The organism is Cobetia sp. cqz5-12 (assembly GCF_016495405.1).
Taxonomy (GTDB): Bacteria; Pseudomonadota; Gammaproteobacteria; order Pseudomonadales; family Halomonadaceae; genus Cobetia.
This window is the reverse complement of the sequence record NZ_CP044522.1, coordinates 859,948-917,618: the sequence shown is the minus strand read 5'-3', so window position 1 is coordinate 917,618 and position 57,671 is coordinate 859,948. Positions and strand designations below refer to the sequence as shown.

Below are 57,671 nucleotides of genomic sequence, written 5' to 3'. Positions count from 1 at the left end.
GTCAGCAGCTCCGGATCGCCCGGTCCCGCACTGACCAACGCCACCTGGCCATGCGTGCCCGTGAAGCGGTCCTCCTCCTTTACCGGCAATACCGCCTCGCCTGCCACCAGGCGTGGCGGCAGACGCACGCTGGAGTCCCGGGGGTGGCTCGGCGCGAACACCATCACGTGCTGCTCGCGCGCATGACGCAGGATGCCGCGATCACGTCCTTCGCTGCCGGTCGCGACCAGCCATAGCTGGCCCGGTGCCGGTACGGGCAACAGGGTATCGGCAACCTCCCAACCTTCACGACCACACAGGGTCTCCAGCATCGGCATGCGGGCATCGCCGTAGACACACAGGTCAGCGCCGAGTCCGGCAAAACGCTCCGCCAGAGCGACAGCCTCCTGGCCGCCACCGATCAGGCACAGCTGGAGTCGTGAGGGATCACAGGAGAGATTGAGAAATTCCATGGGGCACATCCACAAACGCGGCAAGGCTGGGGAGCAGCCTTCGATGGGTCGCATTTTAGAGCATAAGAACCACTCTCTAAAATAACCAATAAGAATAACAACCCTGATGCTACGTTGTAGTCACGCAGAGGAAATACCGAGTGAGGGAATAACGAGTGGTGCGATCGGGCAAGGCCTCTGTCTTCGCGATAAACGAAGGCCCCCGCTTCCAAACGAAAGCGGGGGCCTTGGCTGCAAGAATCCACTACGGCGAATCACGCACCTCAGACGTTGATGGTTTCCACTCCACCCATGTAGCCACGCAGCGCCTGCGGCACGCTGATGGAGCCATCGGCGTTCTGATGGTTTTCCAGCACGGCGACCAGGCAGCGACCCACGGCCAGACCGGACCCATTCAGGGTATGCACCAGCTGCGGCTTCTTCTGACCTTCGACACGCACACGCGCCTGCATGCGGCGCGCCTGGAAGTCACGGCAATTGGAGATGGAGGAAATCTCGCGGTAGGTCGCCTGGCTCGGCAGCCAGACTTCCAGGTCGTAGGTCTTGGCGGCGGCAAAGCCCATGTCGCCGGTGCACAGGGTCACGGCACGATACGGCAGTTCCAGCGCCTGCAGGATGGCTTCGGCGTGGCCGCGCATCTCTTCGAGGGCTTCGTCGCTCTTCTCCGCCGCGACGACCTGCACCATCTCGACCTTGTCGAACTGGTGCTGGCGAATCATGCCGCGGGTATCACGACCATAGGCACCGGCTTCACTGCGGAAGCACGGGGTATGGGCGGTGAACTTGAGCGGCAGACTGCCGGCGTCGATGATCTCGTCGCGCACCATGTTGGTCAGCGGCACTTCGGCGGTCGGGATCAGGAAGAAATCACGATCGTCGTTGAGCTTGAACAGGTCTTCCTCGAACTTGGGCAGCTGGCTGGTGCCCATCAGGGAATCGCGGTTGACGATATACGGCACGTAATATTCTTCGTAGCCGTGCTCAAGCGTCTGCTTGTCGAGCATGAACTGCACCAGCGCACGGTGCAGGCGCGCGATGGAGCCATGCATCACGGCGAAGCGTGAACCGGTGATCTTGACCGCCAGCTCGAAGTCCAGCTGGCCCTTGAGCTCACCCAGGTCGACGTGGTCACGCACGTCGAAATCGAATTCACGCGGCGTGCCCCAGCGGTGCAGCTCGACGTTGTCGCTCTCGTCAGCGCCTTCCGGCACTTCGGCGTCCGGCAGGTTCGGCAGGCTGGCCGCCATGGCATCGGCCTTGGCCTGCAGCTCGTTGAGCTCGGACTTGGCGGCGTCGAGACGCTCGCCCAGATCACTGACTTCTGCCAGCAGCGGCGCGATGTCTTCGCCGCGAGCCTTGGCATTACCGATGGACTTGGAGCGGGTGTTGCGCTCGTTCTGCAGGGATTCCGTCTCGACCTGCAGGTCACGGCGGCGCGCTTCCAGCGCGGCAAAGGCTTCAGTATCCAGCTGATAGCCACGACGTGCGAGGCGCTCAGCAGTCGCTTCAAGATCAGCGCGCAGAAGTTTCGGGTCCAGCATGTGGGAAGGCTCTCTCGTCGGATCACTCAGGCCGCATCGCGGCGCGGAAAGGTTATGCGCACTAGTCTACCTCAGCCATGCCCTGCTTCGCAGCCGCCCAGGCGACAGGAGGGCGCGCCCGAGCACGGGAATCACAGCAGAACGCGTGCGATCTTCATGCCCAGCGCGACCATGCCCAGACACGCCACCACACTGACGGCGACATAGATCAGCCCCGCCAGCATGCGCCCGCTCATCATCAGATTGAGCGCCTCGAGGGCAAAGGTGGAGAAGGTGGTGAAGGCGCCGGTGAAGCCTGCCACCATGATCGCCTGCCAGACGGGAGCCAGCTTGAGCTCCTGGGTCACCCAGATGAACAGGAATCCCATCAGGCAGCTGCCGATCAGATTGACGCCAAGGGTCCCCCACGGGAAACCGCGCCCGGCAGCGCCGACGATCCAGCCACTGACGAGATATCGTCCCAGCGCCCCGATGGCGCCGCCCGCTGCTACTGCCAACCAGGTTCCCATGTGCCTTGTATGCCCCGTGCTCGATTCAATGCGAATGAGTGCTGGGCAACGCCATGGATCGGCCGCCCGCCACTCTGGCACCCGAGGGTGCCGCCTAGCGCTCCATTGTAGGAAAATCGCCAGTCACGGGGAATCCGCGACTCACGAAAGGCGGGTTGAACAAAGTACGACACCCGCGATGCGCCTCCTGATCAATGGGCATCGCGGGTATCTGAGGGTGGCTGAGAGTGGAAGGCATCAGGCGGCAGGGCGCCTCATTCACTGCCGGGGGACGCACTGCCCTGCTCGATCTCCGCGCGCAGTTGCTCCAGCACCTGCTGCCATTGGCGGTGTGCGCCCTCCTTGCCCCCCAGCTGCTCCAGACCGCGTGCCGTCCAGGTGCCGGGGGTGCCGATACGCGAGGCAAGCTCGCCGGGCGGGGTATCGGGGTGGGCTTCCATCAAGGCCAGCGCATCGCGCAACTGCGCCATCAGCAACAGGCGCGCCTGGGGGCCGCTCATGCCGGGCACCGTCTGGAACCAGTCGAGCAACGCCTGCTGTTGCGCCATCTGCCAGGCATTCACGCAGACCGCCAGCATGCTGGCCTCGAAGGCCGCTTCATCATCGAAGGCGATGATCTGCCGGACCGCCGGCCCGAGCAGGTCGCGCGTCAGCGGGTCTTCCGGATAGAGCGTGAGGGCACTCTGCCCCTCACAGACCGCCAGCCCCGTCATCACCCGCACCACTCGCGCCGGCGCGAACCAGCGCTGCAGCTGCTGTAGTGGCACCCCGGCCGCCAGCACCATCAGGTGATGGTCCTTGCTCAGTGCGCGGCTTTCACGCAGTTCACTTGCCAGTGCCTCGAGCTGCTCTGGCCGCACTCCGACCAGCATGCACAGGCTCGATTCACACACCGCGACATTGCTGACGTGGCGGATGGCACCGAAACGCCAGCCTAGACGATGACTGCGCACGTCGTTGCGCGGCGAGAGATGAAATTCCAGATCATGCCGCGAACGGCCTTCGCGCTGACAACCGCGCGCCAACGCGACCAGCAATGACTCCGCCAACTCCCCCACCCCCAGCACTCCCAATCGCGTGGGCGGCTGACGAGACTCGCGATGACAGGTGGAGGTCGAGGAATAGGTGGACGATGCCATGAGCTAACTCCTGATGACTCAGCTGAGGGGGAAGACAGCTTCAAGGAAAGAAGCAGAGGGGATGTGGCATGACAGTCTGCCTTGCGATGCCAACGGTACCACTGAAGCGGCGACTGATGCCTGATGATCACCCGCAGCATGTGCACATCACCCCCTTGTGGCTTGCATTCTGACGCACACACCTCGATTTGATGACTCTTCACAGCGTAGTCATTCCTCACTCCTTTCACCTGAATTCCCGTCTCGCGAGTGACGCAATGCCGCGCTGGGCTGGGGCCACACGCCCAGCTCAGGTAAGCTTAGGCCCATTGGCCCTGGATGCCTGCCTGACGCGACTCACTGCCCGAGCGAGATCATGACCGAACGCCTGCTGGATATGCCCGCCCCCGTCGATTCCCTCTATCTGGACTTCCTGGCCGCCCTGCGAGATGCAGGCTTTGCCGGTGACATCAGTCCGGACTACGCCAACCGCACCGTGTTGTCTACCGACAACTCGCTCTATCAGGTGCTGCCTCAGGCCGTGGTCTACCCGCGCCATGCCGAGGATGTCCAGCGCATTGCGCGCCTCTCCCACGAGCCACGCTTTTCGGGCGTCACCCTGGCGCCACGCGGCGGCGGTACCGGCACCAATGGCCAGTCGCTCAATGACGGCGTGCTGGTGGATGTCTCGCGGCACATGAACCGCATTCTCGAGATCGATGTCGAGAACCGCCGCGTGCGCGTCGAGGCCGGCGTGGTGAAGGACCAGCTGAATGCCGCGCTCAAGCCGCATGGCCTGTTCTTCGCCCCGGAGCTCTCGACCTCCAACCGCGCCACCATTGGCGGCATGATCAATACCGATGCCTCCGGTCAGGGCAGCTGCGAATACGGCAAGACGCGTGACCACGTGCTGGCGCTCGACAGCGTTCTGCTCGACGGGACCCGGCTGTCGAGCCATGCCATCGATGATGCCGAGCTCGAGGCACTGTGTGCGCGTGATGATCGCGTCGGTGAGGTCTACCGCACCGCACGTGCCATCGCCGATGAGCGCGCCGAGGAAATCGCCGACATCTTTCCGCCACTCAACCGCTGCCTGACCGGCTACGACCTCGCCCACCTGCGCGAGGCCGACGGACGTTTCAACCTCAACAGCCTGCTGTGCGGCGCCGAGGGCACGCTGGGCTTCGTGGTCGAAGCCGAACTGAATGCATTGCCCATCGCGCCCTGCTCGACGCTGATCAACCTGCGCTACGCAAGCTTCATGGACGCACTGCGTGACGCCAAGGCGTTGATGGCCGTCGAGGGCAATCGCCCGACCTCCATCGAGACGGTGGATGACACCGTGCTCAATCTGGCCATGCAGGACTTCGTGTGGGACAGCGTCGAGGAATTCTTCCCGGCCAGTGAAGAAGGCACCCCGGCCATCGGCGGCATCAACCTGATCGAATTCAATGCCGACAGCGAAGAGGTGCTGGATGCCAAGGTGCAGGCTTTCAGCGAGCACCTGGCCAGCGATACCAGTGTCGAGCGCCTCGGCTTCACCGAAGCCCGTGGCCGCGCACAGATCAGCCGCGTCTATGGCATGCGCAAGCGCTCGGTGGGCCTGCTGGGCAATGTCGATGGCGAGGCCCGTCCGTTGCCCTTCGTCGAGGACACTGCTGTCCCGCCGGAGCATCTGGCCGATTACATCGCCGAATTCCGTGCCGCGCTGGATGCCCGTGGCCTGCGTTATGGGATGTTCGGTCATGTCGATGCCGGCGTGCTGCACGTGCGCCCGGCGCTGGACATGAAGGACCCCGCCCAGCAAGCGATGATTCGCGAGATCTCCGATGAGGTCGCCGCCCTCACCCACAAGTACGGTGGCCTGCTGTGGGGTGAGCACGGCAAGGGCGTGCGCTCCGAATATTCACCACGCTTCTTCGGCAGCCTCTACGGCGCGCTGCAGGACGTGAAGGCGGCCTTTGACCCGCACAATCAGCTCAATCCGGGCAAGATCGCCTCGCCGCGCCTGTCAGTGGCGCTGGTCGACGACGCTGGCGCCGGCGAAGAGGGCAGCGAAGGGAGCGAAGGGAGCGACAAGCGTGATCACGCTGACAGCGCCGTCGAGGCCTTCGACCCCCGCTTGATGCGTATCGATGACGTGACCATGCGCGGCGATCTCGACCGTCAGATCGATGAGCGCGTGTGGCAGGAATACGCCAGCGCCGTCTACTGCAACGGCAATGGCGCCTGCTACAACTACGATCCCAACGACGCCATGTGCCCGTCATGGAAGGCGACTCGCCAGCGCATCCACTCGCCCAAGGGGCGTGCCAGCTTGATGCGTGAGTGGCTGCGCCTGGAAGGCAACGCCGGACGCGACGTGATCGCCGAGGCCCAGGCCGCACGCACACCGGGCCTCAAGGGCACCGGCATGTGGCTGGCGCGTCTACCGGCGCGCATCAGCGCCTCGCTCAAGGCGCGCCGTGCCGGCTCCGCGCAGGCTGAGGGTCAGTCTGACGCCAACTTCGACCAGCAGGTCTATGACGCCATGTCCGGCTGCCTGGCGTGCAAGTCCTGCGCAGGCCAGTGCCCGATCAAGGTCAACGTGCCCGATTTCCGCAGCCGCTTCCTTGAGGTCTATCACCATCGTTATCAGCGCCCGCTGCGCGATTATCTGATCGGCAGCCTCGAATTCGTGCTGCCGTGGGCCGAGCGCGTCACGCCGCTCTATAACGGCCTGTTGACCCACAAGCTGGTCAGTCGTCTGCTGGAAGGCCCGATCGGCATGGTCGATGCGCCGCGCCTGTCGCGCGCCAGTCTGCGCAGACAGCTCAAGAGCTGGGGCGTGTCCGAGGCGACGCCGACCCAGCTGGGCCGCCTGACCGAATCCCAGAAGGCCAGAAGCGTGATCCTGGTGCAGGACGCCTTCACCAGCCACTTCGAGGCCCAGCTGGTGATCGACATCATCGAGCTGCTGTCGCGACTCGACATCCATGTCTTCGTCGCGCCCTTTGCCCCCAACGGCAAGCCGCTGCAGGTGCAGGGCTTCACCGGGGCCTTCCAGCGTACTGCGCGTGCCCAGGCCGAGCGCCTCAAGGCCATTGCTGACTTCGGCGTACCACTGGTCGGCATCGACCCGGCGATGACACTGACCTATCGTCAGGAGTATGTGAAGACGCTCGGCCCGAACGCGGTTCCCGAGGTGTTGCTGCTGCAGGAATGGCTGATCAGCCTGCGCAAGCTGCTGCCGGTCGGAGTGACCAAGACGATTCTCGGCAAGATGGACCCGGGCATGAAGCTGTTGAGCCACTGTACCGAAAGCACCAATGCGCCGGGTTCCGCCAAGGCCTGGCAGCAGGTCTACTCCGCCTTCGGCCTCAAGCTCGAGACCATCGCCACCGGCTGCTGCGGCATGTCCGGTACCTATGGCCACGAAGCGCGCAATCTCGAGACATCACGCGCCATCTATGAATTGTCATGGAAGTCCGTGGTCGAAGACGACGCCAATCAGGGCAAGCTGGTCGCCAGTGGCTATTCGTGCCGCAGTCAGAGCAAGCGTTTCTCCGGCAGCCAATTGCCGCATCCGCTGCAGGCATTGCTGCCACTGCTGCGTCGCGCCCAATGAGGGATCGCGTCTGCCCGACGTCATCACGCGGGTACGACAGAGAAAGGAAATGAGGAGAGCGCGATAAGGCAACGCGACGTTGCATACCACGGAATCAATCGCTAGGCTGCGCCCTTTCGGCCTGCCGCGCGGCACCTGAGTGGCGCCTGCCCCCTGCTTCGAGCCTGTTCGGACAGGCAGGGGCAGGGACCACGGACAGACGGCTGAGACACAACGAAACGATGAGCGGTGACCGCAACAGTGGCACCGCTCATTTTCGCTGACTCCAAGGAAGACATCCGATGACCGAACCTGCTCTGGCCCTGACCCTGATCGGTCTGATGGCTCTCGGCTGCCAGTGGCTGGCCTGGCGCATGCGTCTGCCCGCCATCCTGCCGCTGCTGATCGTCGGCATCCTCGCCGGCCCCGTCACGGGCTGGCTGAAGCCGGATGAGCTGCTTGGCGATCTCTTGTTCCCGCTGGTCTCGCTGGCGGTGGCGGTCATCCTGTTCGAGGGCAGCCTGACGCTGGACTTCAAGGACCTGCGCGGCCATGGCCATATCGTCAGGCGGCTGGTCACCACCGGCGTGGTGATCACCGGCGTGATCGGCACCGTGGCCGCCCACTATCTGCTCGACATGCGTTGGGAGATGGCCGCCGTGCTCGGCGCCCTGCTGGTGGTGACAGGCCCGACGGTGGTGATGCCATTGCTGCAGACGCTGCGCGCGCGCGGCAACCTGACCCAGATCCTGCGCTGGGAAGGCATCATGATCGACCCGGTCGGCGCGCTGCTGGCGGTACTGGTCTATGAGTACGTCGCGCTCGGCATGACCGGCAATGCGGCCTCGCATACCCTGTTGCTGTTCGCCCAGACGGTGGGCCTCGGGCTCGGCATGGGGGCACTGGGTGGCTGGTGCTGGGGGCTGGTGCTGCGACATTTCTGGCTACCCCAGAAGCTGCACAACTTCGGCACCCTGATGGTGATGCTGGGGCTGTTCGCCATTTCCAATACCCTGTTCCATGAATCCGGCCTGCTGACCGTCACCGTGATGGGCGTGTGGCTGGCCAACATGCGCGGCGTGCCGACCCAGCAGATCATCGAGTTCAAGGAGACCCTGACGGTCCTGCTGATCTCGGGACTGTTCCTGCTGCTGGCGGGGCGTCTGACCGTCGAGCAGCTGTCCCTGCTGTCGTGGCCGGCATGGGTCTTCCTGGCGGTGTTGATGTGGGTCGCGCGCCCGCTGACCGTCTGGCTGTGTACGTTGGGCAGCGAATTGACACTGCGCGAGAAGGCACTGCTGGCCTGGCTCTCGCCGCGCGGCATCGTCGCGGCAGCGGTCGCCTCGCTGTTCGCCCTCAAGCTCGAATCCCAGGGCATCGAAGGCGCCGAGATGCTGGTGCCGATGACCTTCCTGGTCATCATCGGCACGGTGGTGGTCCAGAGCCTGCTGTCACGTCCCATCGTCAAGGTGCTGGGCGTCGGCGAGCCGCCGCCCTCCGGCTTCCTGATCCTGGGCGCCAACTCGGTGTCGCGCCAGGTCGCCCGTGAACTGGTGGATGCCGGATTCTCGGTGCGCTTGACCGATACCAACTGGGATGCGGTGCAGGAAGCACGCATGGCAGGCCTGCCGGTCTACTACGGCAATCCACTGTCCGAACATGCCGCCCAGCATCTCGAGCTGACCGGTATCGGCCACCTGATGCCGCTGTCCCCCTATCGCGAACTCAATAGCCTGGCTGCGCTGCATTTTGAGCACATCCTGGGTCACGGGCGTGTCTTCCGGCTCGCCGAGGACAATGGCAAGAACGCCAAGCGCCAGCAGGACCAGGCACTGGGGCACCTGCCGCTGCTGTTCGATGGCAAGATCACCTATGCCAAACTGGCGAGCCTGCTGTCTCAGGGCGCGCAGTTCCGTCGTGCCCGCATCACCGAGAGCTTCAGCCTCGAGGATTACCGCAGGATTCATGAAGAGCGCCTGCTGCCGCTGTTCTGCATCAGCAGTCAGGGCCGCATCCGGATCGCCAACACGGCCGTGGCACTGGAGCCCAAGGCCGGCGAGACGCTGATCAGCCTGATCCATGCCGACTCGCCGGAGCTGAACAAGTCGTCCCAACCCAGGACCGACAAGGCTGAAGCTTCCCAGGCCGACAAGGGCACGGGCAGCAAGTCATCCCAGACGCCGCCGGGCTCGGGGTCAGGCCCCCAGCCGGCCAGTCGACTGCCGGGTGCCGGCACCTGACAGCGGTCAGCGGTCAGCGGTCAGCGGTCAGCGGTCAGCGGTCAGCGGTCAGCGGTCAGACCCAGCATCACGTCGGGACATCACGGCGCTACATCAGGACAGAAGGCACGAGGCTCGCTCATGGCGGGCCTCGTGCGTGTTGACGCAGGCACGCCTCGCGCGATTCACAAAAAATGCGTCAAACGTTAGTGGCAGACTCCGACAGAGGGCAAAAATACTGGTAGAGTACGCGCCAGTTTTGGCCATACCGTCCTGTGGCCAGCGCTATTGCCTTGTCCTCAACGTAACACCTACGCATTCAGGAGCTGCTTGATGCAGATCGTCATGGGCCTGGTGGGCGTCTTCGCCCTGCTGGGGATTGCCTTCCTTCTCTCTGAAAACCGACGCGCCATCAGCCTGCGCACCGTACTGGGTGCCTTCGCCATCCAGGCGATGCTGGGGATCTTCGTGCTCTACGTGCCAGCCGGCAAGAGCATGCTGCTTGGGCTCAGCGAAGGTGTACAGGCCGTAATGTCCAGTGCAAACGTCGGCATGGACTTCCTGTTCGGCGGCCTGGTCAGCGACAAGATGTTCGAAGTCTTCGGCGGCGGCGGCTTCGTGTTCGCGCTGCGCGTACTGCCGATCATCGTGTTCTTCTCCTCATTGATCGCGGTGCTCTATCACCTGCGCGTGATGAACGTCGTGATCAGCGTGCTCGGCGGCGGCCTGTCGAAGGTGCTCGGCACCAGCCGTCCGGAGTCCCTGTCCGCGGCCGCCAACATCTTCGTCGGCCAGACCGAAGCCCCGCTGGTCGTGCGCCCGTTCATCGCCGGCATGACCCGCTCGGAGCTGTTCGCCGTGATGACCGGCGGCCTGGCCTCGGTGGCCGGCTCCGTACTGGTGGGCTACGCCTCGCTGGGCATCGATCTCAAGTACCTGCTGGCAGCCTCCTTCATGGCGGCACCGGGTGGCCTGCTGATGGCCAAGATGCTGATCCCGGAGACCGAGACCAAGACCCAGAGCGTCGAAGAAGCGCTGGGCAAGGACATCGATCGTCCGACCAACGTCATCGATGCCGCCGCCTCCGGCGCGGCCTCTGGCGTGCAGCTGGCGATCAATGTCGGCGGCATGCTGCTGGCCTTCATCGCGTTGATCGCGCTGGGCAACATCATCGTGGGCTGGATCAGCGGCCTGTTCGGCTATGAAGACATCACGCTGCAGCTGCTGCTGGGCTATGCCTTCGCTCCGGTGGCCTGGGTCATCGGCGTGCCGTGGCAAGAAGCCATCCAGGCGGGTAGCTTCATCGGTCAGAAGCTGGTGCTCAATGAGTTCGTCGCCTTCGCCGACCTCGCCAGCCACCAGATCAAGCTGTCCGAGCACTCAGAAGCCATCATCATCTTCGCGCTGTGCGGCTTCGCCAACCTGTCCTCCGTCGCCATCCTGATGGGTGGGCTGGGGCTGATGGCACCGAACCGTCGCGGTGATATCGCGCAGATGGGCATGAAGGCGATTCTCGCCGGTACCCTCTCCAACCTGATGTCAGCGAGTCTCGCCGGTCTGTTCCTGTCTCTCTAGAGATCATCGCTTGTGAGCCAGTCTCCAGAAAACACGCTGCTGGAGAGCAAGCTTTTGCAAGCGAGCTTTTATAGAGCAGACACAGCCATCTGGCCAGACTCACGTCTCGACAACGCCCGCCCCGTGCGGGCGTTGTCGTATCTGGCAGAAGCCATGACACAACCCATGACACGGCCTATGACACGACCTGTGACGTAGCCGCTGACTGACTCTCTGCTTACCCTCTGACTTCTCTCCCTGAATGCCCCCGCCTGAACGGCCCTGGATGGCAGCATGCGCAACGCGGGTTTGCCGATTGACTCCCTCCCCCCCGCCCCAGACAATGGTTCGCGTTGAAGCCAGGGTGTTCGGGAAACGGGTGAAAACCCCGTACTGCCCCCGCAACGGTGATCGCAACGCTCATGCAGGTCGACCATGATCGACAACCACGATCGACGAGATGGATACGACCAGCCACTGCCTCCGGGAGGACCTGTCATTCAGGCCTCCCCCAAGGGAAGGAGGTGGGAAGGCGCATGAGGGGATGAGACTCCTGCCAGTGGAGTCCATCAGGCGTCAGTCCGGAGACCGGCCCTCGCTTCCACACTGGTTGATGCGGAGGGCCTCACCAGTGGCAAGTTTCCCGCGACGGGCCTGCATGATCAGGACGCGCGGGGGACGTGTGCTCACGCACCCTGTCACGCAGTCCTCCTCATTGCGTCTGACGCTTGAGGATCATTCATGAAACACAACAACACTCATGGTCGCGCATCCGCGCAGGCCAGCTTCACCCTCGTCGGCAGCCTGCTGCTGCTGACCCCGCCCGCCGTCGCCGCTGATGCGTTGACCACGGAGGTATCCGATGATCTGGACACCGTTCAGGTCACCGCCAATCGCATCCCCCAGCTGCAGAATGATGTGCTAGCCAGCACCGAGGTCATCACGCGCGACGAGATCGATCGCCTGCAGGCCAGTTCGCTGGTCGATCTGCTGCAATCACGCAATGGCATCGAGGTAGCGCGCAGCGGCCCGATGGGCAGCCAGACCAGCCTGTTCATGCGCGGCACCGAGTCTGACCACACCTTGATTCTGGTCAATGGTCAGCGCGTCGCCAACAGTGCCGATGGCCTGGCGCATTTCGAATTCCTGCCACTCGCCGGCATCGAGCGGGTCGAGATCGTGCGTGGCCCGCGCGCCAGCGTCTACGGCGCCGATGCCATTGGTGGTGTGATCAACCTGATCACGCGTGGCGGCAGCGAAGTCGGTCAGCATGCAGAAGTCACGCTACGCGCCGGCAGCGACGGCACCTTCCGCCAGAACGCCCAGTTCAGCTCGGTGGAAGACGACACACGCCTCTCGGCCAATCTCCATCATGATGAGAGCGATGGCTTCTCGGCCCGCGATACCGGCAGTGAAGATGATGGCTACGAGGCCACGGGCGCCGAACTGCGCCTTGGCCACGACTTCGGTCAGCAGGCCACGCTCAGCCTCGGCGTCGCCAACACCGAGACCGATTACGACTATGACGACTGCTACGACAGCAGCTTCAGCGCCTCGGAAGACTGCCACGGCGAAGGCAGCCAGATGGTATTGGATGCCAGCCTGCTGACGCACCTGAACCCGAACTGGGACATGACGGTCAGCGTGGCGCGCACAAGGGACGAGTACGAGAACACCGAAGCCGGCAGCGATGCCGGGCGTGTCGCCAGTACCCGCAACGAGATCGGCCTGCGCCACGACTTCTACACCGACCTCGGCACGCTCAGTCTGGGGGTGGACCATCGCGAGGAAAGCCTGGATGCCGATGGCCCCTACTTCACCGCCGAGGGCTACAGCGTCGATAGCCGCTATGCCACCGGCGTCTATGGCAGCTGGCATCTTCAGCAACAGCGTCATCATGTCACGACCAGCCTGCGTTATGACGACGACAATCGATATGGCCATCAGATGACGGGCGGCTCCAGCTACGCCTATGATCTGACGGCCGCGCAACAGCTCGGTGCCAGCTATTCCAGCGCATTCAAGGCACCGAACCTGATCGACCTCTACAGCCCCTACGGCTCCGGCAACCCGGATCTCGATGCCGAGACCTCCACGACGGCCGAACTCTTCTGGCGTCTGCAGGAGCAGCGGTGGCACGTAGGCGTCAATGCTTTCCAGACGGATATCGACAATCTGATCAGCTACGAAGGTGCCAATTTCACGCCGATCAATATCGATCGTTCACGCATCCGTGGCATCGAACTGAGCAGTGGCTGGCAAGGTGATGCGCTCAGCGTGAACCTTGCCATGACCTGGCAGGACCCGGAGGACCGCGATACCGGTGAGCAATTGAAGCGCCGCGCCCAACGCTTTGCGCGTCTGGACGCCGATTATGCCCTCGACGACTGGAGCTTCGGCGCTACGCTTCGCGGCAGCGCCAGCCGCAGCGATACTGACGCAGACACCTACACCGACACTCGTACCGCTGGCTATGGCGTGGTCGACCTGCGCACCAGTTGGCAGGTGATGCCGAACGTCAAGCTGAGCGCCAAGCTGGATAACGTCTTCGACCGCGAATATCAGCTGGTCAATGGCTACAACACCCAGGGCCGTTATGTGGAAGGCGGCGTCACCTTCTTCTTCTGATCAGCTTTCCCGAGGGCACCTCTTCGAAGAGCCCTTCGTGACAGCCAGCCATACCTACCACAGCACCGGCCCCAGGGTCGGTGCTGTGCCTTTGACTCACGGAGCATACACATGACGGACCGCAACACTCGCCACAAGGCCGCGATGGAAAAGCTCAAGTCACATGTCGATGACAAGGTGGCACAGGCCAATGAGGAGCGCGGCCAGCTGTTGGTATTCACCGGCAATGGCAAGGGCAAGACGACTGCCGCCTGGGGCACCATCACCCGCGCGCTGGGCTATGGCTACAAGGTCGGTGTCATCCAGTTCATCAAGGGGCTGTGGGAATGTGGCGAGCGCGAACGTCTCGCCGAAGATGCCAATCTCGAAGTGCATGCCATGACTACCGGCTTCACCTGGGATACCCAGAATCGTGAGGCCGATACCGCTGCCTGTCAGGCCGTGTGGCAGCAAGCGCAGCGCCTGATGCGCGATGACAGCGTCTATCTGGTGGTGCTCGACGAGCTGACCTACATGGTCAAGTTCGGTTATCTGCCGCTGGAGGAAGTGATGACGGCACTCGAGAATCGCCCGGCGGAACAGACCGTCATCATCACCGGGCGCAATGCCAATCGTGAAATCGTCGCCTGTGCCGATACCGTCACCGAGATGACCGAGATTCGCCACGGCTTCAATCATGGTCTCAAGGCGCGACGCGGCATCGATTTCTGAGCGCCCGACGCCCTCAGTCCGCCTCCCCCCCTCAGCCCGACACCTGTACCTTCGCGATGGCAGCGCAGACCTCTGCCATCGCCTCGACACTGCGCGGGCCGGGACGGCTGATCAAGTCAGGATTCAGGCCCGCCAGTGCCACCTCGGAAAGCGGTCCTGCCTTCGCACGCCAGGCGGCAATCCACTCCCTTCGCGCCGGCCCCTTCGCGACTGGATGCAGAATCAGGTGCGGTTCGGCCAGCCACAAGGCTTCCCGATTGATCTGCGGCACCACGGCAGGTGAGTCCGTCAGCAGCGGTTCACCGCTGCAGCGCCGAATCAGCTCATTGACCAGATGATTGCCGCCCAGCGTCGTCATCGGGCTCTCCCCCAGCTGGAAGAAGACCGGCAAGGGGGCGCTGTCGCGGGGGCTCTCCAGCTGCTCGATTCGCGCTGCAAGCATCGCAACATGCTTATCTGCAATGTCGCGGGTACCCAGCAAGGTGCCAAGCCGGGCGATATTGGACAGCACGTCATCGAGTGTGGCGGGCTCGCTGACGAAGACGGGCATCCCCAACGCCGTCAGACGCTCATGCATCTCATCGGAAAGCCCACTGCCCCATGCCACGATCAGATCAGGCCGTGCTTTCAGCAGTGCCTCCAGGTTGGGGCCGTGATAACTGGCCAGGCGCGGCAGCTCACTGACCGCAGGGGGGAAATCACTGCCCTGGCTCACGCCGATCAAGGCCGGCAAGCCTCCCGCCGCCGCCACCAGCTCGGCTGCGTGCGGGGCCAGCGTGACCACTCGCTGCGCCGGCTGTGACAGTGCCACGACGTCGCCTGCATCATCGATCACCTCACGCCCTGCGGCCAGGACAGGCGACACCATCGGTGATGTCATGACCACCGCCGACACTGCCAGTGCAGCGCCACGTATCCAGCGCAGCCTCTCGTGTACCTTCACGCATCGCCCCCATTACTGATACTTTCAAGCCTGTCGCGCTCGTATTCATGCCCCTCACCAAGCGCCAGGCGACAATGTTGCCACTTTACTCAAGGGAATACCCATGCTGATGAACCATGCCACCAGAGGCTCGGCCTCCCTCGCCCAGCGCCTGCGTCGTACCGCCATATTATGCGGCCTGACGCTCTGCACCGTCAGCGCCACGCACATGGCCCGCGCCGACCAGACGCCCTCACCGGCACTGGTGCATGTCAGCGCCAGTGCCAGCCTGGAGGCGGCGCCCGACAAGGCGACCATCGAGGCGCGCCTGTGGGAGAAGACGCCCGCGCGCAAGGTGGATGACAAGGCTCCCGACAGCAAGGCAGAGGGTCAGGCGGCCCGCAAGGCGCGCGAGTCACTGGAATCGCGCATGACGACCCTGATTCAGGCACTGGAGAAAGCGGGCATCGACAGCCGTCAGATCAGCGCCGGCAGCCTCAACCTGCGCCCTGAGCAGTATTACGAGCGCAACAATGGTCAGCAGCAGCCCCAGCAATGGCGTCGTACGCACCTCGAGCGTCCGATCAGCCTCTCTCTCGATGACCTGGACAAGGTACCGGAAGTCATCGACCTGCTGCTGGGGGCTGGCGTCAATCAACTGGCCGGTGTGCAGTATCAGATCAGTGAACGGGATGCCCTGGAAGACAAGGTATTGAAGGAGGCATTGACCAAGGCACGCCACAAGGCACAGCTGATGGCCGAGACCCTCGGCGCGACCCTGGGCAACGTGCAATCGATCAATGAGTCTTCACACAGCCCGCGCCCGCAGATGATGGCAATGCGTGCCGACATGGCAGAGGCCAAGAGCAGCGGCAGCGAATACCGCCCCGGCGAGCTGAGCCTCGAGAGCAGCGTTCAGGTCAGCTGGCATATCAAGTCTGCCGATTGAGGCAGTCGCGCAAGACGTGAGCGAGTGATCAGCAGTGATCATTGCCAAGCAAAAGACGCCAGCCGCAGAGTCTGCGGCTGGCGTCTTTTTTGGCAATCAACCACTCAGCCACTCAGCCAATCAGCCGATCAGGCGCCCAGCTCCTGCTCGATCAGCGCCAGCGCCGCCAGCGGATCCTCCGCCTGGGTGACAGGACGCCCGATCACCAGATGGGTGCTGCCGGCTGCCATGGCTTCACCGGGCGTCATGGTGCGCCGCTGATCACCGGCCTGCGCGAAGCTCGGGCGAATACCCGGCGTCACCTTCAGGAACTCCGGACCACACAGCGCCTTCAGGCTCGGAGTCTCACGAGCGGAGCACACCACACCGTGCATGCCACTCTGCTGAGCGAGAGCCGCCAGCCGCTCGACCTGCGCAAGCGGCGTGACATCCAGCCCGATACCGGCCAGATCGGACTGTTCCATGCTGGTCAGCACCGTCACGGCGATCAGCTGGGTGTCGAGGCCACGGGTCGAGAGCGCCTCGGCAGCGGCCTGCATCATGCGCGCACCACCAGAGGCGTGGACATTGGTCATCCACACGCCGTGCTCCGCTGCCGCCAGCACGGCCTGGGCGGTGGTGTTGGGGATGTCATGAAATTTGAGATCGAGAAAGACCTCGAAGCCGCGTTGATGCAATGCCTTGAGAATCTCGGGACCTACACGCGTGAACAGCTCCTTGCCTACCTTGACGCGACAGCGCGCAGGATCCAGCTGGTCTGCCATGGCAAGCGCAGCACTCATGTCCGGGTAGTCGAGGGCGATGATCAGGGGGGAAGTCGTGGCAGGCATCCGGGCTCCAGGCGATGTGGCAGGCGCAATGACAGGAGGTCATGGGCTCGGGGCGACATTATAGCGCTCGGCTCTGTGGTTGTATGCCCAGAGAAAGACGAATCGAATCAGCAAGCTAATGCTCGTAGTGCTTTCTTGCGTTGAGCGCAGAAAGCCACGCAAGGATGAGAAATCGTTTAAATCTAAATGACTACAAATCTAATCCCTGGTCCAGAGTATTTCTCGCGCAGGGCCTCGGGTGGTCGCCCCGCGCACCCCTAATCGACCGCCCTGATGTGAGCATAGGAAGCGACCATGAAAACCTTGCTAGGAACACTTCTCGTGACCAGCCTGCTGGTACTGTCACCGACCAGTCAGGCCGCAGACATGAACATCAATACCGCCACTGCCGCACAATTGACCGAGCTCAAGGGCATCGGCGGCAAGAAGGCCCAGGCCATCATCGAGTGGCGCAAGGCGAACGGCCCCTTCACCGACGTGGCACAGTTGACGGAAATCAAGGGAATCGGCCCCAATACGCTCAAGCGGATGAACACGACGTTGACGCTGGGCGAGCCGGGCAAGACGACCTCGGCCATCAACACGAAGAGCCCATCGGCCAAGCAAAGCGAGACTGTCAAGAAAGGTCAAGGCATCGACAAGCCCACCGCCGGGAAGGCCATCGACACCCACAAGGAAGTCGAGAGCCTCAAGACTGCCAGTAACGATAGTTGAGCCGTCACATTGGGCAGGCAACCTCGTGTCAGTTGCGGGGCTGCCTGCCCAGCGATTCTCTTCCTCCCGGAGAACTGCCAGGAACTGGCAATAGCTTTCAAGCAGCCCAGAGGCAAGCGATCGTCATGCAAACACGGCACTAGCCATTCTCTATCTGACCCCCACAACCAAAAAAGCCGACCCGAAGGTCGGCTAGCGGGGTTTCCCCCTCCCCTGACGGCGAATCGGCACCTGCAATAAGCCCGATTCTGACAGCGGCCATCCTGGCCTGCCCCTTCCCCAAGGGGCTCCCTGAATGCCAGCCTCTGTCGGCAGCTGGCACCTCTGCTTTTGACATCAATAGCTCTGGACATCGATAGCTCTGATATCAATAGCTCTTCCGCCTGTGTCGGCCTGCTGCGGCCTCGACAGGGACACTCTACCCCGCCATGTCCCGCGCGAATCTGATCTGTATCAAGTCCTGAAGGCTTCACGGCTCGTTCCTTGCGGCAGGCGCGTAGACGACTGATCCATATCAATTTTCTCCATCGCCATAGGCCCCAACAACAGACAGCCCCGCAGCCGAGGATTCCGGCTGCGGGGCTGTCTATTGTTGAAGAGGGCTGCAACGAGGCGCTTCAGCGTCGCACCCTTTTGCAATGCCGACTTCAGCGGCGCACCTTCTTGTCTTCGATCTCGGTATGGCTGACATCGAGACCGAGCGGATGACCGGCCGAGAGCTCGGCACGCGTGGCATCACGCACCTCCAGCACCTCGACTTCCCAGCTCAGCGCCTGGCCTGCCAGTGGATGATTGGCATCGACCTTGACCTGCTGCTCGCCGACTTCCAGCACCGTGACCGACCGCTGGCCTTCCGGCGTGCGGGCCTGAAAGCGCATGCCGGCGTTGATCTCGCCCGGGCCGAAGGCATCACGCCCGAAGTATTGCACCAGGCCTTCATCCCGCTCACCGAAGCCTTCGGCTGGCGTCAGATTGACGACCTTGCGGTCGCCGACATCACAGCCCTCAAGCGCGCTCTCGAGCGCTGCCAGAATATTGTCATGGCCATGCAGGTAATCCATCGGCTCACGCTCAAGGGAGCTATCCAGCACAGTGCCATCAGCGGTGCGCAGGGTGTAATGCAGGCTGACGACCTGCTGGGAAGTAATCGCCATGGGAACCACTCCAGAAGAAAGGTGCAATGCGGTCTCGCGAATCAAGTCGGATGAGACAGGACGACAGCTCAGCTTTCGGTGCGCCGCAGCTGACGACTGGAAAGCTCGACACGCTGTTGCTGATTGATCAGATTGAGCAGCACGATGACGCGCTCATCGCCCTTCGCGCTCTCGAAGACGCCACTGAGCGAACTCAAGGGACCATCGATGATCTCGACCTGCTCTCCGGCCCGGAAATAGACATTCTCCGGCGGTTGTTCCTGACGTTGCTCACCGCTGGCGATCAGGGCTTCCACCAGGGGCGTCGGCACCGCCGTCGGCGTGTTGCCGAAGCTGACCAGCTTGAGCACGCCACGGGTCGAGCGAATCGGACGCCAGTTGTCATCCATCTGATCGAGGCGTATGAACAGGTAATAGGGGAAGAGCGGCTCTTCGACCCAACGCAGCTTGCCGCCGCGCTTCTTTTCCACCTCCAGCAGAGGGTGGAAGACGTGAAATCCCTGATTGGTGAGGTTCTCCGCCGCACGGAAGGATTCCCCGCCCTTGCACTGGATCAGATACCAATGCGCCTTGGCAGCTTCTCGGGCTTCACTCATGATGACCTCTCATTGCCTGCCTGCCCCACTCATGCGTGTCTCGACTAGCATCATGCCTGTCGGCTGACCGGCAGGACAATGCATGGCTCTTGCCCTCAGGCAGTGCGACAATCCGGCCATGAATGACGCAAGCGGCAGATAGCCGCTCACCGTGCGTGTGACACGCGCGGCCACACCCTCTGCATGGACAGGCAAGGCTTTGACTTCAAAGGATTTACGCTTACTCGTTGGCCGTCATGGTATCACGTTCCTGATGGGCTTCGCCTCCGGGCTGCCACTGCTGCTGACCGGTAGCGTGCTGCAGGCCTGGATGACGGATGCCGGTGTCTCGCTTGACGCCGTGGGCCTGCTCGCGCTGGTCGGCCTGCCCTATACCCTCAAGTTTCTGTGGGCGCCATTGCTGGACCGCATCATGCCGCCGGTGCTCGGCCGGCGCCGTGGCTGGTTGATGATCGCCCAGCTGGCCCTGACCGCTCTCATCGCGCTGCTGGCCCTGCAGGACCCGCACATGTCGCCGCTGACCATGGGGGCCATCGCGCTGGCGGTCAGCTTCTTCAGCGCTACCCAGGACATCGTGATCGATGCCTATCGGCGCGAGCATCTGCCGGACAACGAGCTGGGGCTGGGCTCCAGCTTCTATGTCTATGGCTACCGCATCGGCATGTTGATGGCCTCAGCCGGTGGTCTGGTGCTGGCCGACATGATCGGCTTCCGCGTGACCTACCTGATCATGGCCGCGACCCTGGGCGCCTGCATGCTGGTGACCCTGCTGGCACCGGAGCCCGAGGCTCAGGCCGCGCCGCGCGCCCATCATCTGCATGAGATCCTGTGGGACCCCATCCGCCACTTCATGAAGCGCGATGGTGCCATCTGGCTGCTGCTGTTCATCCTGCTCTACAAGCTGGGCGATTCCGTGGCCGGCAATCTGACCACGCCCTTCTACAAGGACATCGGCTTCAGCAACTCCCAGATCGGCGCGACCGTGAAGCTGTTCGGCCTGTGGCCGTTGCTGGCCGGCACCTTCTTCGGCGGCCTGATGATCATGCGCATCGGCATCTATCGGGCGCTCTGGTGGTTCGGCATCCTGCAGATGGTGTCGACTGCCGGCTTCGTCTGGCTGCATCACGTCGGTGATTCGCTGGCGTGGCTCGCGGCTGTGGTCGCCTTCGAGAATCTGGCAGCCGGCATGGGCAGCGCCGCCTTCATCGCCTTCATGGGCGCGCTGACCGACAAGCGCTTCACCGCCGGCCAGTACGCGATGCTTTCCTCGATCATGGGCCTGCCGCGCGTGGTGATCGCCGCGCCCTCCGGCTATCTGGCCGATGCCGCCGGCTGGGACAGCTTCTTCTGGATCTGTACGCTGGCCGCCATACCGGGCCTGTTGCTGTTGCTGCGCTTTCGTCACTGGGGCGCGATGCTGGCCACGCCACACAAGTCACCCGCCATGTCGGGCGAGTGACAACGTCGCGCAGGCAACCTGGAAAGTCCGGAAACAGCAGACAGGACCACGAAACCCAGCAAGAAAGAATGAGGCAAGTCAGTCGGCGTCGTTGACACTGTAACAGCAGGTAAACGATGCTTATGCGGCATAGTGCATAAAGATAACAAGCTGCACCGCAGGCCCAGCTAAGGCCAGGCGGTGACATCAAGCACAGGGAGCCCGTCATGCCCATCACTACCCGAATCCATGAAGGCATCATGGTCACGCCGCCGGCGCAGCTGACAGGCGAGCTCGCGCGCTATTTCCGCCAGGAAATGCTCGCGATGATTCCCGAGCACACCGGCACGCTGGCGGTGGACCTCAGTCATGTCGAGGCCATCGATGCCGATGGGCTCTCGGTGCTGGTCAGCCTGCATGATGCACTTTCCCCGGTAGCGCTGGTGGTGGTCGAACCCTCGCCGGTCATGCAGGCAGAGCTGGAGCGCGTGCGCCTGTTCGAGCTCTTCGATATCTACTATCAGCGCGACCCGCTGCTGGAGTCGAGCGGTGACACACGGACAGGGCCTTCTCGTGAGGTAGCCTGATGAAACGCGACCTGGCTCGGCCCACCTCCCTTGTCTGCTCTCTTCGATGCCTGCTGGGCGTCGCGATCACGGCCGCCCTGATGAGCGGCTGTACGCCGATCATGCTGGACGACACTCCCGCCGAAGATCACTGGCAACAGGCGACCCACTGGCCGCTGGAGCTGCCTGCTCCTCATGCCGATGATCGCTTCATGCAGCTGCCCGCAGGCGATGACCAGCGGCTGGCAGCGGGCGATCGACTGAGCGTCAGGGTTGCCGGCAGCGAACTCTTCGATGGCAGCTATGAGGTAGATCATGACGGACGCCTGCGCCTGCCGTGGCTTTCGCCGGTCGAGGCCTCCAACAAGACCATCGACGCCCTGGCGGATGAGATCACCCGGCGTCTGGTGCAGGAAGAGCTGATTCGCCCGGGGCTGGCGCATGTCAGCATCCGGCTCGAGGAATGGGCGCCGTTGGCCGTTGCGGTATCCGGCGCGGTGTTCTTCCCGGGCGAGGCGGTCATCAATACCCGTCTGCCGGAAGAGCGCATGGTGCGCCGTGACTTCGCCGGCGGCGATGCCAGTCAACAGCGCCGTCTGTCGGCGGCCTTGACCACGGCCGGCGGTATCCGCCCCGATGCGGACCTGAGCCATATCGAGCTGATTCGCGACGGCCAGACACAGATTCTCGACATGCGCGGCCTGATCGACGGCGAGTATGCCGCCAATCCCTGGCTGCGTGTGGGGGACCGGATCCACGTACCCTCCAGCGGTGCCTTCCAGGCCGCGCTGATGCGCCCCTCGCCGCTCACCGCGCCGGGCATCGTCATCTATGCCTCCAACCTGACCACCCCTGCCAACAACAACAACGTCAGCAATTACACGGTGTTGCGCTCGCAGGTGCCCTACGGCGTACGCATGCTGCAGGGCGTGATCAATGCCAACTGCGTCGGCGGCATCCAGGCGACCTCCGGGTCACGCCGCGCGGTACTGATCAGTACCAACCCGATGACGCATCAGCCGGTCGTGGTCGATCGCGGTATCGATGCCCTGTTGGCCAATCCGGCGGATGTGGGCGTCAATCCCTATCTGATGCCCGAAGATGTGGTCGGTTGCTATGACTCCGGTGTCACCAACATCCGGGATATCGCCAGAACGCTGACTGACCTGCTGACGCCGGCCACTCTGCTGTAACGTTTCGCCCGCCCGTTGCCGCGATGCGACGATTCACTCCCACGTGACAAGGATGTGCATGACAGAGTCCCGCTCCTCGGATACGCCGAAAGCTACAGCGAAGCCCTCCCTGGGACGCCGGATACTCGGCGTCCTGCTGGGCTGGGCGGCGCGCGGCTCCAGCATGCGCCCGCGCACCCGCCGCGCGGCCTACCTGTTGCTGGCGACCGCCATCCTGAGTGTCATCTGGGGTCTGACCATCGCCTTCATCGCCGTGGCACCTGTCACCTACACCACCAGTTGGACGATGATTCTGCCGGGCACCGGCTCCGGTCTGTCGGTGAACTTCGAGAGCATCGGCCAGGCCAGCACCAGTGCCAATTCGTCCTATTCGAGTTCCTCGCTGGACCCCAAGGTCAACTACCGCGCCATCGCCGAGAGCCCTGCCGTGCTGGAACGTGCCGCCAGCACGGTCGACATGCATCCTGACGATTACGGCAAGCCGAAGATAAAGTTGACCGACCAGACCGCCCTGATCGCCTTCCAGACCAGCGCGCCGAGCGCCAAGGCCGCGCTTGCACGTGCCAATGCGCACATCGATGCCTTCAATGAGGTGATCGAACAACTGCGCAATGATGAACAGGCGCGCCGCGAAGCCGTCATCCGCCGCTCGCTGGAGACCTACGACCGCACGCTCAAGGAAACCCAGCGCAAGCTGCTCGAGTTCCAGTCCACCTCCGGGCTGGTCTCGATGGAGCAGTTCAAGGAATTGACGCTGAGTGTCGAGGCGCTCAAGGACACGCTCGAGACGCGTGATGGCGAGCTGTCGGCTCTGAATGCCCGGCTCGCCACCCTGTCCAGTCGCCTGGGGCTGGATGCCGGCCAGGCCGGTGGCGTGATCGCCCTGCAGCGCGATGCCCGCTATCAGGCACTGCTGACGCAGGCAGCGGAGCAGGCGGCCAGTCTCGATGAAGCGCGCGGCAAATGGGGCGAGCGCAATCCGGAAGTCATCAATCTGGCCGCGGGGCTTGATGCTCTCGAGCGTTCGCTGGCCTCACGCATGCGCCAGTTGCTGCCCCGCCAGACCTCGCGCAACCAGAATGCCCTGCGTGCCGCGTCCGGCCATGCCAATCAGGACACCCTGGTCGGCGAGCTGATCACCCTGGATACCCAGCGGCGCGGCGTGATCAGCGAGCTTGCCACCGGGCGTGCCAATCTGGCGGCTCGCCAGCAGCGACTGGACAACAGTGTCGCCAAGGCCGCCCAACTGCAGGACCTGCTGCGCGAGCAACAGGTCGCCACGGCGGTCTACACCACGGCGCTGGCCAAGATCGACATCGGCCTGATCGACCCCTTCGCCAGCTACCCGATGCTGCAGATTCTCGATCCGCCGCCACTACCCGAGAAGGCGGATTCGCTGGGCATCAAGCTGGCCATCGTCGGCGCGCTGGCGGCGAGCGTCTTCAGCATCATCGGCCTGATCCTGCTGTGGATCAGGAAACCCTATCTGCTGCGCCTGCAGCAAAGCGTGTGAGCCGCCGATGTTTTCCCTGAAGGCGGGGCCGGAGGCGGATGTCCGTCCCGAGACCCCGGAAGAGCGCATCATCTGGTTCTCGATCACCGCGACCTATCTGTTCTACCTGATCGGTGGCCTCTACGTGCTGGCCCCCGTGCTGGCATGGTCACTGGTGATGCGTGCCGCCTGGCTGCACCTCAAGGGCCGCCAGCGTTTCCCCCGCCTGCCCTGGCCACTGTGGGTGTGGATCATCGGCATGATCGTGATGGAGTTCTCGCTGCTGGCCGGCCACCTGATCGAGAACCTCGGCACCGGCAAGCTGATCAAGTCCTCCATCGGCTGGGCCAAGGGTTGGGCGCTGCTGGCGGTCTTCCCGATCATCGGCTGCCTGGCGATCCGCCCGGCGGTGATCATTCGCGCGGCCATGCATGTCTGCCTGCACACCATGCTGTTGCTGCCAGTGTTCGTCGGCGCCTGGCTGGCGGGGCTGCCCCAGGTGCCCTTCGTCTCGCCGCTGCAGGCCATCGGCGGGCCGGGGCCGGAATTCTTCGCCGTTTCGCTCTATGAAATCGACCCCGGCAGCGGCATGCCGCGCTGGCGACTGTTCACGCCCTGGGCGCCGGCGGTGGGCTTTGTCGCCAGCATCTATTTCGCCTGCGCCCTGCTCGAGAAACATCCCTTCTGGAAGGCGATCGGCATCGGCGGCAGCGTGCTGATGATCCTGATGTCCGGCTCGCGCATGGCGCTGGTGTCACTGGTATTGATCAGCGCCGGGATGTTCCTGCTCAAGCGCCTGCACAAGCCGTGGCTGTGGTTCAGCTTCTCCGGCGCGAGCTTGATCGCCGGCTTTCTCGGCGCACCGATTCTGGAAGCCATCGACAACTTCATCGCCGCCTTCAAGGGCTCGCGAGCGGACTCGACCCGCGTGCGGGCCGCACTGGGGCGCATCGCGGTGGATCGCTGGCGCAACGAGGCACCCTGGTTCGGCCACGGCATCGTCGAGCGCGGCCCACACCTGGTGGAGTACATGCCGATCGGCTCACACCACAGCTGGTATGGGCTCCTGTTCGTCAAGGGCATCTTCGGCCTGTTCGCGCTGTTGATCCCGATGCTGGTCAGCCTGCTGCATCTGCTGCGATTCGTGGTCGGCCGCCCTGTCGTGCAGCTGGGCTTGATCATGGTCGGCCTGCTGTTCGTTTACTCCTTCGGTGAGAATCTGGAAATCCTTGCCTACCTGATCTGGCCGGGACTGATCCTGATCGGCAAGGCGCACCAGCTGGCAGGCCTGCCCGCCAGCGAAGGGCATATCCACAACATGGGGCCGGTAGATGTGGAGAAGCCGCTTTCAAGGGCAGCGCCCGCCTCCGCCGATACCGCCAGCAACGACACGGCAACCTAGTCCGATCACGGGATAGTGGAACAAGGCTGCGCCAGATCACGCCAATTCATCAGTACATTGCGCTAGAGTGGCTACACCAGCCGTTCAAAAGCATGACTGACAAGACCAGATGCCTTCAAAGGGCACCACAAGCCAGGGAGCCAGGCGATGGGTGTGATCACGCGACTCAAGACACGCCTGTCAGGTGGCGGAGACGGTGGCAACGGCCGCCTGATCCGCAATCTGGCCTGGATGGGCATGTCGCAAGGGGTGCACCGCATCGCGCGATTGGGCGCGACCCTGGTGGCGGCGCGCATGATCGCGCCGGAGTCCTTCGGTATCGCCGCCATCGTGCTCACCGCACACGAGATCATGCACGCCATCTCCAATGCCGCCGTGGTACCCGCCCTGGTGCAGGCCGGTCGCGAGGGATATGAACGCCTGTGCCGCGATGCCTACTGGTTCAATTGGGTGGTGTGCCTAGGCCTGATGGTGCTGCAGATGGCACTGGCCCCGCTGCTGGCCTACCTCTATGACGCTCCCGATCTGACGCTGCCGCTGATGGCGCTGGCGCTGATCTTCCCGATGTTGCCCCCCGCCGCCATCAATGCGGCGCGAATTCTGCGCAGCAACCGCCTGCACATCACGGCGCGCATCGAGATGGGCCAGAGCATCGGCGAGGCCGTCGGCGTGATGCTGCTGGCCGCCATGGGTGCCGGGTTCTGGGCCTTGATCCTGCCCAAGCTGATCGTGACGCCCATCTGGACCCTGACCTACCGCTGGTGCGAATCATGGCGCATCGATGAGCGCCCCACCACGCTGTGGTCGCGGCCACTGATGAGCTTCGCGCGTCCAATGATGGGCGTCGAGGTGGTCTCGGTGCTGCGTCAGCAGATGGATTACCTGCTGGTCGGTGCCCTGTTCGTCATGGACGTGCTCGGCGTCTACTTCTTTGCCTTCAATGCCGGACTCGGCATCAGCCTTGGCCTCCTGCGCGCCTACTCCACCGCCATCTTCCCGCAGCTATGCGGCGACATGACCTCGCGTGAGCGACTGGCACGCATGCACCACGGCATGCGCCTGTTCGCGCTGGTCGCCCTGCCCGCCATCATCGCCCAGAGCCTGCTGGCGCCCTGGTATGTGCCGATCCTGTTCGGGGAAGCCTGGGTCGAGCGTGGCGCCCTGCCGATCCTGATCCTGATCTGCCTCTCCGCCCTGCCGCGCATTCTGCTCGACAGTTGCGGCCAGTTACTGCGTGCCCAGGGCATGCCCGGGGCAGATCTCAAGCTGCAGATCTTCATGACAGTCATGCTCGGCATCGGCATGTTCGCTGGCGTGCCCTTCGGCATCAATGGCGTCGCAGCCGGCATTCTGGTCGGCATCAGCCTGGCCGCCCTGCCCGGCTACCTGTGGACACGCCGGCTGATCCTCGCTCAGGACGGCCGGGTGACAGATGCGCCGCCACCAGACACACCAGACACACCTCACGCAGCATCCACCGCATCGCTTTCCCCAGACAGGGACGTCCAGGAGGCCAGACCATGACCCCGACCTTTTCGGTCATCATGCCGATCTACAACGTCGAACGTTTCGTCGCGTCCGCCATCGACAGCGTGCTGGCGCAGGAGGATGGCGATCTTGAACTGCTCATCATCGATGACTGCTCCCCCGATGGCAGCCGGGCGATCTGCGAGGCCTATGACGACCCGCGCATCACGCTGATCTCTCATCCGGTCAATCGCGGTCTGGCCGGGGCGCGCAACACCGGCGTGCGTGCCGCACAGGGTCGCTACCTGGCCTTCCTGGACTCCGACGACATCTGGGAGCCCGCGAAACTTGCGCGCCACCGCGAGCACCTCGAGGCACGCCCCGAGGTAGGCCTGTCCTTCTCGCGCTCGGCCTTCATCGATGCCGCTGGCGAGCCGCTGGACTACTACCAGATGCCGAGCCTGACCGACATCACGCCGGGGCTGCTGTTCTGTCGCAACCCGGTGGGCAATGGCTCGGCACCGGTCATCCGCCGCGAGATTCTCGAGGCCATCGCCTTCGACTGTGAGGTCAAGGAGGGGGGCGTGCTGCCCTGCTACTTCGATGAGAGCCTGCGCCAGAGCGAGGATATCGAGTGCTGGACGCGCATCGCCCTCAAGACCGGCACCACGGTGGAAGGCATTCCCGAGCCACTGACCCGCTACCGGCTCAATGAGGGCGGGCTTTCGGCACAACTGGAGCGCCAATACCAGAGCTGGCAGGCCATCGTCGAGCTGACCCGCGCCTACGCCCCCGACTTCATCGCCGAGTGGTACCCGCGCGCCAAGGCCTATCAGCTGCGCTATCTGGCGCGCCAGGCCATTCGCCTGCGTGACGGGGATGCTGCCTGGGAGTATTGCCGCCGCGCCATCAAGGCATGGCCGGGACTCTGGAAGGCGGAATTCGGGCGCACCGCTGCCACGGCAGGGGCCGCCCTGATGTTGCGCGTGATGCCCAAGAGTCTCTATCTGCGCTGTGAAGGGCTCGCCCAGGGGATCATCGGCAAGGCGCAGAAGAAGAAGATCGACAATGCGCCGCGCCCGCAGGCGGCCAGACCGAATCAACAGCAGGACGCTCATGAAGTGGAGTCGCCATGATGAGCCAGCCATTGGATCAAGCCCTCTTCACCACTGAGCGCGTCAAGACGCTGCCTCACGTCAAGGTGCTGGGGGTGCCCTTCGTCAACACCAGTCTCGACACCTGCCTGAGCCTGCTCAAGAGCTGGATCAGCGATCCGCAACCGCGCACCGTCAATTTCGTCAATGCGCACTGCCTGAACGTGGCCCAGGTCGATCGCTATTACCTGCAGGTGCTGCATGACAGCGACCTGCTGCTGCCCGATGGCAGCGGCATCAAGATGGCCTGCCGCATGCTCGGCCAGGAGCTTGAAGCCAACCTCAATGGCACCGATCTGCTGCCCCACCTGTGCGACATGCTGGTGGCGGAGAACAAGCGCCTGTTCCTGCTCGGTGCCGCCCCGGGCGTGGCCGACAAAATGGCCGACAAGCTCCGCGAACAATGGCCGACGCTCCAGATCAGTGGTGTACATCACGGCTTCATCGGCCCGGAAATCATCGACGACGTACTGGCGCAGATCAATCAGGGCACCGACCTGTTGCTGGTGGCGATGGGCGTGCCGGCGCAGGAGAAATGGATCTCGACCTACCGTGAGCGACTCGAGGTGCCAGTGGTCATGGGGGTCGGCGGTCTGTTCGACTTCTATTCCCAGCGCATCCCGCGTGCGCCGGGCGTCTTGCGCAGGCTGGGCATGGAATGGGCCTGGCGATTGCTGATGGAGCCACGCCGCATGTTCAAGCGCTACGTGCTTGGCAACCCGAGCTTTCTGATGAGCGTGCGCAAGTATGGGGAAGAGGCGATTCCCGGCCGCGGCCTGTGGATGAAATCACGCTCCAACTGGCGCCACTTTCGATGGCGAGTGAGCAACTGGCTGACTCCGCGCGCGCGCCGCGCCATGGATATCGTCGGTGCCAGCAGCGTGCTGCTGGTGCTGTCACCTCTGCTGCTGGGCACGGTGCTGGCCATCCGCCTGGAATCGCCAGGCCCGGTGCTGTTCGGTCAGGAGCGTATCGGGCGCCACGGCAAGCCATTCAAGCTGTGGAAGTTCCGTTCGATGTACATCGACGCCGAAGAGCGTCTGCGCGAACTGCAGGCCGCCAATGAGAGCGAAGGTGGCGTGCTGTTCAAGATGAAGCAGGACCCGCGCATCACGCGGGTGGGTCGCGTGATCCGCAAGCTGTCCATCGATGAACTGCCGCAGCTATGGAACGTTCTGCGCGGCGAGATGGCGCTGGTCGGGCCACGCCCGGCACTGGCCCGCGAGGTGGCGCTCTATGAGGCTCGCGCGCGCATGCGTCTGGATGCCACCCCGGGGCTGACCGGACTGTGGCAGGTCTCGGGACGCTCGGATCTGTCCTTCGAGCAACAGATCCATCTGGACCTCTTCTATCTGCATCGTCAGGGCATCAAGGAAGACATCAAGCTGCTGTTGCGCACGATTCCTGCCGTTCTGACCAGCCGTGGAGCCTACTGATGCGCGAGACTCCCTCTCTCATTCATGCTGCGCTGCACCAGTGTCATGACTCATGCCAAGGAGGTGTGCAATGCATGTGATCCTGTTGGCGGACCGCCTCGGCCAGGAAGTCGCGCCGATTGACCGCCGCTACTCGCCAGCCCTGCTGCCGATTGCCGGACGCAGCGTGCTAGAGCGCAACCTCGACCTGCTGGTCGGGCGAGGCGTGACGCACATCAGCCTGATCATCGCCCGTGACCCTGAGTGGTTCCGGGCGCGCATCGCCGATGGCTCACGCTGGGGCATCGATCTCGACATTCTGCCGATGCCCGGCGAGCGAGACCCGGCCGAGCAGATCAAACGGCTCGGCGCCATGGCCGCCCTGCCCGCCCCGGTGCTGCGCGCCGATGTGCTGCTGATGCCGGAGTGGTTCAAGGATGACAGTCTCGCGATCAGCGAGCAGGCCATGGCGTCGGGCGCGCCGGTCTGCCATCCAGCCAGCGTGGCAGACCCGTCTCTCGCTCGCCTGCACTGGCCTGAACTGCGCGACAATCTCGGGCTGGGGCCTGCCCTGCTGGCCTCGCTGTCGCACTATCACACCCTGGTGATGCAGGCACTCGATGCCGCTGACCCAGGCCTGACACCGCATGGCGAACGTGGGGTGTTGCCCGGCGAGCAGGACCTGCACCACGTCTACTACGCCGCCGGCGCCACGCGCCTGGATGAATCGCGCCTCACTGGCGGCTTCGCCGGCATCACCACCCATGTGGAGCCCGGCGTGCTGCTCAAGGGGCAATGCTGTCTGGAACAGGGCAGCTACGTGGAAGAAGGCGCCATGCTCGAGGACTGCGTCATCCTGCCCTTCACTCGCGTGCACGGTGGCCAGCAGGTCAACGCCGGTATCCTGTTCGAGGGCGAGGCACTCGACAGGACGGCCCCGCACTGGCTCAAGGACCGCCGCCAGGCAGGCGCCGCCTCGCAACGCGGGGTCGCCTACCGCAACCCGGCACGCCCAGAATGGCAAGAGCGGATTCTGGCGGCCCTGATCACCCTGGCCACACGCCCCTTCGGCTCGCGCTACAAGGAGCTTCGCCATCGCCTGCGTCAGGTGCAGGACAGCCGCATGCGGCTTTTCGGGGCACTGCCCGAACGCTCGCCACCACCACTGGACAGGGTCGGCATCAGCAGTGCAGGCGCCATTCAGCCCCCGGATTGGCGCGCCACACCGGATGCCTTCGCCGCGACGCTGGAGGCCATCCAGGTCGGCCAGACGCCGGGGCTACGCGGCGCCCTTCGAGAAGCCTGGCGACTGCGCCAGCAAGGCAAGCAGCAGTGATCACACCCGTTCACGCTTCCTCCTGATACAGGTCGAGATACAAAAAACCCCGCAGTGCCAAGGCACTGCGGGGTTTTTCATACGGGCCTCGTCATACGCGGCCTTGTCACACGAAGTGTTGTCATGCGAGCGCTTGCGATCACTCGTCAGGCAGCATGAGCGGCCTTTGACACCGGCTCAGCGATGCTTGGCCAGCCAGGCAAGCGCGCCTTCACTGCGCTTCCACTGGTCGCGCATCAGGGTGCGGTACTGCCAGGCCTCGCCACGCGTGCCGGGTTCCGGCGCTTCCACCGCCAGACTCACCGGCCGCGGATGCTCCGCCAGCAGCAAGCTGATCAGATGCGAATTGGCTTCCCTCACGATCTCGAGTGCCTGCTCGGCGTCCTTGTCGCGACCCAGTCGATAGAGCGCCAGCACCTGACCCATCAGGATGCCCAGCAGCGGCATTTCCTCATCGACGGCACGTCGCTCGATATCATGCTCGGCGAGGGTCACGGCCTCGTCGTTGCGGCCTTCGCGCAGCAGCTGATCCAGCACCAGCTCACGCAGACCGAGGCTGTCTTCCTCGTCGAGCTTGAGCAGGCGCTCCGCCAGCTGGCGCGAACGCTCACGCTCACCGCGCTCCATGCCGATCACCAGCCCCAAGCCACAGCGCAGCAACTGGGCGTTGTCGCCATCTTCCCAGCGCAGCAGGCCGCCGGCCTGTTCGATCTGATCGAGCCAACGATCAAAGCGCTGTGCCAACGGCACGAAGAAGGTATCCGACATCCACGGCAGGCTACCGAAGCGACTGGCCAGCGCCAGGATCAGCCCCTGACACACCGCCGGAACGTCCAGCCATTCGGGGCTGGCGCACAGCTGCTGCAACCACTCGTTGGGGTCCTGGACCTCCCAGGGATCGATGTCCAGCGCCAGCGCCGCCTCTTCCTCGATACGCGCCGGGAAGACCGCCTCCCAGAGCCCGAGTGTCACGGCCTGCTCCGCATTCTGACGGAACAGCAGACTGCCATCGTCCTGCGATTCCAGCGCCAGGCGCGGCGGATGCTCGATCACCTCGAACAACGCCTGCAGTGCAGCCAGTGAATCCGACAGCGACTCATCGGAATTGACCATCTGCTCGGCGAGGGTGGCACGCGGGTTTTCGGCCAGATCCGCCAGGAATTCCAGCTGACCGGGCTCGATGTCCTTCTGCTTGGACAGACGACGCCACCAGAAGCGCGCACGATCCTGCGCCTCTTCCGGCTGACCTTCATGCAACAGCAGCATGGCCTCGATATACGCCAGCGTCGGCGAATCGGGCAGCGTCTGCTGGGCACGAATGAAGGCGGCACGCGCCGAGCCCAGATCATCGCTGTCCAGATGCAGCAGACACTGATGCTCCAGGGCGACGCCACGCAGGAAGGCAGGACCACGCTCCAGCACCTCATCGAGCAGCAGCGCCTTCTTGCGGGTGAAGCCGCGCTCCTGATAGAGATCCAGCAGCAGCTCGAAGCCAGGCTCCGCCTGCTCGGGCAGACGCGACCAGTCGCTGGTATCGAACAGCGCCTCCATGATCTGCTGAGCCCGACCGCGATTGCCGCTCTCGGCGCTGATCAGTCCCGCCTCGAGCAGCGCCTGCGCCGGCGCGAGACCGGAGGCCAGCGCCGCCTTGAGCTGTTCACCCTTGAACTCGCGCAGCGACAGCATCCACATCAGGTGATCCGGAATCGCCGGCAGCTGCACCTTGTCGCAGCACTGCTTGTACTTGCGACCCGAGTCACACCAGCAAGGCTCGTTGCGTCCGGGCGGTGCCAATGACTCGCGCGCGAAGTCGAGTCGCACCAGCGGAGTCTGGCTCCACAGCACCGGCGCCAGCGCTACCGCCAGCGCTTCGTCGCCACCGCTGTAGTTCACGCCCTCCGAATGCGCCCACTGCATGAAGGCAGGAAAGGATTCATCGGCGCGGATGGCATCAAGTGCCCCACTGGCGTAACTCAAGAGCCGTTCGACCCACTCGGCAAGCATGGCATCTCCCTAAAAAAGCGTTTCACAGCCCTGCAGGCACCGCATCCCGGTCGTCGCCTCGGCGTTCACTTCGGCGTTTCCTCAGGCGCGATGCCCGTCAGAACCTGCGAATCAAGGGGCGAAGTCTATCACGAGGAAGCCTCGCCCCTCATCGTTCACTCACTCAAGCGGCTGACGCAGCGATAACCTGCTGAGCTGAGCTGTTCGGCCAGGCAGGCGATATGCGCCGGTCCCACCTCGCAGCAACCGCCGACGATTCGAATGCCGGCATTGACCCACCCCAGCGCATGCGCCGCGTACTGCTCCGGCCCCAGGTCTTCGCGCGCCTTGAGGTCCTTGACGGTGCCGCCGGGATTGAGCTCCGCGATCGAGGTGAAGCCGTTGGCATAGGCACCGGTCGGCAGCGGGCTGGCCAGCAGATTTTCCAGACTACCCTGAATGGCTTCCGGCGCGCTGCAATTGATCAGGATCGCGTCCACGCCCATCGCTTGCAGCATACTGACCGCGTCGGCCAGCGGCTCACCGCTGCGTAGGGTCGCGGTCAGATCATCCTTCACCGTCAGCGAGACCCACACCGGCAAACCGCTCTCGAGTGCTGCGGTGGCTGCGGCGCGCGCCTCGACGCAGGAAGACAGCGCCTCACACAGCAGGATATCGGCCAGCGGCGCCTGCAACTCCACCAGGCGGCGATAGCTGGCCAGGGACTCGTCAGCATCCGGCGCGACATCGGGGCGATAGGTGGCAACCAGCGGCGGCAGGCAGCCCGCCACGCGGACATCCGTCTCACCGCTCAGGGCGATGGCATCCCGCGCGGCCTTGCCAGCAGCAGCATGAATGGCCGCGATCGACTCGCCGACACCCGCCAGACCCAGACGCTGCGGCGTGGCCGTGTAGGTATTGAGCGTGATGACGCGCGCGCCGGCACGAATGAAATCGAGGTGCAGGTCACGCACCAGCTCAGGCTGGTCCAGCATCACCTGAGACGACCACAGCGGGGTCGGCTCACGACCGCTACGACGCACCAGTTCCTGGCCCATGCCGCCGTCCAGCAGCACGACTTCAGCCCCGTCACCTGCCCCCTTTCCTGCTTCCAAGTCTCGTTCCACACAACCTCCAGAGCTTTTTGATGTCCTAGCGTGAGCCTGACGACCTGGCGAGACCCGCTGGCCAGTCAGTGGCGGGCGAAATTCTACCACGCTCGACCCGCTTGCGGCCCTTGCTCACTGGAGCCAAAAGGTTGCCCAATGCTACTGTTGACGACACCCTCTGCCCCGCGCTGCGCTCGAGGCTCGTGCTCACGAACCTCTCGGCAGCCCATGTCGCGCCAGAAGCCCCACCCCGTTCAATCAAGGAAGCCTGCCTTGCTGTTGCCGAGCCCCTTTCGTCCCCGAGCCAACACTGCCAATGACGCGCCCCAGGTGCGTCTGGAGCGTGAGGGCCGCGACGAGATTCGCCGCATTACCCAGGCCGTGGAGCGTGTGCCCTGGTCGGTGAGCCTGATGCAGATCCTGTGGACCGCAGGCCCGGTGACGCTGATCGGCGCCTGGGGCGGCTATCTGCTCGGTTACGGCAAGGAACCGACCTTCGAGAACTACATCTTCTTCATCTCCTACACCGTCATCACCGGTGTCGCTGGCATCGTGGCCAACATCGCCCATAACTTGACCAGCTCACGGCGCTATGACCGCACCGAAGCCAAGATCGAGCGCGTCATCGACACCGTGCCGGAGCTGATCCTTGCCACGCGCAACCTGATCGTCGAGAGCCTCGAAGGCGATGCCCGCCGGCGTGAAGCGGCGGCCATGCTGCTGCGCAAGCAGGATCTCGCGCCGGAGGGGGTCGAGCTGGCGGCGCTGGAGCTGCTCGATGACCGTGATGCCGCGCGCATCATCAGCCAGATCGACGTCTACCGTCGCGTGGGCCTGCATGCGCGCATCCGCGACATGAACAGCCTCAACCGCGAATGGCTCGAACCCCAGTTCAATGAGCTGGCCGAACTGGCCCCCGAGGCCATTGGCCTGCTGCGTGAGCGCTTCGAAGGGCGCGCGCCCGACCTGCACAGCGGCGTGCCGCGTGACGAGAACTTCATCGAGCGTGTGCTGGCGGCCATCGAGCAGGACAACGACCTGCTGATGACCCTGCAGGACGTGGAGGAGATGCTGATTCTGGCCTTCGAGCTGATCAGCGGGCGCAAGATTCCGCTGCTGACCTTCGAATACCGTGGCCGCTGGAAGCTGGCGCGCGCGCTGGACAACCTCGAGCATGCCCGCTCGCGGTATCGCATTCGTCAGGCCACCGGCCTGTCACGCCTCAAGGCGCTGACGGTCTATCTGGCCGAGCAGTCCGGCACCCTGGTGGAAGACGCCGCCTCCGGCCTGCGCGCCGAGGTACTGCTGGAGCGCTCTACCCAGGCGATGGACGCCCTTGCCGAGCAGGTGACGCATCTGGCGATCGCGGTCAATGAGGGCGATCGTGAACACCGCGCCGCGCTGCGCTCGCGGGCCGACATCCTCACCAACGCCATCCGCCTCTACAAGACGGTGACCAATGCCTACGAGCAGGTCGGACGCAGCCACGCCGTCTTCCTCAAGATGTCCAAGCGCTGGGAGAACATCGCCTCGCAGATGTCCGATGACGCTACACGCCTGCGGGTCGGTCCGGGCCGTCGCGGTCTGCGCATTCAGGAAAAGACCATCGCGCTGGACGATGAAGCCAAGGCGGAGGTCTGCAAGCATCTGGCCGATCACTTGAACGAGAGCCGCATCAAGCGCGTCGACAGCGAGATTGCCTATCAGGCGCGCGAGACGGTGCTGCGGGTCGGTGTCGACAAGGCCAAGGCGATGGCGGTCGAGATCGCCCTCGCGCTGGAGCCCCACATACACCTGTCACGCCCGGCCGTGCAGCGCGCCATCAATGGCTCCAACGCCGCCTACTTCGGCCAGCTGGAGCCCAATCAGTCCGCGGCGGCCAAGGCGGCCCTGGGCAGCGCCATGGTGCGCGAGATCGACGATGACCTGTCACGCACCGCCGAATCACTGGCCATCGCGCTGGTACGCCACTACCGCGTCGAGCTGGAGCCGCTGGCCATCGAGTTCCTGCGCGATACCTTCGGCGCCCGTGAAGCGACGCTCAACATGCTCAGCAACTATCAGCCCGCCGATCACCACCCGGTCAGCTATCTCTCCAATCGCCCCCCGCTGATCCAGACCGCCAACCGCGACTGGTATCGCGCCCTCGTCCAGGCACGTCGCGCGCTCGACGACGATTGATCCCCGCCTCGGGCCAACGGCATACTGTATGGATCATCATATCGACAGCCTTTGACCGCAGGATGCCCGATGCGCCTGATCATCGCCGAAAAGCCCAGCCTCGCCCGCGCCATTGCCGAGGCGCTGCCCGGACGCTCAAGCAAGCGCGACGGCTATATCGATGCCGGTGACACCCGTGTCACCTGGTGCATCGGCCACCTGCTGGAGCAGGCCCCGCCGGATGACTACGACGAGCGCTTCAAGCGCTGGTCGCTGGACCACCTGCCGATCATTCCCGAGCAATGGAAGCTCAAGCCACGCAGCCAGGCGCGCGGTCAGCTCAAGACCATCCGCGAGCAGCTCAAGCTGGCCGATGAGGTCGTGCATGCCGGCGACCCCGACCGTGAAGGCCAGCTGCTGGTGCAGGAAGTGCTGGAGCACATGCGCTGGCGCGGGCCGGTCAAACGCCTGCTGATCAGCGACATGAACCGCCCTGCCGTCAGCCGTGCCCTCAACAAGCTGGACGATAATCAGCGCTGGCAGCCGCTCTATGAAGCGGCGCTGGCGCGCCAGCGCGCCGACTGGCTGTATGGCATGAACCTGACCCGCGCCTGGACATTGACTGGGCGTCAGGCCGGCCACGACGGCGTGCTGTCGGTGGGTCGTGTGCAGACGCCGCTGCTGGGGCTGGTCGTGCGCCGTGACGAGGAAATCGAGGCCTTCGAGCCCCGCGCCTTCTTCCCGCTGTGGATAGAGGCTGGCGTGGCGGCGGGCAGCTTCAAGGCCTGGTGGCATGCGACCAGCTCACCCTGGCTGCAACGTCTGGCGGACAAGGGCACCCCGCTGCCACTCGATGACAAGGGTCGCCTGCTGGATAGCCGTCCCGCCGAGCGCCTCGCCCGCCATCTCGCGACCTTGACCACCCTCGGCGATGGCCATGTCGAAAGTGTCGAGGCCAGCGACAAGTCACAGCCCGCGCCGCTGCCCTATTCGCTGTCGGCGCTGCAGGTCGATGCCGCGCGCCGTTTCCGTCTGCCCGCCCAGAAGGTACTCGACACCTGCCAGGCGCTTTACGAGCGTCACCAGCTGATCACCTATCCGCGCTCCGACTGTCGCTACCTGCCGCGCGAACATCACGCCGGCATGGCCAATCTGATGATCAGTGCCTGCGTGGGTGACCGCGAGCTTGAACGCTTCAGTGGCGGCGCCGATTTCAGCCTGCGCTCGCGCGCCTTCAATGACAGCAAGGTCAGCGCGCACCATGCACTGGCCCCCACCGGCCGCGAGCCGGACTATGCACGCCTCTCCCGCGATGAAGCCAACCTCTACCGCATGATCTCGCGCAACGTGCTGGCCCAGTTCTATCCGGCCTATCGCTATCGCGAGGTCAAGGTCGAACTGCGCTTCGCCAAGGAGCCCTTCCGCGCCAGTGGCCGCAGCGTCATCGACGAGGGCTGGAAGGTGCTGTTCAAGCGCAATGTGGAGGCCAGTGAGACAGCTGATAAGCAAGACCCTGACAAGAAGGCCTCTGACAAGAACGCAGCCGCCGATGACAAGACCCCGCCGCCACTGCCCGCCCTGACGGAAGGCGAACCGGCCTGCGTGCTCGACTGTGGTATCGAGGAGAAAGAGACCCGCCCGCCGGAGCCCTTCAACGATGCCAGCCTGATCCAGGCGATGATGAACATCGCACGCTACGTCGAGGATGAAGCGGTAAGGCGCACGCTGCGCGATGTGGATGGCCTGGGCACAGAGGCGACACGCGCCGGCATGCTCGAGACACTGATCAATCGCGGCTATCTGGTGCGCGAAGGCCAGGCGATGCGCTCGACACGTATCGGTCGCGCGCTGATTCATGCGCTGCCGCCTGCCGTATCGCGTCCGGAGCGCACCGCACAGTGGGAGCAGCGCCTGAGCATGATCCACGAGCAAGGCGACCCGGCAGCGCCCTTCTTGAGCGATCTGATCGTGGATCTGCGTGCGCTGCTCGCCGATAGCTCCGCCAGCCGCTTGAGCACGGCACTGGCCAGCGTCGGCGGTGCGACACCCGCGCCGCGCAAGGGGGGTGGCAAGGGCGGCACGCGTCGCAAGACAACGTCCTACAAGAAGCGCGCGTCTGGCGGCTCTTCTGGCAACACTGCTGGCAGCAATAAGGACGGCGCTTCTCGCAAAAGTGCTTACACCAAGAGCCCCCGCAAGCGAGCGACTGCGTCACGACGCAAGACCGATAGCTGACTGCGGGTCAGGTGAAGTACCACCGGTCTTTCCCGCGCTCACGCACTCCTCTGCCCTCCAGAACAAGATGACAAATATGCACACAATGACTGACCCGGAAGACAACTGGCTGTGGATCATCGGCCCGGGCGCCATCGGGCGCCTGTTGGCAGCTTCGCTGATGGCAGCACGTCAGCGAGAGCTGCGTGAGCAGGGAGCATCCACGTTACCGCGTGTCTTGTTGCTGGGGCGTCAGGCAATGGTGGGACAAGCGATCATTCTCGACATGACCACACCAGAATCACACACTGTTAGCACAAAGATAAAATATTCGACAATTGACACACTGCAAGGCCCGTCATCTAGAAAACCCTCTGCCATCTGGCTGACGACCAAGGCCTACGGCGTACCCGCCGTCTGGCAGCAACTGACACCACATATCACGCCCGAGACTCCCGTGACCTGCTGGCAGAATGGCCTGAGCGCTCAGCCGTGGCTGGCCGAACGCCACGCCAACCTGCTATGCGCCAGCACCACCGAAGGCGCCTGGCTGCCACCCGAGACTGGCGCAAGCACGACGCCTGACGCAGGCTCAACAGCAGATGAACTCCAACATCTGGGCGTGCAACACGCCGGACGCGGTCACACCTGGCTGGGCGCATGGCAAAGTGACGGCGACGGCGACCCCGACAGCCAGTCCCACCAGGCCGCCCTCATGCAATGTGAGTGGCTGAAGGCTGCAGGGTTTGCGTGCGAACAGACGCCGGACATCCAGACTCGCCTGTGGCACAAGCTGGCGATCAATGCGGCAATCAATCCTCTGGTGGCACGCTATCGCATTCGCAATGGCCAGCTGCGTGACCGGCCATTTGCCCCGATGGTCCGCCAGGCGGTCGAGGAGATCGCTACGGTGCTGGATAGCGAAGGTATCTCTGCCCCGGGGGAAGGCTGGCAGGCGCTGGTCGAGCAGGTCATCCGCGCGACCGCCAACAATCGCGCTTCGATGCTTCAGGATGTGCTCGCCGGTCGCCCTACCGAGGTCGAGGCGATCCTTGGCCCGTTGCGCCTTGCCGCCACCCGACATGGGCTGGCCCTGCCCCTGCTGGATGACCTCTACCGACAGCTGAGCACGCCGCAGCATTGAGACAGGTGTCACAGCTAGCCAAGCGGCTCCAGCCGGGCCCACCTATCAGCTAATCATTCCGCCAGCCCGCCAGATGACGCGCACAAAAAAGACCCGCCTCGCGAGAGACGGGTCACAAGCAACAGCCAAGCTGTCGAGAGAGAGCAGTACTGGCAGCCTGTCAGCCTCAAGCACGACGGCGTGCAGGACGTTGACAGGCAGCCGCTGGATCAGTGGCCAGCACTCATCCAGAAATCAGGCTTCAGCGGTGGAAACGCTCAGAGGCTTCACGCGCCAGCTCGCGGATACCATCCCAGTCACCCGCATCGATCAGCTTCTGCGGCGCGACCCAGCTACCACCGACACACATCACGTTCTTGAGCGCGAGGTAGTCAGCGGCGTTGCTCAGGGAAATGCCGCCAGTCGGGCAGAAGCGAGCTTCGCTGATCGGGCCACCGAAGGACTTGATCGCATTGACGCCGCCCGCGGCTTCCGCCGGGAAGAACTTGAAGCGACGGTAACCGTACTGCCAGCCCGTCATCAGCTCCGAGACGGTCGCGACACCCGGCAGCATCGGCACGCTGCTGGTCACGCCGTACTGGTACAGCGCTTCGGTGGTGCCCGGCGTGACGATGAAGTCGACACCCAGCTCTTCCACCTGGCGATACTGTTCCGGCGTCAGCACGGTGCCGGCACCGATGCTGGCGTTGGGCAGCGCTTCACGCATCAGGCGGATGGCTTCCAGCGCGCAGTCGGTACGCAGCGTGACTTCCAGCACGGTCAGGCCACCTTCGTAGAGGGCCTTGCCCAGCGGTACGGCGTCCTCGATGCGCTCGACGGCGATCACCGGCAGCACGGAGGCTTTCTGGCAGATGCTGTCGATCTCGGTGGTGCGAGTCGACGGAAGCTGTTTTTCAAAGCTCATGGCGTTCTCCTTGTGCCGCGGCCAACCTCCCTTGTGGCTGGCCGCGGCCGATTTGATCAGGGGGCCCAGTAAAGCGCCAGCGGCGCGGACAGGAAGGCACGAATCGGCAGTTCACTGACCGCTTCGACGTCGTTCAGCGCGCGCGACAGCACGGCCTGCTTGTCGGTCCCCGTGAGATGAAGCACGGTACGACGCGTCTGGCGCAGACGCTCGAGAGACAACGTGATACGCGCCTGCGGCACGCTGGGTGCACGCATCGGGACACAGCAATCCGCGCTGGTCAGCGCTTCCTGCAGGCGGTCACCATCGGGGAACAGCGAGGCCGTATGACCATCGCCACCCATGCCGAGAATCAGCGCGGAGGCCGGCCAGGGGAGTGCCGCGATGCGAGCGCTCACTTCTGCGTAACCGACTTCCGGCTCTGCCTCGGCGTTGGTCAGCGGATGGAAGGTGGCGGCACTGGCCGCACCGCTCAGCAGGTGCTCACGCACGAAGCGTGCATTGCTGTCATCGGCGTCTTCGCTCACCCAACGCTCATCGGCGAGAGTGATATCGACACGCGACCAGTCCAGCGGCTTGTCGCGCAGCGCAGCAAACAGCGGCTTGGGCGTGGAGCCGCCGGAAACCACCAGCAGCGCACGCGCTGACGGATCAACGTCGAGGTCTGCGCGCAAGGCGGCGGCCAGATACTCGGCGAGAGAGTGTGCGGTCTGTACGCGCGGGTCCTGCTCAGTCACGGTGGCGCTCATCTCAATACTCCTCATACCAGCTGCGGCCATCGCGCGTGATCATCGCGATCGAGGAGACGGGCCCCCAGGAGCCGGCCGGATAACGGCGCGGCGTGGCAGCGCGGGATTCCCAGCCATCGATGAGGGTATCGACCCAACGCCAGGCGTGTTCGATCTCGTCACGACGCACGAACAGATACTGCTGACCCTTGATGACCTCAAGCAGCAGACGTTCGTAAGCTTCCGGAATACGGCGCTTGGGGAAGGCGCTGTTGAAGTCGAGATCCAGCGGGCCCGGACGCAGACGCATGCCCTTGTCGAGACCGGAGTCCTTGGTCAGCACCTGCAGGGAGATGCCTTCGGACGGCTGAAGACGAATGATCAGCTTGTTGGCCGCCAGCGAACGCTGGTCCGGATCGAAGATGTAGTGCGGCTGCTGACGGAAGTGGATCACGATCTGTGACAGCTTTTCCGGCATGCGCTTGCCGGTCCGCAGATAGAACGGCACACCGGCCCAGCGCCAGTTGGAGACTTCGGTCTTGAAGGCCACGAAGGTCTCGGTCTGGGATTCGGTGTTGGCGCCTTCTTCCTCGAGATAGCCCGGCACGTGCTGGCCGTCGACGGCACCCGCGATGTACTGGCCACGTACCAGATCCGTGTTGAGACGCTCGCCGGTGATCGGGCGCAACGCCTTGAGCACCTTGACCTTCTCGTCACGAATGGCGTCCGCATCCAGGTTGGACGGCGGGTCCATCGCGATCAGACACAGCAGCTGCAGCAGGTGATTCTGCACCATGTCACGCAGCTGACCGGCCTGATCGAAGTAACCCCAGCGTCCTTCGATGCCGACCTTCTCCGCCACGGTGATCTCGACGTGGGAAATCTGGTTCTGATTCCACTGATTGCCGAACATCGGGTTGGCGAAGCGCAGCGCGATCAGGTTCTGGACGGTTTCCTTGCCCAGATAGTGATCGATGCGATAGATCTGGGATTCGTGGAAGACGGCGCCGATCGCGTCGTTGACGACACGCGAGCTTTCCAGATCAGAGCCGATCGGCTTCTCGACCACGACACGCGAGTGCTCGTCGAGACAGCCCGCCGCCTGCAGATTGCTGCTGATGTCGCCGTAGATACGCGACGGTACGGAAAGATAGATCATCAGCGGGCGCGGTGACGGCTTGCCCTTGGCATCCACACGCCAGTCGGCGATCGCGGAATAGCCTTCCACGGTGCTGAAGTCCAGCGCCGCGTAGCTGATGCGAGAGAGGAAGCGCTCGATGCATTCCTTCTCGAGGTGTTCCGGCTTGACGCGCTCCTTGAGCGCCGCCTGCACGGTGTCCTTGAAGGATTCGAGGCTGACATCCTGACGCGCCAGACCGATCAGGCGAGTTGCCTTCTCGAGCAGGCCGTCACGGTCGAGGTGATAGAGGGCTGGATATAGCTTGCGCTTGGCGAGGTCGCCCAAGGCGCCGAACAGGGCAATATCCACGCCCGGAATGATGTCGGAACTCATGCCGCCGATTTCTCCCGTCGAAACTGCCCTGTATGCCGAAATGACCGACAAGGTGGGCGACTTCGAACCCGCTCCATGAAGGCTGCGCAGGTTGGCGCGGCGAGGAGAGGCTCGAATGACACACGGCACCGGGAAGGCGTTGGCGATACATGGCTGGTTATATTAACAACAAATGTAGCGATAACGCCGCTGTCACTCAAGACAATTCGCCCCACAAATAGGTAAACTTACCTAAAAGTGGTAGTCAGCGGCGCTTTCGCCTTCACCTCGTCCTTCGCGCCCCTGGATCAGCAAGTGACCCAAAGAGATGCTTGGCCTACCAGACGAGTGAGGCTAGGATGCCCAGATTACGTAGTTATTTCACTACACAATGGCAGGGTAACAGGCGAATGGCAGTACACGACCTCATCAATCGCATCCGTGAACGTCTCGACGAGCTCAATCGCTCCGAGCGCAAGGTCGCCGACGTCATTCTGGCGGACCCGGCTGCGGCCACCGGCATGAGCATCGCGGCGCTCGCTCAGGCCTCGCTGGTCAGTGAGCCGACCGTCAACCGCTTTTGTCGCAACTTCGATGCCAAGGGCTTCCCCGACTTCAAGATCAAGCTGGCCCAGAGCCTGGCCGGCGGTACGCCGTATGTGTCGCGCAGTGTCGATCAGAGCGATGATGCCGCGGCCTATGGCGACAAGATTCTCGGCGCCACCGTGGCCGCGCTCGACGACGCCCGTCGCGCACTGGACCCCAGACGCATCGAACGCGCCGTCGACTACCTGAGCCAGGCCAAGCAGATCTGCTTCTTCGGCCTTGGCGCCTCAGGCCCGGTCGCGGCGGATGCCCAGCACAAGTTCTTCCGCTTCAACCTGCCGGTCATGGCCTATGAAGACGTGCTCATGCAGCGCATGGTGGCCGCCGCCTGCCATACCGGCGACGTGATCGTGATCATCTCCTACACCGGACGCACCCGCGAGCTGGTCGATATCGCCAAGCTCGCACGCAGCAATGGTGCCGCGGTACTGGGCATCACCGCACCGGACTCTCCGCTGGCGCGCGAGTGCACCGAAGTGCTGGAAGTCATGGCGCCGGAAGACACCGATATCTATATGCCGATGACCTCACGCATGATCCACCTGGCCTTGATCGACGTGCTGGCCACCGGTGTGACGCTCCGCCGTGGAGAAGATTTCCAGCAGCATCTCAAGAAGATCAAGGACAGTTTGAAGGACACCCGCTTCCCGCCAGAGTCTTGAGCACTTGTCTGAAGATCATGAGCATCCGGCCCGGCAACATCAGCCCCAGCCATGGCATATGAGCGCTTACCGCGCGACCATTCAACGCCTTAATGGCCCCAGGCCCACTTGAGCGATCCTTCAGGCATGGCGTAGGGCTTGCACCCGCGTGGCCAAGACACAACAATACGCGCCATACCCCCTGACATGCGGTGCCTGCCGCATGATGTCTCATGTCGTGAATGCTGAGGATGCTTCCCATGCGCTGGCTGGCCACTGCTGCTCTGACCCTGATTTCCGCCCTTCCCGTGGCCATGAGTCTGGCTCAGGCCGACACCTTCAAGTTCACGGCGATTCCGGATGAAGACGAATCACGCCTGGTCGAGCGTTTCGACAAGGTTGCCGACTACTTGGAAGAGAAGCTGGGCGTCGATGTCGAGTATGTGCCGGTCAAATCCTACAGCGCCGCTGTCAGCGCCTTTCGCAATGACCAGATCCAGATGGCCTGGTTCGGCGGCCTGACAGGCGTCCAGGCGCGTCAGATGGTGCCGGGCTCCGTGGCCATCGCACAGGGCGTGGAAGACGCCGCCTTCCGCAGCTACTTCATCGCGCGTCGCGACCTCAAGCTGGCCGGCGATGCCGCCGAGCCGCTGGACGCACTGCCCGACTCCGTCGAAGGCCACTCCTTCACCTTCGGCGCCAAGACCTCCACTTCGGGTCGCCTGATGCCGGAATACTATCTGCGTGAGCAGTTCCAGCAGGCACCGGACGCCCTGTTCAGCCGCGTCGGTTTCTCCGGCGACCACTCCCGCACCATCGCGCTGGTCGCCGCCGGGACCTATGACGTGGGCGCGGTCAACTTCGCGGTGTGGGAAGCAGCCGTCAAGGATGGCAAGGTCGACCCGAGCAAGGTGCAGGTACTGTGGCAGACGCCGGCCTATCCGGATTATCAGTGGACGATTCGTGGCGATGCCGACAGCCACTTCGGCGCGGACTTCACCGCCCATGTCACCACGGCCCTGCTGGACATGAAGGACCCGGACCTGCTCGAGAGCTTCCCGCGCTCCGGCTTCATTCCCGCCAGCAACGATGACTACGCGCCGATCAAGACCGTCGGCGAACAGCTCGGTCTGCTGCGCTGAGCTCATGACCCAGGAAACACCCTCTCCACTGCTGCACCTTTCGCAGGATCACCTCGGCCATGGCGCCGAGGTGGTCTTGCGTGATCTGGATATTCGCCTCCTGCCGGGCGAGCGCATCGCCCTGCTCGGTGCCAGTGGCGCAGGCAAGTCCACGCTGCTGGAAGCCCTGCGCGCCGCGCTGCAACAGCGCGGCGTAGCGGCCGCCTGGTGCCCTCAACGCCAGGGGCTGGTGCCGCAATTGTCGGTCTACCACAACATCTTCATGGGCCGGTTGGACCAACACTCACGGCTGACCAATCTGTTCAATCTGCTGCGCCCGAAACCGGCTCACTGGCAGGCGGTCGCCGCGCTGTGCGAACCGCTGGGTATCGCCGGCCTGATGGAGCGCTCCGTCGAGGCGCTTTCCGGCGGTCAGCGCCAGCGTGTCGCCATCGCACGCGCGCTCTATCAGGGCCATGACCTGTTCCTCGGTGACGAACCCGTCGCAAGCGTGGACCCGCATCAGGCCAGCCAGTTGATCCAGTTGATTCATGCCCGTCACGCCACCAGTGTGGTGGCGCTTCATCAGCGCGAGTTGGCACTCACTCACTTCACGCGCGTGATCGGTCTTGGCAAGCAGACTGATGGCATGGGCCATGATCAGGGTCAGGTGCTGCTGGATGTCGCGATCGACGGACTGACGCCCGGCGACCTGGACTTCCTGTACCCCGCTGCGGCGACCCGCGAGTCATCCGATGTCAGCTGACCCCTCCACCATGACGGCAGAGCTGCGCCATCCTCCTCGCTGGTGGCAGGCACGCAGTGACGGTGCGCGCCTGTTGCGCCTCGGTGGCGGTCTGGTCATCGCGATGCTGGTGCTGGCGCCCTTCGCCGATCTCTCCGTCACCTCGCGCGACCCTTGGCAGGAGTTGGGCCGCATGCTGGCGGGTCTGGCGTCACCGGCTCCCGGCGCGCTGGAATCCCCGCTGCACGCTCTGGTCCTGACCATCGCCTTCGCGCTGTGGGGCACCCTGCTGGGTGCGCTGATCGGGCTGCCACTGGCATTGGTCTACTCTCGTTCGCGCCTGCTGCGGGGCATCTGTGGCGGGCTGCGCGCGGTGCATGAGCTGTTCTGGGCACTGCTGTTGCTGCAGGTGTTCGGGCTGTCGGCCGCCACGGCGCTGGCGGCGATCACGATTCCCTATGCGGCGACCTTCGCCAAGGTCTATGCCGAGATTCTCGAACAACTGCCGCAGGCGCCGCTCAAGGCGCTACCCTGTGCCAGCTCACGCGCGATGCGCTTTCTGTATGCAGAACTGCCGATGGCGTGGCGGCGCATGGCCAGCTACACCCGCTATCGCTTCGAATGCGGACTGCGCGCCAGCGTCCTGCTCGGTTTCGTCGGCTTGCCCACGTTGGGCTTCTATCTGGAGAGCGCCTTTCGCGAGGGCCGTTACGCGGAGGCGGGCGCCCTGCTATGGATCTTCTATCTGCTGATCGCCACGCTCCCGTGGTGGGGACACCGTCGGGCATTGCCGGTGCTGGCCATCGCCAGTCTCTGGTGGCTGGGGCCATGGCCCGATGTCAGCCCGACCCTGCTGTGGCGCTTCATCAGTCATGACATCTGGCCGGCGCCGCTGGTCAATGCATCATTCGAGTCACTGATCTCGGGTGAGCTCGCGACAGACCTGCTGCAGTGGGCAAGCCACCTGCCCGATCTGCTGCCTGCCATCGGCAATACCTTGCTGCTCGGTCTGCTGGGCACCGCAGGCAGTCTGCTGATCGCCATGCTGCTATGGCCGCTGGCCAGCCGCCATGTGGGCAATCGCCTCTCACAACACTCGACCAACGGCCTGCTGATCTTCCTGCGCACCACGCCAGAGCTGATTCTGGCCTTCATCCTGCTGTTGCTGCTGGGGCCTTCCCTGCTGCCCGCCTGGCTGGCGCTGGCGCTGCACAACGGCGCGATCATCGCCTTTCTGTGTGCTCGCCATGCCAACCAGATTCAGCTGCCGCCCAGTCGCCCGCAGGGCAAGTTCGAATGCTGGCTCTATGAGCTCAACCCACGTGTCGCTCCCGGCATGTTCGCGCTGCTGCTCTACCGCGCCGAAACCATCATCCGCGAGACGGCCATACTCGGCATGCTGGGGGTGGTAACGCTGGGCTTCCACATCGACTCGAGCTTCGAATACCTGATGTTTGATCAGGCATTTGCCTTGCTGGTGCTCACCGCCATACTCAATATCGGCGTTGACAGCCTCGCGCGGCGCCTGCGCCCCAGCGGTGAGATCTCTGAAGACAGCTGCGTGCGCTGACTCCTGCCCTGCCTGCGCAGGAGTAGGCGCTAACTTGATGACGCACCCGACTCCCCTTTGAGCGAGCCTTCCCATGCCCCCCTCCATGCCACCATCGTCATCCACGGAGTCTGCCAGCTCAGCAAGCGCCAAGCGTGAGGCACAGCGCATCACCTTGATCGGCGCGGCGCTGGATGGCGTGCTGGGTGTCGCGAAGCTCATCATCGGCAAAATTGTCGGCTCACAGGCACTGATCGCCGATGGCATCCATTCTCTGTCAGACCTGGTGACGGATGCCTTCGTGTTGGTGGCGACTCACTACGGCCGCCAGGCACCGGATCGCTCACATCCTTGGGGCCATGAGCGCATCGAGACGCTCGGTACCCTCGTGCTTGGCAGCCTGCTGCTGGCCGTGGCAGGCGCCATTGGCTGGGAAGGCATCTTGCGCAGCTGGGAGCTGATGTTCGGCTCACTGACCATCCCGCTGCCCGGCGCGCTGGGCATCGGCATCGCGATCATCTCACTGCTCGGCAAGGAAGGTATCTTTCGCGCTACGCTGAAGATCGCGCGCAAGCAGAAATCCAAGCTGCTGGAGGCCAATGCCTGGCACTCGCGCAGTGATGCGCTCTCCACCGTGGCGGTGCTGATAGGCCTGATCGGTACCCAGCTGGGGGCAAGCTGGCTGGATGGCATCGCAGCGGTCGTCGTTGGTGTGATGGTGGGCAAGATCGGCGCCTCATTGGCCTGGGAGGCCTCACGCGAACTGATCGACACCGCCCTGCCGCGTGAACAGCAACACGCCATGCGTGAGTGCTTGCTGTCACTGCCGGAGGTGCGTGGCGCGCACGACCTGCGCAGCCGCACGCTGGCCGGCCGTATCGTGCTGGAAGTCCACCTGCTGGTCGCGCCACGCATCAGCGTCTCGGAAGGCCATGCCATCGGCCATCACGCCGTGGCTCGCCTCAAGGCTGAATTCCCCCAGCTCAGTGATGTGCTCTATCACATCGACCCCGAAGATGACTCGCATCTCGGTCAGGCCAGCCAGGCGCAGCCCACGCTGAAGCAGCCCCTACCCCTGCGCAGCGACATCATCTCCGCACTCGAGGAATGCTGGCAGCAGTCACCTCTCTGGCAGGCGCGCAGCGGCCTCACCCTGCATTACGTCAACCATGCCACCACACCTGCTGACACCGACTCGTCGTCCCCGCATGTGGATATCCTGCTGGAGTTGCCGGGTGGTGCTACGCAAGCCGCCTGGGAAACAGCTCAGCAATGTAACCACGACGCCGACTCGCGCAACGCATCAATCGCCGAGATGGAACACCTTGCAGCGGGTCTTGAGTGGTTTGGCCAGCTGGAGATTGGGGTGATGTCACATATCCACCAGCGCTGACGTGTGGGTTACACTGCAGGCAAAGGCAGACATGGTTTCATGAGTTTCAAGGCAGGCCTGGATTGGCCCCTCACCGTTCAAAAGCGCTCAAAGGCGTTCCAGGCATCGTCATCTAGACCAGAATTCACGCTGAACTCAAAGACAGACATCCACCAGACAAGGAGCACGCCATGAGCAACGCATCCGGCGAAATGCACAAGACACGCATCATAAGTGAGCTGAAAGGTTTCATCCGCAAGCTGCTGCAAGACCCGAAGATTCTCGAGCAGTCACTGGTCGTGGCGCGAGCGCGCCTCAAGGAAGGGGCAGAACAAGGAAAGAATGAGCAAGCAGTGCTGGCTATCATCGCCAACGAAATTTCTGACACTACCAGCATCCATATCCCGGAAGATCCCGCAGAGCACTCCGATGCGGACAAGCTATTTTTGGAACTACTGAAAGATGTGGTAGAGGAAGAAGAAGCGCTTTATTGATAACATCAGGCTACCGGAAGGTAGCCTGACTTAGCTAACGAGTGAAAGGCTCAGTGAATATCTCTATAACTTTTCTTTTCATTTTTGACACTCATTATCCCATATACGGTTTTGTACCCTTTTGTGCGTATCAATTCTTCTTCAAATTCAGCTCTAAGGATTACCTTCCCACCCTTTACAGTATAGGCAGCTATTCCTTGCTCCATAATCTTAGATAGATCTGGAGTCTTTTTTAACATTTCTTTTACTGTAAAACCAGACTCAAGAGTCAAGCTACGCGCTAAAGAATTTCTACACAACCGCAATAGATTGCAGCCATCACTAACTATAGTCTTATCGAAATGCCAGTCGATCAATGTAGGGAGTATATCCAGACTGGTTATAAAACTATCGTCGGAATACACCAACTCATCATTAATTAAATTTGAGAAGGAAATAAATATATTATACTGCTCCAATATTTCAGCTGAAGTACCATGTCCACCAACGTTGCTACAGCAAAACAAGTCATTTCCATGTGAGCTATGCTGTGTGAATGATTCACCATGATCAGACCATATAACCCCTTCAAAACTGTTGCTATCAATTTTTGAAAGAACATCAGTAAAGATATCTAATGCACGGCCAGCATCCTCCACCATCACTTCATACTTTCGATTATCACTGGCTTGAGAAAGGTGACTCCAACGATGAGTCCATGGCATGTGAGGAAGAGTGAAATGAAACACCAACAAGTTATCTCCAGCCGTAATTTTACTCTTTGCTTTTATAGCATAATATTTTGCAGCCTGGTACGGATCGTAAGTAACAGCATTAGCTCTATTATGAATATGGAACGGAAGAATCTCTTTGAAAACAAAATCGTATTCAGATAACAAGTTATAATATGGCATATCTAACAAAGGGGACGCTGCAACAAAATCCAATGCTTGTGTAGACGAGCCAAGATTATTCTCAAGTGAGCATTTTTCTCCAATATGATTAAACCTTTTTTCATCTGATCCATAAATTATATTCCACTCATGATCTTCAAAAATGTTAAACATCGTACATTTTGGTTCAACGCTCGATAAATTGAATCTTACTCTGTTATTCTCAGGAGCCAGCCCTGTCGTCAATACATTCCAAGAAGCATATGTTCTTCCTACAGGTGACCAAGCATTATTGTAAGAAGACAAATGCTTAGAAGTTAAAAAGGTAGAATTATTAGCCAGTAGAGAATGTGCATCTGCTCTAACTGAGTCAACACCTAGAACATAGGTTATATTATTCACACCTTTCGTCGTATAACCATCGCTCCACTTATAAAGAGAAAAATTAACGACCAGAAGTACTGATGGCACAAGCAGAAGCGATATCAATGCAAAATGCCGTCTACAGGAATCACTAAATAACACTATAAAAAATGATAAGAATAAACTTAAAGTCGCACCTATATACTTCATCCAAAATTCATTGAAGCTTAAATCTAAAACTTTGAATTGCGAATTAGGAAATTTGACTCCATTCACTACATCAAGCACCAGGAATAGAATGAGAGCGACTACAATATTAATAAATATGGGTCTTACCCGCTGCCCTGAAATACTAAGGATCCATCGCGAGGCTAGAAGAGTAATGAATAAAACCCATAAACAGAAGACCGAATAGACCAATAGGTATATTCCGGTAATATAGAAGTCATACCTAGAAAAGTCATGCACAGAAAAATCTAAATTAAAAAATTTTTGAGGCATATTTTCACTAGGTATACGCTGCCCTAGCTGCATTAACGGATAAAATAGTAAAATGGCAAAAAAAGCTGTAACCCTATACATTTAGATCCCTCATATCAATAAAAAAGGGACTGCACGTCAGTGCAGCCCCTTTTAAGATCATAGATTGATATTATGAACCAGAACGACAGTCTGCAGGCACCCATGCATCATCCATGGTTGCATTTTTACCACAACTCCAAGTAATACTGCCACCAGATGCAGCGGAAGGAGTGAGAGTAATCTCCGCGCCGTCATCTACGGTGCTGTTGTAGTTCACTGTAATAACACCAAGATCCCCTACTGTCACAGAATCAACCGCATTACCTGTAATGGTATCAGCATCCTGTAAGCCTGCCGCTGCATTAGAAGTAGGGAAGCTACTAGAAGTAGAATACACTTCTGTAACTGCAGTTTTGGCAGCTGCTGCCAACTGCAAACCTTCAGAGACATTAGCACGCTTAGTATAATCCTGGTAACGCGGGATTGCTATAGCAGCCAAAATACCAATGATGGCAATAACGATCATCAGCTCGATAAGTGTAAAACCAGCTTGTTGCTTGCGTGTCATGGTGTGACTCCCTTGCATTTGCGTAGTGAGATCAGGTCGTACGCCCTGAAACCCCGGTTACCTTCCCTGACCAGCAGGATGTTACAGAAGAATGTCAGTGTGGGCGCTTGATTCTAATGTTCCCAATAACATCTTTACCAGCATAACATCTTGATATCACGGGGTGTCGACCGGACGGGACGAGTGATACCACAGCCACAGTTCAGGTGCCATTGCCATGTCGCAAGACGCTTTCTTGGCGGCGCTGACGGCTGCTTGGTTGTTACAATAGATTACACTCAGTGACATTGCAAGCAACGAACACAAAAAGTTTGTGATCGAGATTCAGGATCTCTTCAACGTTACTCCCGCCCCACCAGCGTTTGGCTAGCTCACCTCCACAAGCCCTATCCTCCTTTCATGTCATGAATGCGCCATTCCTAGCGCTGGGCAATCCAGCTACACTCTTCTGCAAGACGATATTTGTTATACGATGGCTTACCGCACCAGAGTTTGCGCACAGCGCATCAGCGCATGCTTCACGTTTGAAGCAGTCAGAGTAGGTCCATCGGCAACTGCAACAGGAAGAGTGTCATGCCCCAGTCAGAACACATGCTAAAAGGATTTGCCGCCCGACTGGTCGACTCTGGCCTGCTCGAACCACAGGCAGCACAGCTGGCTGAACAGGAAGCCAATGAGGCCGGGGAAAGCCTGTTGCTGCACATCATTGCGCATGGTCTGGTGACAGCACGTGACGCGACATTGGCGGCCGCCTGGGAATATGGCCTGCCGTATGTGGATCTCGATGCCCTTCGTATCGACTCGCTGCCTTCCATTGACGAGCTGCCCGAGAAGGTCTTGCGCAAGCTGGGTGTACTGCCACTCTATCGCCGTGAGCATCGGCTGACCGTCGGCGTGCCCTCCCCATCAACACTTACGCATTTAGATGAGCTGCAATTTGCCACTGGCTTGTCGATCGAGAGTGTCCTGGTCGCCGCCGACCAGCTGACGCCAGCATTGGAGCAGTACCTGGAAGCCGGCGAAGAAAGCGCCATGGACATGCTGAGCGAAGATGGCGAAGCACTCGATGGGCTGGATTTTGAAGGCGAAGAAGATAACAACAACGATCTAGCCATTACAGCCAACAGTGATGATGCGCCAGTGGTGCGCTTCGTTCACAAGGTACTGCTGGATGCCATCAAGCGTGGTGCCTCGGATATCCACTTCGAGCCCTACGAATCCACCTATCGCATTCGTTTTCGTATCGATGGCATGTTGGTTGAGAATACCCGTCCACCCTTCAATATGCGTAACCGGATCTCGGCACGCCTGAAGGTCATGTCGCGCATGGATATTTCTGAGCGCCGTTTACCGCAGGACGGCGCGATCAAGCTGCGCCTGTCCAAGTCCCGTTCCATCGATTTCCGCGTCAATACACTACCCACCGTGTATGGCGAGAAGCTGGTACTGCGTATCCTGGACCCCAGCTCGGCCAAGATGGGCATCGAGGCGCTGGGCTTCGAACCCGAACAGCGCGCCATGTTCGAAAAGACGCTGAATCAGCCCCAGGGCATGATTCTGGTCACTGGGCCTACCGGTAGCGGCAAGACCGTGACGCTCTACACCGGCTTGAATATCCTCAATACACCGGAGCGCAATATCTCGACGGCGGAAGATCCGGTCGAACTCAAGGTAGAAGGCGTCAACCAGGTCAACGTGCTACCCAAGATCGGACTGGACTTCGCCTCGGCCCTGCGCGCCTTCCTGCGCCAGGATCCCGATGTAGTGATGGTGGGGGAAATTCGAGACAAGGAAACCGCCGAGATTGCTGTCAAGGCTGCACAGACCGGCCACCTGGTGCTTTCTACCCTGCACACCAACTCAGCACCCGAGACACTGACGCGTCTGAGCAACATGGGGATTGCCCCTTTCAACATCGCGAGCTCCGTCTCGTTGATCATCGCTCAGCGCCTTGCGCGTCGCCTGTGCACCCACTGCCGCCAGCCCACGGAAATTCCGCCCGAGGCGATGGCCTCGATGGGCTTCAGTGAAGACAATGGCTTCAGTGCAGCAGAACTCGAGGCAGCGACCATATTCCGCCCCGTCGGTTGCAGCCAGTGCACACTGGGTTACAAGGGGCGAGTCGGCATTTATGAAGTCATGCCGATCTCGGATGAGATGAGCCGCTTGATCATGCGTGAGGGCACCGCCATCGAGCTGGCAGACCAGGCGCGCAAGGAAGGGCTTTCTGACCTGAGGCGTAGCGGCTTGCGCAAGGTGATGTCGGGCATGACCTCGCTGGAAGAAGTCAATCGTATCACCAAGGACTGAGCCACTGCTGACAGGTCGAGCATGGAGTGATCGCATATGATGTCTGGCAACGATCAATACGCCAGATAGCTGACTTTTCCTCAGTCATCAGGCACATTGAAGACAAGATGACCCAGGCATTGATCATGGCTCGATCTTCAATGCCTGCTCCCCATTTATCAGGGAACGATAACTGACATGGCAACTCCCAGAACTGCCAAGAAAGACAAGAAAAAAGCGGGCATTGAAACTTGGCAATGGTCGGGCAAGAACTCGCGTGGCGAAAACGTCAAGGGCGAGCTGATGTCGGCCAACGTCGATCAGGTCAAGAACACGCTGGTCAGCCAGGGAATCGTGCTCAAGCGCCTGCGCAAGAAGTCCTCCCTGTTTGGTGGTAGCAAGAAGGTCAGCGGCAAGGATGTCACCATGTTCGCCCGTCAGATGGCGACCATGATCCGTGCTGGCGTACCGGTACTTCAGGCATTCGGCATCGTGGCTGAAAGCATGAAGAGTCCAGGTATGCGTCATCTGGTCGAAGACATGATGAATCAGGTGGGAGCAGGCGCCAGTTTTTCGGAAGCCTTGCGCAAACACCCCCAGCATTTTGATAACCTGTTTGCCAATCTTGTCGAAGCCGGCGAACAAGCTGGCGCCCTGGATAAGATGCTCGATCGTGTCGCGACGTATAAAGAAAAGATTGATTCCCTCAAGGCGCGCGTCAAGAAAGCCCTTTATTACCCTATCGCCGTGATCGGCGTCGGGATCGGGGTAACAGCTATTCTGTTGATCAAGGTAGTTCCACAATTTGAAACTCTTTTTCAAGGCTTTGGCGCAGAACTCCCAGCATTTACTCAATTGACTATTAATCTGTCTGAGTACGCTCAAAACTACTGGTATGTAGCCCTTGGCATAGTAGTGCTTACTGGAATGCTTATTGCTCAAGGCATGAAACGATCTGAAAAATTTGCTTATGGCTGTCACCGCTTCATGCTCAAGGTACCTGTGCTCGGCGATATTCTGGATAAATCGTCTGTCGCTCGTTATTCACGTACATTGGCTACGACCTTCCAGGCAGGTGTTCCGTTAGTGGAATCGCTTGATACTGCCGCCGGCGCCTCAGGCAACAAGGTCTACGAGCGCGCCATTGCCCAGATCAAGGAAGATGTCTCTACCGGCCAGCAGCTGAACTTCGCCATGCGCAATACCCAGCTGTTTCCGACACTGGCGGTACAGATGGTGGCAATTGGCGAGGAATCCGGCTCACTGGATGCCATGCTCAACAAGGTCGCCGACTTCTATGAAGAAGACGTCGACAACAAGGTAGATGCGCTGACCTCATTGCTGGAGCCCTTGATCATCGTGGTGCTAGGCACCCTGGTGGGCGGGCTTGTGGTCTCGATGTATCTACCCATCTTCGAGCTGGGCAACGCGATCTAGAACGCGGCCTGCACCCGAAAGATGCTTTCATGCCAAGCGGCCGCGCCACCTCAGGGACGCGGCCGTGTCATTTACTGACAAGGACGACTCGTGGAATCACTCGCCCAACTCTCCCCCACACTGCTAGCCTGCCTGGCCGGTATATTCGGTTTGCTGATCGGCAGCTTTCTGAATGTCGTCATCACTCGCCTGCCCGTGATGATGATGCGTCAATGGCGCGCCGAGGCCCGCGAGGCATTGGAGCTGGAAGCCGAAGATACACCGCGCTTCAATCTGCTGGTGCCCGCATCACGCTGCCCGGGCTGTGACACGCCAATCAAGTGGCACGATAACCTCCCCATTCTCGGCTGGCTGAAACGGCGTGGTCGCTGCGCCAGCTGCAATACGCGTATCAGCGCGCAGTATCCGCTGGTGGAACTTGCCGGTGGCGCGCTCGGCGCTTCCATCGCGTTGATCTACGGCCTGGAGACACAGAGCCTGTGGATCTTCGGTGCCTGTCTGACCCTGCTGGTGCTGTCAGTCATCGACTTCCGCACCCAGTTGCTGCCAGATGCCATCACCCTGCCACTACTGTGGGCAGGCCTTGCTTATCAGTTGCTGTTCCAGCCTTTGATGCTGCCCAGTGCCGTTATCGGCGCGATGGCGGGCTATCTGGTGCTGTGGAGCTTCTACTGGCTATTCAAGCTGATCACCGGCAAGGAAGGCATGGGCTACGGTGACTTCAAGCTGCTCGCCGCGCTGGGTGCCTGGCTCGGCTGGCAGTGGTTGCCGCTGTTGCTGATTCTGTCCGCCGGTCTCGGGGCCGTTCTGGGCATCCTGCTGCAACTGCTGGTACCGCGTCTGCGCGGCGCACCGATGCCCTTCGGCCCTTACCTGGCGGTTGCCGGCTGGATTGCTCTGCTGTTTGGCACGCCCTTGATGAGCCTCTACCTGAGCGTGATCGGCGCATGACGACGTCCTCTCCAACCCAAGGCCCTATCATCGGGGTCACCGGCGGCATCGGCAGCGGCAAGTCGAGCGTCGCGCGACTCTTCGGCGAGCTGGGCATCCAGTGGGTGGATGCCGATGATGTCTCGCGCGAGATCGTGCGCCCCGGCGAGACCGCACTGGCCGAGATCATCGCCCACTTCGGCGAGTCAATCGTCACGGCGCAGGGCGAGCTTGATCGCGCCGCACTGCGCGAGCGGATCTTTGCTGCCCCCGAGGAGCGCCAATGGCTGGAGCGCTGCACCCATCCGCGTATCCGGGAGCGGATCGTCGAGCATCTCGCGGCCATGACCAGCCCCTATCGCCTGCTGGTCTCTCCCCTGCTGTTCGAGTCCGGGCAGGACAGCCTCGTCTCACGCACCCTGGTGGTGGATGTCAGCCAGGATATCCAGCTGGCGCGCACGCTGAGTCGCGATGGTGTCAGCGAAGCGCAGGTACGCGCCATCCTCGCCGCCCAGCTGCCACGTGAGACACGACTGGCCAAGGCCGACGATGTCATCGACAATGACGGAAGCCAAGCGCATCTTCGTGAACAGGTAGCGGCCATCGATGCCTACTATCGATCACTGAGCGCTCCCCATACACCGTTTCAGGACACCCCTCATGTCTGATGCCACCGCTTCCCACAATGGCAAGACACCATTGACCGTCGCTTGCCCGCAATGCCGTACCGACGTGGTATGGAGTGCCGCCAGCGAGTTTCGCCCCTTCTGCAGCAAACGCTGCCAACTGCTGGATCTTGGCGCCTGGGCTGACGAATCCCACAGCATCGCCGGTGAGCCTGCCATGGATGAGACCAGCATCGACGAGATGGTGGCGCGCATGGAGCGCGACATGCATCAGCAGTAGCGCTCGAGAAAGCCCTGCTGGTTCAGACTGATGCAGAGCTAGACACTCAAGACGCTCGATAACCAAGATGCTCGGCAACAAAAGTGCTCGGCAACAAAAAAGACCCTCGAGGCTAGCCTCGAGGGTCTTTTTTGTTCAGACAACTGCCATCAACGCGCGATCATCATTTCCAGAAATCACGGATCGATGCGATCCCCTGGGCACCAACGGCGCGTGCGTGATCGCTATCATAGCGGGACATGCCACCCAGCGCATAGACCGGCATGCACGCCTGTTCGACCAGCCCCTGGAAGTCATGCCAGCCCAGCGGCGGACGCTCCGGATGCGACGGCGTCACACGCAGCGGCGACAGTGACACGAAGTCACACGCCACACGACCGGCCTGATCCAGCTGCTGCTGATCGTGGGTGGAGGCAGACAGCCACTTGTTGGCGGCAATCGGGCGCTCGCCCTTTTCCGCCAGCTCTGCCAGACGCACGCTGGTCAGGTGGATACCATCCGCATCGACCTTGTCGAGCATGGACGGTTCGGCATTGAGCAGCAGGCGGGCGCCACGCGCGTGACAGATCGCCAGCG

46 protein-coding genes and 1 riboswitch (2 of these 47 only partly in view) are annotated in these 57,671 nt (G+C 62.1%); of the genes, 30 read left to right on the top strand and 16 right to left on the bottom strand.

Going from position 1 to position 57,671, the window contains the following annotated elements; all coding sequences use genetic code 11:
* The 4 genes from cobA to F8A90_RS03885 form a co-directional block, all read right to left on the bottom strand.
* Positions 1–452 carry the 5' portion of a uroporphyrinogen-III C-methyltransferase gene (gene cobA, locus F8A90_RS03900; protein WP_325096940.1) on the bottom strand. Its footprint begins 754 nt before the window's first position, so the window shows 452 of its 1,206 coding nt (coding positions 1–452); its start codon is at positions 450–452; its stop codon lies off the left edge, out of view.
* Positions 453–715: 263 nt separating this feature from the next.
* Positions 716–1,993: a serine--tRNA ligase gene (serS, locus tag F8A90_RS03895; RefSeq protein ID WP_176676351.1), complete on the bottom strand. Its 1,278-nt coding sequence runs from the start codon at positions 1,991–1,993 to the stop codon at positions 716–718.
* A 131-nt stretch (positions 1,994–2,124) separates the two neighbouring features.
* On the bottom strand, positions 2,125–2,502 hold the full coding sequence (gene crcB / locus F8A90_RS03890) for a fluoride efflux transporter CrcB (RefSeq protein WP_200019089.1): 378 nt from the start codon (positions 2,500–2,502) through the stop codon (positions 2,125–2,127).
* A gap of 254 nt (positions 2,503–2,756) precedes the next feature.
* A complete protein-coding gene (locus tag F8A90_RS03885; protein WP_200019087.1) occupies positions 2,757–3,641 on the bottom strand; it encodes a hypothetical protein in 885 nt (294 codons plus the stop codon).
* A gap of 355 nt (positions 3,642–3,996) precedes the next feature.
* On the opposite strand from F8A90_RS03885, the gene F8A90_RS03880 reads away from it, so the two are divergent.
* The 5 genes from F8A90_RS03880 to cobO all read left to right on the top strand — a co-directional run bounded on the left by F8A90_RS03880 (position 3,997) and on the right by cobO (position 14,318).
* Positions 3,997–7,227: an FAD-binding and (Fe-S)-binding domain-containing protein gene (locus F8A90_RS03880; RefSeq protein WP_200019085.1), complete on the top strand. Its 3,231-nt coding sequence runs from the start codon at positions 3,997–3,999 to the stop codon at positions 7,225–7,227.
* Between the two features lie 281 nt (positions 7,228–7,508).
* Positions 7,509–9,446: a cation:proton antiporter gene (locus tag F8A90_RS03875; protein ID WP_200019083.1), complete on the top strand. Its 1,938-nt coding sequence runs from the start codon at positions 7,509–7,511 to the stop codon at positions 9,444–9,446.
* A 312-nt stretch (positions 9,447–9,758) separates the two neighbouring features.
* Positions 9,759–11,000: a NupC/NupG family nucleoside CNT transporter gene (locus F8A90_RS03870; RefSeq protein ID WP_200019081.1), complete on the top strand. Its 1,242-nt coding sequence runs from the start codon at positions 9,759–9,761 to the stop codon at positions 10,998–11,000.
* Positions 11,001–11,324: 324 nt separating this feature from the next.
* Positions 11,325–11,590: riboswitch (cobalamin riboswitch) on the top strand.
* Between the two features lie 130 nt (positions 11,591–11,720).
* Positions 11,721–13,607 carry a TonB-dependent receptor domain-containing protein gene (locus F8A90_RS03865; RefSeq protein WP_200019079.1) on the top strand — a complete coding sequence of 629 codons (1,887 nt, stop codon included), beginning with the start codon at positions 11,721–11,723 and terminating at the stop codon, positions 13,605–13,607.
* A 111-nt stretch (positions 13,608–13,718) separates the two neighbouring features.
* Positions 13,719–14,318, top strand: a complete 600-nt coding sequence (gene cobO, locus F8A90_RS03860; RefSeq protein WP_153635209.1) for a cob(I)yrinic acid a,c-diamide adenosyltransferase — start codon at positions 13,719–13,721, stop codon at positions 14,316–14,318.
* Between the two features lie 31 nt (positions 14,319–14,349).
* Here cobO and F8A90_RS03855 read toward each other — a convergent pair whose 3' ends face one another.
* Positions 14,350–15,186 carry a helical backbone metal receptor gene (locus F8A90_RS03855; protein WP_200019076.1) on the bottom strand — a complete coding sequence of 279 codons (837 nt, stop codon included), beginning with the start codon at positions 15,184–15,186 and terminating at the stop codon, positions 14,350–14,352.
* A gap of 178 nt (positions 15,187–15,364) precedes the next feature.
* Here F8A90_RS03855 and F8A90_RS03850 point away from each other — a divergent pair, with 178 nt between their 5' ends.
* Positions 15,365–16,189, top strand: coding sequence for an SIMPL domain-containing protein (locus F8A90_RS03850; RefSeq protein ID WP_200019074.1), 825 nt, complete (start codon positions 15,365–15,367; stop codon positions 16,187–16,189).
* Positions 16,190–16,317: 128 nt separating this feature from the next.
* On the opposite strand, the gene pyrF is transcribed toward F8A90_RS03850, so the two are convergent.
* Positions 16,318–17,019 carry an orotidine-5'-phosphate decarboxylase gene (gene pyrF / locus F8A90_RS03845; protein ID WP_200019072.1) on the bottom strand — a complete coding sequence of 234 codons (702 nt, stop codon included), beginning with the start codon at positions 17,017–17,019 and terminating at the stop codon, positions 16,318–16,320.
* A gap of 294 nt (positions 17,020–17,313) precedes the next feature.
* On the opposite strand from pyrF, the gene F8A90_RS17735 reads away from it, so the two are divergent.
* Complete coding sequence (locus F8A90_RS17735) at positions 17,314–17,733, top strand: ComEA family DNA-binding protein (protein WP_200019070.1); 420 nt, start codon at positions 17,314–17,316, stop codon at positions 17,731–17,733.
* A 647-nt stretch (positions 17,734–18,380) separates the two neighbouring features.
* On the opposite strand, the gene F8A90_RS03835 is transcribed toward F8A90_RS17735, so the two are convergent.
* Both F8A90_RS03835 and rfaH read right to left on the bottom strand, forming a co-directional pair.
* Positions 18,381–18,887 (bottom strand): FKBP-type peptidyl-prolyl cis-trans isomerase, encoded by a 507-nt coding sequence (locus F8A90_RS03835; protein ID WP_043332448.1) that lies wholly within the window; start codon positions 18,885–18,887, stop codon positions 18,381–18,383.
* Between the two features lie 68 nt (positions 18,888–18,955).
* A complete protein-coding gene (gene rfaH, locus F8A90_RS03830) occupies positions 18,956–19,483 on the bottom strand; it encodes a transcription/translation regulatory transformer protein RfaH (RefSeq protein WP_166019211.1) in 528 nt (175 codons plus the stop codon).
* Between the two features lie 253 nt (positions 19,484–19,736).
* On the opposite strand from rfaH, the gene F8A90_RS03825 reads away from it, so the two are divergent.
* The 9 genes from F8A90_RS03825 to F8A90_RS03785 all read left to right on the top strand — a co-directional run bounded on the left by F8A90_RS03825 (position 19,737) and on the right by F8A90_RS03785 (position 30,946).
* A complete protein-coding gene (locus F8A90_RS03825) occupies positions 19,737–20,942 on the top strand; it encodes an AmpG family muropeptide MFS transporter (RefSeq protein ID WP_082388128.1) in 1,206 nt (401 codons plus the stop codon).
* Between the two features lie 206 nt (positions 20,943–21,148).
* Positions 21,149–21,508 (top strand): STAS domain-containing protein, encoded by a 360-nt coding sequence (locus tag F8A90_RS03820; RefSeq protein WP_200019068.1) that lies wholly within the window; start codon positions 21,149–21,151, stop codon positions 21,506–21,508.
* A complete protein-coding gene (locus F8A90_RS03815; RefSeq protein ID WP_200019066.1) occupies positions 21,508–22,680 on the top strand; it encodes a polysaccharide biosynthesis/export family protein in 1,173 nt (390 codons plus the stop codon). The genes F8A90_RS03820 and F8A90_RS03815 overlap by 1 nt, the downstream gene beginning before the upstream one ends.
* 58 nt (positions 22,681–22,738) lie before the next feature.
* Complete coding sequence (locus tag F8A90_RS03810) at positions 22,739–24,193, top strand: GumC family protein (protein WP_200019064.1); 1,455 nt, start codon at positions 22,739–22,741, stop codon at positions 24,191–24,193.
* 7 nt (positions 24,194–24,200) lie between these two features.
* Positions 24,201–25,574: an O-antigen ligase family protein gene (locus tag F8A90_RS03805; RefSeq protein WP_200019062.1), complete on the top strand. Its 1,374-nt coding sequence runs from the start codon at positions 24,201–24,203 to the stop codon at positions 25,572–25,574.
* 147 nt (positions 25,575–25,721) lie between these two features.
* Complete coding sequence (locus F8A90_RS03800; RefSeq protein ID WP_200019060.1) at positions 25,722–27,098, top strand: oligosaccharide flippase family protein; 1,377 nt, start codon at positions 25,722–25,724, stop codon at positions 27,096–27,098.
* Positions 27,095–28,177: a glycosyltransferase family 2 protein gene (locus F8A90_RS03795; protein WP_200019058.1), complete on the top strand. Its 1,083-nt coding sequence runs from the start codon at positions 27,095–27,097 to the stop codon at positions 28,175–28,177. Before F8A90_RS03800 ends, F8A90_RS03795 begins: the two co-directional genes overlap by 4 nt.
* Positions 28,177–29,631, top strand: a complete 1,455-nt coding sequence (locus tag F8A90_RS03790; protein WP_200019056.1) for a WecB/TagA/CpsF family glycosyltransferase — start codon at positions 28,177–28,179, stop codon at positions 29,629–29,631. The genes F8A90_RS03795 and F8A90_RS03790 overlap by 1 nt, the downstream gene beginning before the upstream one ends.
* Before the next feature lie 70 nt (positions 29,632–29,701).
* Complete coding sequence (locus tag F8A90_RS03785; protein ID WP_200019054.1) at positions 29,702–30,946, top strand: hypothetical protein; 1,245 nt, start codon at positions 29,702–29,704, stop codon at positions 30,944–30,946.
* Between the two features lie 177 nt (positions 30,947–31,123).
* Here the strand turns inward: F8A90_RS03785 and F8A90_RS03780 are convergent, their stop codons facing one another.
* Positions 31,124–32,950: an SEC-C domain-containing protein gene (locus F8A90_RS03780; RefSeq protein ID WP_200019052.1), complete on the bottom strand. Its 1,827-nt coding sequence runs from the start codon at positions 32,948–32,950 to the stop codon at positions 31,124–31,126.
* A 155-nt stretch (positions 32,951–33,105) separates the two neighbouring features.
* A complete protein-coding gene (locus F8A90_RS03775; RefSeq protein ID WP_233593431.1) occupies positions 33,106–34,044 on the bottom strand; it encodes a homocysteine S-methyltransferase family protein in 939 nt (312 codons plus the stop codon).
* A gap of 267 nt (positions 34,045–34,311) precedes the next feature.
* Between F8A90_RS03775 and F8A90_RS03770 the strand changes: the two genes are divergently transcribed.
* From F8A90_RS03770 to F8A90_RS03760, 3 genes are all read left to right on the top strand, one after another.
* A complete protein-coding gene (locus F8A90_RS03770) occupies positions 34,312–36,219 on the top strand; it encodes a hypothetical protein (protein ID WP_043332458.1) in 1,908 nt (635 codons plus the stop codon).
* A 69-nt stretch (positions 36,220–36,288) separates the two neighbouring features.
* Positions 36,289–38,433, top strand: coding sequence for a DNA topoisomerase III (locus F8A90_RS03765; protein ID WP_200019050.1), 2,145 nt, complete (start codon positions 36,289–36,291; stop codon positions 38,431–38,433).
* A gap of 76 nt (positions 38,434–38,509) precedes the next feature.
* The gene (locus F8A90_RS03760; RefSeq protein WP_233593430.1) at positions 38,510–39,556 is read left to right on the top strand and encodes a ketopantoate reductase family protein; all 1,047 of its coding nucleotides are present in this window, start codon (positions 38,510–38,512) and stop codon (positions 39,554–39,556) included.
* A 241-nt stretch (positions 39,557–39,797) separates the two neighbouring features.
* On the opposite strand, the gene F8A90_RS03755 is transcribed toward F8A90_RS03760, so the two are convergent.
* Genes F8A90_RS03755 through zwf form a run of 3 tightly spaced genes read right to left on the bottom strand, consistent with a single transcriptional unit; the run spans position 39,798 to position 42,701 of the window.
* A complete protein-coding gene (locus F8A90_RS03755) occupies positions 39,798–40,460 on the bottom strand; it encodes a bifunctional 4-hydroxy-2-oxoglutarate aldolase/2-dehydro-3-deoxy-phosphogluconate aldolase (protein WP_043332465.1) in 663 nt (220 codons plus the stop codon).
* A gap of 56 nt (positions 40,461–40,516) precedes the next feature.
* Positions 40,517–41,209 carry a 6-phosphogluconolactonase gene (gene pgl / locus F8A90_RS03750; protein WP_200019048.1) on the bottom strand — a complete coding sequence of 231 codons (693 nt, stop codon included), beginning with the start codon at positions 41,207–41,209 and terminating at the stop codon, positions 40,517–40,519.
* A gap of 1 nt (position 41,210) precedes the next feature.
* A complete protein-coding gene (gene zwf / locus F8A90_RS03745; protein ID WP_043332469.1) occupies positions 41,211–42,701 on the bottom strand; it encodes a glucose-6-phosphate dehydrogenase in 1,491 nt (496 codons plus the stop codon).
* A gap of 389 nt (positions 42,702–43,090) precedes the next feature.
* On the opposite strand from zwf, the gene F8A90_RS03740 reads away from it, so the two are divergent.
* The 6 genes from F8A90_RS03740 (at position 43,091) to F8A90_RS03715 (ending at position 49,208) form a co-directional block, all read left to right on the top strand.
* The gene (locus tag F8A90_RS03740) at positions 43,091–43,948 is read left to right on the top strand and encodes a MurR/RpiR family transcriptional regulator (protein ID WP_200019046.1); all 858 of its coding nucleotides are present in this window, start codon (positions 43,091–43,093) and stop codon (positions 43,946–43,948) included.
* A 239-nt stretch (positions 43,949–44,187) separates the two neighbouring features.
* Entirely contained in the window at positions 44,188–45,069 is an 882-nt protein-coding gene (locus tag F8A90_RS03735) for a putative selenate ABC transporter substrate-binding protein (protein ID WP_200019044.1), read from the top strand.
* A gap of 4 nt (positions 45,070–45,073) precedes the next feature.
* The gene (locus F8A90_RS03730) at positions 45,074–45,814 is read left to right on the top strand and encodes an ATP-binding cassette domain-containing protein (RefSeq protein WP_200019042.1); all 741 of its coding nucleotides are present in this window, start codon (positions 45,074–45,076) and stop codon (positions 45,812–45,814) included.
* Positions 45,804–47,363 (top strand): ABC transporter permease, encoded by a 1,560-nt coding sequence (locus tag F8A90_RS03725; protein ID WP_233593429.1) that lies wholly within the window; start codon positions 45,804–45,806, stop codon positions 47,361–47,363. Before F8A90_RS03730 ends, F8A90_RS03725 begins: the two co-directional genes overlap by 11 nt.
* Before the next feature lie 73 nt (positions 47,364–47,436).
* Positions 47,437–48,735: a cation diffusion facilitator family transporter gene (locus F8A90_RS03720; RefSeq protein ID WP_200019040.1), complete on the top strand. Its 1,299-nt coding sequence runs from the start codon at positions 47,437–47,439 to the stop codon at positions 48,733–48,735.
* Between the two features lie 170 nt (positions 48,736–48,905).
* The gene (locus tag F8A90_RS03715; RefSeq protein WP_043332474.1) at positions 48,906–49,208 is read left to right on the top strand and encodes a hypothetical protein; all 303 of its coding nucleotides are present in this window, start codon (positions 48,906–48,908) and stop codon (positions 49,206–49,208) included.
* A 50-nt stretch (positions 49,209–49,258) separates the two neighbouring features.
* Here the strand turns inward: F8A90_RS03715 and F8A90_RS03710 are convergent, their stop codons facing one another.
* Both F8A90_RS03710 and F8A90_RS03705 read right to left on the bottom strand, forming a co-directional pair.
* Positions 49,259–51,025, bottom strand: a complete 1,767-nt coding sequence (locus F8A90_RS03710) for a hypothetical protein (RefSeq protein WP_200019038.1) — start codon at positions 51,023–51,025, stop codon at positions 49,259–49,261.
* A 70-nt stretch (positions 51,026–51,095) separates the two neighbouring features.
* The gene (locus F8A90_RS03705) at positions 51,096–51,533 is read right to left on the bottom strand and encodes a pilin (protein ID WP_200019036.1); all 438 of its coding nucleotides are present in this window, start codon (positions 51,531–51,533) and stop codon (positions 51,096–51,098) included.
* Between the two features lie 573 nt (positions 51,534–52,106).
* On the opposite strand from F8A90_RS03705, the gene pilB reads away from it, so the two are divergent.
* The 5 genes from pilB to yacG all read left to right on the top strand — a co-directional run bounded on the left by pilB (position 52,107) and on the right by yacG (position 57,095).
* A complete protein-coding gene (gene pilB / locus F8A90_RS03700; protein ID WP_200019034.1) occupies positions 52,107–53,843 on the top strand; it encodes a type IV-A pilus assembly ATPase PilB in 1,737 nt (578 codons plus the stop codon).
* Between the two features lie 177 nt (positions 53,844–54,020).
* On the top strand, positions 54,021–55,259 hold the full coding sequence (locus F8A90_RS03695; RefSeq protein WP_200019032.1) for a type II secretion system F family protein: 1,239 nt from the start codon (positions 54,021–54,023) through the stop codon (positions 55,257–55,259).
* A gap of 90 nt (positions 55,260–55,349) precedes the next feature.
* Positions 55,350–56,210: a prepilin peptidase gene (locus tag F8A90_RS03690; RefSeq protein WP_200019030.1), complete on the top strand. Its 861-nt coding sequence runs from the start codon at positions 55,350–55,352 to the stop codon at positions 56,208–56,210.
* Complete coding sequence (gene coaE, locus F8A90_RS03685; RefSeq protein ID WP_200019028.1) at positions 56,207–56,857, top strand: dephospho-CoA kinase; 651 nt, start codon at positions 56,207–56,209, stop codon at positions 56,855–56,857. Before F8A90_RS03690 ends, coaE begins: the two co-directional genes overlap by 4 nt.
* Positions 56,850–57,095, top strand: a complete 246-nt coding sequence (yacG, locus tag F8A90_RS03680) for a DNA gyrase inhibitor YacG (RefSeq protein ID WP_043332481.1) — start codon at positions 56,850–56,852, stop codon at positions 57,093–57,095. The genes coaE and yacG overlap by 8 nt, the downstream gene beginning before the upstream one ends.
* Before the next feature lie 163 nt (positions 57,096–57,258).
* On the opposite strand, the gene F8A90_RS03675 is transcribed toward yacG, so the two are convergent.
* Positions 57,259–57,671, bottom strand: partial view of a Nudix family hydrolase gene (locus tag F8A90_RS03675; RefSeq protein ID WP_200019026.1) — the final stretch only. It continues 541 nt past the right edge of the window; 413 of the gene's 954 nt are visible here — the last part of the coding sequence; its start codon lies beyond the right edge, outside the window — the gene reads right to left on this strand; it ends in the stop codon at positions 57,259–57,261.

Excerpts from the sequence above, each read along its gene's own strand:
- pyrF (WP_200019072.1), bottom strand. The coding sequence starts at position 17,019 with ATGCCTGCCACGACTTCCCCCCTGATCATCGCCCTCGACTACCCGGAC.
- F8A90_RS03820 (WP_200019068.1), top strand. The coding sequence starts at position 21,149 with ATGCCCATCACTACCCGAATCCATGAAGGCATCATGGTCACGCCGCCG.
- pilB (WP_200019034.1), top strand. The coding sequence starts at position 52,107 with ATGCCCCAGTCAGAACACATGCTAAAAGGATTTGCCGCCCGACTGGTC.
- F8A90_RS03805 (WP_200019062.1), top strand. The coding sequence starts at position 24,201 with ATGTTTTCCCTGAAGGCGGGGCCGGAGGCGGATGTCCGTCCCGAGACC.
- F8A90_RS17735 (WP_200019070.1), top strand. The coding sequence starts at position 17,314 with ATGAAAACCTTGCTAGGAACACTTCTCGTGACCAGCCTGCTGGTACTG.
- F8A90_RS03870 (WP_200019081.1), top strand. The coding sequence starts at position 9,759 with ATGCAGATCGTCATGGGCCTGGTGGGCGTCTTCGCCCTGCTGGGGATT.
- F8A90_RS03765 (WP_200019050.1), top strand. The coding sequence starts at position 36,289 with ATGCGCCTGATCATCGCCGAAAAGCCCAGCCTCGCCCGCGCCATTGCC.
- F8A90_RS03800 (WP_200019060.1), top strand. The coding sequence starts at position 25,722 with ATGGGTGTGATCACGCGACTCAAGACACGCCTGTCAGGTGGCGGAGAC.
- pgl (WP_200019048.1), bottom strand. The coding sequence starts at position 41,209 with ATGAGCGCCACCGTGACTGAGCAGGACCCGCGCGTACAGACCGCACAC.
- F8A90_RS03850 (WP_200019074.1), top strand. The coding sequence starts at position 15,365 with ATGCTGATGAACCATGCCACCAGAGGCTCGGCCTCCCTCGCCCAGCGC.
- F8A90_RS03865 (WP_200019079.1), top strand. The coding sequence starts at position 11,721 with ATGAAACACAACAACACTCATGGTCGCGCATCCGCGCAGGCCAGCTTC.
- cobO (WP_153635209.1), top strand. The coding sequence starts at position 13,719 with ATGACGGACCGCAACACTCGCCACAAGGCCGCGATGGAAAAGCTCAAG.
- F8A90_RS03695 (WP_200019032.1), top strand. The coding sequence starts at position 54,021 with ATGGCAACTCCCAGAACTGCCAAGAAAGACAAGAAAAAAGCGGGCATT.
- F8A90_RS03785 (WP_200019054.1), top strand. The coding sequence starts at position 29,702 with ATGCATGTGATCCTGTTGGCGGACCGCCTCGGCCAGGAAGTCGCGCCG.
- coaE (WP_200019028.1), top strand. The coding sequence starts at position 56,207 with ATGACGACGTCCTCTCCAACCCAAGGCCCTATCATCGGGGTCACCGGC.
- yacG (WP_043332481.1), top strand. The coding sequence starts at position 56,850 with ATGTCTGATGCCACCGCTTCCCACAATGGCAAGACACCATTGACCGTC.
- F8A90_RS03880 (WP_200019085.1), top strand. The coding sequence starts at position 3,997 with ATGACCGAACGCCTGCTGGATATGCCCGCCCCCGTCGATTCCCTCTAT.
- F8A90_RS03720 (WP_200019040.1), top strand. The coding sequence starts at position 47,437 with ATGCCCCCCTCCATGCCACCATCGTCATCCACGGAGTCTGCCAGCTCA.
- F8A90_RS03855 (WP_200019076.1), bottom strand. The coding sequence starts at position 15,186 with ATGGTGTCGCCTGTCCTGGCCGCAGGGCGTGAGGTGATCGATGATGCA.
- F8A90_RS03730 (WP_200019042.1), top strand. The coding sequence starts at position 45,074 with ATGACCCAGGAAACACCCTCTCCACTGCTGCACCTTTCGCAGGATCAC.
- crcB (WP_200019089.1), bottom strand. The coding sequence starts at position 2,502 with ATGGGAACCTGGTTGGCAGTAGCAGCGGGCGGCGCCATCGGGGCGCTG.
- F8A90_RS03825 (WP_082388128.1), top strand. The coding sequence starts at position 19,737 with ATGGGCTTCGCCTCCGGGCTGCCACTGCTGCTGACCGGTAGCGTGCTG.
- F8A90_RS03875 (WP_200019083.1), top strand. The coding sequence starts at position 7,509 with ATGACCGAACCTGCTCTGGCCCTGACCCTGATCGGTCTGATGGCTCTC.
- F8A90_RS03735 (WP_200019044.1), top strand. The coding sequence starts at position 44,188 with ATGCGCTGGCTGGCCACTGCTGCTCTGACCCTGATTTCCGCCCTTCCC.
- F8A90_RS03705 (WP_200019036.1), bottom strand. The coding sequence starts at position 51,533 with ATGACACGCAAGCAACAAGCTGGTTTTACACTTATCGAGCTGATGATC.
- F8A90_RS03780 (WP_200019052.1), bottom strand. The coding sequence starts at position 32,950 with ATGCTTGCCGAGTGGGTCGAACGGCTCTTGAGTTACGCCAGTGGGGCA.
- F8A90_RS03810 (WP_200019064.1), top strand. The coding sequence starts at position 22,739 with ATGACAGAGTCCCGCTCCTCGGATACGCCGAAAGCTACAGCGAAGCCC.
- F8A90_RS03790 (WP_200019056.1), top strand. The coding sequence starts at position 28,177 with ATGAGCCAGCCATTGGATCAAGCCCTCTTCACCACTGAGCGCGTCAAG.
- F8A90_RS03835 (WP_043332448.1), bottom strand. The coding sequence starts at position 18,887 with ATGGCGATTACTTCCCAGCAGGTCGTCAGCCTGCATTACACCCTGCGC.
- F8A90_RS03885 (WP_200019087.1), bottom strand. The coding sequence starts at position 3,641 with ATGGCATCGTCCACCTATTCCTCGACCTCCACCTGTCATCGCGAGTCT.
- F8A90_RS03725 (WP_233593429.1), top strand. The coding sequence starts at position 45,804 with ATGTCAGCTGACCCCTCCACCATGACGGCAGAGCTGCGCCATCCTCCT.
- F8A90_RS03755 (WP_043332465.1), bottom strand. The coding sequence starts at position 40,460 with ATGAGCTTTGAAAAACAGCTTCCGTCGACTCGCACCACCGAGATCGAC.
- F8A90_RS03715 (WP_043332474.1), top strand. The coding sequence starts at position 48,906 with ATGAGCAACGCATCCGGCGAAATGCACAAGACACGCATCATAAGTGAG.
- F8A90_RS03710 (WP_200019038.1), bottom strand. The coding sequence starts at position 51,025 with ATGTATAGGGTTACAGCTTTTTTTGCCATTTTACTATTTTATCCGTTA.
- zwf (WP_043332469.1), bottom strand. The coding sequence starts at position 42,701 with ATGAGTTCCGACATCATTCCGGGCGTGGATATTGCCCTGTTCGGCGCC.
- F8A90_RS03815 (WP_200019066.1), top strand. The coding sequence starts at position 21,508 with ATGAAACGCGACCTGGCTCGGCCCACCTCCCTTGTCTGCTCTCTTCGA.
- F8A90_RS03795 (WP_200019058.1), top strand. The coding sequence starts at position 27,095 with ATGACCCCGACCTTTTCGGTCATCATGCCGATCTACAACGTCGAACGT.
- serS (WP_176676351.1), bottom strand. The coding sequence starts at position 1,993 with ATGCTGGACCCGAAACTTCTGCGCGCTGATCTTGAAGCGACTGCTGAG.
- F8A90_RS03760 (WP_233593430.1), top strand. The coding sequence starts at position 38,510 with ATGCACACAATGACTGACCCGGAAGACAACTGGCTGTGGATCATCGGC.
- rfaH (WP_166019211.1), bottom strand. The coding sequence starts at position 19,483 with ATGAGTGAAGCCCGAGAAGCTGCCAAGGCGCATTGGTATCTGATCCAG.
- F8A90_RS03740 (WP_200019046.1), top strand. The coding sequence starts at position 43,091 with ATGGCAGTACACGACCTCATCAATCGCATCCGTGAACGTCTCGACGAG.